57 protein-coding genes and 1 tRNA gene (2 of these 58 only partly in view) are annotated in these 55817 nt (G+C 69.4%); 28 read left to right on the forward strand and 30 right to left on the reverse strand.

The features are described from left to right. Both BM140_RS03230 and cobS read right to left on the reverse strand, forming a co-directional pair. On the reverse strand, positions 1-156 hold the 5' portion of the coding sequence (locus BM140_RS03230) for a DUF1289 domain-containing protein (protein WP_091941935.1). Its footprint begins 57 nt before the window's first position; 156 of the gene's 213 nt are visible here — the first part of the coding sequence; the start codon lies at positions 154-156; the stop codon falls past the left edge of the window. Between the two features lie 144 nt (positions 157-300). After that, on the reverse strand, positions 301-1128 hold the full coding sequence (gene cobS / locus BM140_RS03235; protein ID WP_091941937.1) for an adenosylcobinamide-GDP ribazoletransferase: 828 nt from the start codon (positions 1126-1128) through the stop codon (positions 301-303). 161 nt (positions 1129-1289) lie between these two features. On the opposite strand from cobS, the gene cobT reads away from it, so the two are divergent. Then, complete coding sequence (cobT, locus tag BM140_RS03240) at positions 1290-2315, forward strand: nicotinate-nucleotide--dimethylbenzimidazole phosphoribosyltransferase (RefSeq protein WP_091941939.1); 1026 nt, start codon at positions 1290-1292, stop codon at positions 2313-2315. Positions 2316-2318: 3 nt separating this feature from the next. On the opposite strand, the gene BM140_RS03245 is transcribed toward cobT, so the two are convergent. From BM140_RS03245 to BM140_RS03255, 3 genes are all read right to left on the reverse strand, one after another. After that, the gene (locus tag BM140_RS03245) at positions 2319-2537 is read right to left on the reverse strand and encodes a hypothetical protein (RefSeq protein WP_131803737.1); all 219 of its coding nucleotides are present in this window, start codon (positions 2535-2537) and stop codon (positions 2319-2321) included. A gap of 101 nt (positions 2538-2638) precedes the next feature. Next, the gene (gene chrA, locus BM140_RS03250) at positions 2639-4018 is read right to left on the reverse strand and encodes a chromate efflux transporter (protein ID WP_091941943.1); all 1380 of its coding nucleotides are present in this window, start codon (positions 4016-4018) and stop codon (positions 2639-2641) included. Positions 4019-4023: 5 nt separating this feature from the next. After that, positions 4024-5253 (reverse strand): amidase family protein, encoded by a 1230-nt coding sequence (locus BM140_RS03255; RefSeq protein WP_091941945.1) that lies wholly within the window; start codon positions 5251-5253, stop codon positions 4024-4026. Between the two features lie 133 nt (positions 5254-5386). Here BM140_RS03255 and BM140_RS03260 point away from each other — a divergent pair, with 133 nt between their 5' ends. Beyond that, positions 5387-6361 carry an extensin-like domain-containing protein gene (locus tag BM140_RS03260; protein ID WP_091941947.1) on the forward strand — a complete coding sequence of 325 codons (975 nt, stop codon included), beginning with the start codon at positions 5387-5389 and terminating at the stop codon, positions 6359-6361. A 92-nt stretch (positions 6362-6453) separates the two neighbouring features. Here the strand turns inward: BM140_RS03260 and zapE are convergent, their stop codons facing one another. After that, positions 6454-7671, reverse strand: coding sequence for a cell division protein ZapE (gene zapE / locus BM140_RS03265; protein WP_091941949.1), 1218 nt, complete (start codon positions 7669-7671; stop codon positions 6454-6456). 327 nt (positions 7672-7998) lie between these two features. On the opposite strand from zapE, the gene BM140_RS03270 reads away from it, so the two are divergent. After that, positions 7999-8523, forward strand: coding sequence for a GNAT family N-acetyltransferase (locus BM140_RS03270; RefSeq protein ID WP_244535268.1), 525 nt, complete (start codon positions 7999-8001; stop codon positions 8521-8523). Positions 8524-8532: 9 nt separating this feature from the next. Here the strand turns inward: BM140_RS03270 and BM140_RS03275 are convergent, their stop codons facing one another. Together BM140_RS03275 and BM140_RS03280 are read right to left on the reverse strand one after the other, a co-directional pair. Next, positions 8533-9003, reverse strand: a complete 471-nt coding sequence (locus BM140_RS03275) for a kinase (RefSeq protein ID WP_091942674.1) — start codon at positions 9001-9003, stop codon at positions 8533-8535. Positions 9004-9010: 7 nt separating this feature from the next. After that, positions 9011-9475, reverse strand: coding sequence for a YcgN family cysteine cluster protein (locus BM140_RS03280; protein WP_091941953.1), 465 nt, complete (start codon positions 9473-9475; stop codon positions 9011-9013). Positions 9476-9809: 334 nt separating this feature from the next. Here BM140_RS03280 and BM140_RS03285 point away from each other — a divergent pair, with 334 nt between their 5' ends. The 5 genes from BM140_RS03285 (at position 9810) to BM140_RS03305 (ending at position 15708) form a co-directional block, all read left to right on the forward strand. Beyond that, a complete protein-coding gene (locus tag BM140_RS03285; RefSeq protein WP_091941955.1) occupies positions 9810-12074 on the forward strand; it encodes a transglycosylase domain-containing protein in 2265 nt (754 codons plus the stop codon). 11 nt (positions 12075-12085) lie between these two features. After that, complete coding sequence (locus BM140_RS03290) at positions 12086-12775, forward strand: DUF1214 domain-containing protein (protein WP_091941957.1); 690 nt, start codon at positions 12086-12088, stop codon at positions 12773-12775. After that, positions 12772-13365: a DUF1254 domain-containing protein gene (locus BM140_RS03295; RefSeq protein ID WP_425287038.1), complete on the forward strand. Its 594-nt coding sequence runs from the start codon at positions 12772-12774 to the stop codon at positions 13363-13365. The genes BM140_RS03290 and BM140_RS03295 overlap by 4 nt, the downstream gene beginning before the upstream one ends. Positions 13366-13589: 224 nt before the next feature. Further along, positions 13590-14882 carry an HlyC/CorC family transporter gene (locus BM140_RS03300; protein ID WP_091941961.1) on the forward strand — a complete coding sequence of 431 codons (1293 nt, stop codon included), beginning with the start codon at positions 13590-13592 and terminating at the stop codon, positions 14880-14882. Positions 14883-15234: 352 nt separating this feature from the next. After that, positions 15235-15708, forward strand: coding sequence for a MarR family winged helix-turn-helix transcriptional regulator (locus BM140_RS03305; protein ID WP_091941963.1), 474 nt, complete (start codon positions 15235-15237; stop codon positions 15706-15708). Between the two features lie 107 nt (positions 15709-15815). Here the strand turns inward: BM140_RS03305 and BM140_RS03310 are convergent, their stop codons facing one another. Together BM140_RS03310 and BM140_RS03315 are read right to left on the reverse strand one after the other, a co-directional pair. Next, entirely contained in the window at positions 15816-16178 is a 363-nt protein-coding gene (locus BM140_RS03310; protein WP_091941965.1) for a c-type cytochrome, read from the reverse strand. 180 nt (positions 16179-16358) lie between these two features. Continuing rightward, the gene (locus BM140_RS03315) at positions 16359-16721 is read right to left on the reverse strand and encodes a c-type cytochrome (protein ID WP_091941967.1); all 363 of its coding nucleotides are present in this window, start codon (positions 16719-16721) and stop codon (positions 16359-16361) included. 313 nt (positions 16722-17034) lie between these two features. On the opposite strand from BM140_RS03315, the gene BM140_RS03320 reads away from it, so the two are divergent. After that, positions 17035-18468 carry an FAD-linked oxidase C-terminal domain-containing protein gene (locus BM140_RS03320; protein ID WP_091941969.1) on the forward strand — a complete coding sequence of 478 codons (1434 nt, stop codon included), beginning with the start codon at positions 17035-17037 and terminating at the stop codon, positions 18466-18468. 11 nt (positions 18469-18479) lie between these two features. Then, the gene (locus BM140_RS03325; protein ID WP_091941971.1) at positions 18480-18737 is read left to right on the forward strand and encodes a DUF6894 family protein; all 258 of its coding nucleotides are present in this window, start codon (positions 18480-18482) and stop codon (positions 18735-18737) included. A gap of 102 nt (positions 18738-18839) precedes the next feature. Here the strand turns inward: BM140_RS03325 and BM140_RS03330 are convergent, their stop codons facing one another. The 7 genes from BM140_RS03330 to BM140_RS03360 all read right to left on the reverse strand — a co-directional run bounded on the left by BM140_RS03330 (position 18840) and on the right by BM140_RS03360 (position 23459). Then, positions 18840-19646 carry a 23S rRNA (adenine(2030)-N(6))-methyltransferase RlmJ gene (locus BM140_RS03330; RefSeq protein WP_091941973.1) on the reverse strand — a complete coding sequence of 269 codons (807 nt, stop codon included), beginning with the start codon at positions 19644-19646 and terminating at the stop codon, positions 18840-18842. Between the two features lie 95 nt (positions 19647-19741). Then, positions 19742-20416, reverse strand: coding sequence for a ribonuclease T2 family protein (locus BM140_RS03335; protein WP_091941974.1), 675 nt, complete (start codon positions 20414-20416; stop codon positions 19742-19744). A 103-nt stretch (positions 20417-20519) separates the two neighbouring features. Then, the gene (locus BM140_RS03340; protein WP_091942676.1) at positions 20520-20987 is read right to left on the reverse strand and encodes a hypothetical protein; all 468 of its coding nucleotides are present in this window, start codon (positions 20985-20987) and stop codon (positions 20520-20522) included. A gap of 135 nt (positions 20988-21122) precedes the next feature. Further along, positions 21123-21677 carry a DNA-3-methyladenine glycosylase gene (locus BM140_RS03345; protein ID WP_091941976.1) on the reverse strand — a complete coding sequence of 185 codons (555 nt, stop codon included), beginning with the start codon at positions 21675-21677 and terminating at the stop codon, positions 21123-21125. 9 nt (positions 21678-21686) lie between these two features. Further along, positions 21687-22400 (reverse strand): ribonuclease HI, encoded by a 714-nt coding sequence (gene rnhA / locus BM140_RS03350; RefSeq protein WP_091941978.1) that lies wholly within the window; start codon positions 22398-22400, stop codon positions 21687-21689. Positions 22401-22446: 46 nt separating this feature from the next. Beyond that, positions 22447-23241: a hypothetical protein gene (locus tag BM140_RS03355; RefSeq protein ID WP_244535302.1), complete on the reverse strand. Its 795-nt coding sequence runs from the start codon at positions 23239-23241 to the stop codon at positions 22447-22449. Beyond that, positions 23241-23459, reverse strand: a complete 219-nt coding sequence (locus tag BM140_RS03360) for a hypothetical protein (RefSeq protein WP_091941980.1) — start codon at positions 23457-23459, stop codon at positions 23241-23243. The genes BM140_RS03355 and BM140_RS03360 overlap by 1 nt, the downstream gene beginning before the upstream one ends. A gap of 446 nt (positions 23460-23905) precedes the next feature. On the opposite strand from BM140_RS03360, the gene BM140_RS03365 reads away from it, so the two are divergent. Together BM140_RS03365 and gshB are read left to right on the forward strand one after the other, a co-directional pair. Continuing rightward, complete coding sequence (locus tag BM140_RS03365; protein WP_091941982.1) at positions 23906-24241, forward strand: hypothetical protein; 336 nt, start codon at positions 23906-23908, stop codon at positions 24239-24241. Positions 24242-24308: 67 nt separating this feature from the next. After that, on the forward strand, positions 24309-25274 hold the full coding sequence (gene gshB / locus BM140_RS03370; RefSeq protein ID WP_091941984.1) for a glutathione synthase: 966 nt from the start codon (positions 24309-24311) through the stop codon (positions 25272-25274). A gap of 48 nt (positions 25275-25322) precedes the next feature. Here gshB and BM140_RS25715 read toward each other — a convergent pair whose 3' ends face one another. From BM140_RS25715 to carB, 11 genes are all read right to left on the reverse strand, one after another. Then, positions 25323-25487, reverse strand: a complete 165-nt coding sequence (locus BM140_RS25715) for a hypothetical protein (protein ID WP_165616380.1) — start codon at positions 25485-25487, stop codon at positions 25323-25325. 1133 nt (positions 25488-26620) lie between these two features. After that, a complete protein-coding gene (gene aat, locus BM140_RS03375) occupies positions 26621-27298 on the reverse strand; it encodes a leucyl/phenylalanyl-tRNA--protein transferase (RefSeq protein ID WP_091941986.1) in 678 nt (225 codons plus the stop codon). A 100-nt stretch (positions 27299-27398) separates the two neighbouring features. After that, on the reverse strand, positions 27399-28766 hold the full coding sequence (accC, locus tag BM140_RS03380; RefSeq protein WP_091941988.1) for an acetyl-CoA carboxylase biotin carboxylase subunit: 1368 nt from the start codon (positions 28764-28766) through the stop codon (positions 27399-27401). A gap of 10 nt (positions 28767-28776) precedes the next feature. Then, on the reverse strand, positions 28777-29256 hold the full coding sequence (gene accB, locus BM140_RS03385) for an acetyl-CoA carboxylase biotin carboxyl carrier protein (RefSeq protein WP_091941990.1): 480 nt from the start codon (positions 29254-29256) through the stop codon (positions 28777-28779). A 17-nt stretch (positions 29257-29273) separates the two neighbouring features. Then, positions 29274-29744 carry a type II 3-dehydroquinate dehydratase gene (gene aroQ, locus BM140_RS03390; RefSeq protein ID WP_091941992.1) on the reverse strand — a complete coding sequence of 157 codons (471 nt, stop codon included), beginning with the start codon at positions 29742-29744 and terminating at the stop codon, positions 29274-29276. Positions 29745-29879: 135 nt separating this feature from the next. Continuing rightward, complete coding sequence (locus BM140_RS03395; RefSeq protein WP_091942679.1) at positions 29880-30770, reverse strand: LysR family transcriptional regulator; 891 nt, start codon at positions 30768-30770, stop codon at positions 29880-29882. A gap of 241 nt (positions 30771-31011) precedes the next feature. After that, entirely contained in the window at positions 31012-31986 is a 975-nt protein-coding gene (gene trxB, locus BM140_RS03400) for a thioredoxin-disulfide reductase (protein WP_091941994.1), read from the reverse strand. Positions 31987-32129: 143 nt separating this feature from the next. Next, positions 32130-33191: a mitochondrial fission ELM1 family protein gene (locus BM140_RS03405; protein ID WP_207549422.1), complete on the reverse strand. Its 1062-nt coding sequence runs from the start codon at positions 33189-33191 to the stop codon at positions 32130-32132. 30 nt (positions 33192-33221) lie between these two features. Then, positions 33222-33713, reverse strand: coding sequence for a hypothetical protein (locus BM140_RS03410; RefSeq protein WP_091942681.1), 492 nt, complete (start codon positions 33711-33713; stop codon positions 33222-33224). 17 nt (positions 33714-33730) lie between these two features. Next, the gene (gene greA / locus BM140_RS03415; RefSeq protein ID WP_171015441.1) at positions 33731-34207 is read right to left on the reverse strand and encodes a transcription elongation factor GreA; all 477 of its coding nucleotides are present in this window, start codon (positions 34205-34207) and stop codon (positions 33731-33733) included. A gap of 127 nt (positions 34208-34334) precedes the next feature. Beyond that, complete coding sequence (gene carB / locus BM140_RS03420; RefSeq protein ID WP_091942000.1) at positions 34335-37808, reverse strand: carbamoyl-phosphate synthase large subunit; 3474 nt, start codon at positions 37806-37808, stop codon at positions 34335-34337. A gap of 345 nt (positions 37809-38153) precedes the next feature. Between carB and BM140_RS03425 the strand changes: the two genes are divergently transcribed. Beyond that, complete coding sequence (locus BM140_RS03425) at positions 38154-38594, forward strand: pseudoazurin (RefSeq protein ID WP_091942002.1); 441 nt, start codon at positions 38154-38156, stop codon at positions 38592-38594. Between the two features lie 31 nt (positions 38595-38625). Here the strand turns inward: BM140_RS03425 and BM140_RS03430 are convergent, their stop codons facing one another. Further along, the gene (locus BM140_RS03430) at positions 38626-39114 is read right to left on the reverse strand and encodes a CAP domain-containing protein (RefSeq protein ID WP_091942004.1); all 489 of its coding nucleotides are present in this window, start codon (positions 39112-39114) and stop codon (positions 38626-38628) included. Between the two features lie 181 nt (positions 39115-39295). Continuing rightward, positions 39296-39372 (reverse strand) — tRNA-Asp (locus tag BM140_RS03435). A 447-nt stretch (positions 39373-39819) separates the two neighbouring features. On the opposite strand from BM140_RS03435, the gene BM140_RS03440 reads away from it, so the two are divergent. From BM140_RS03440 to BM140_RS03510, 15 genes are all read left to right on the forward strand, one after another. Continuing rightward, positions 39820-40185: an NADH-quinone oxidoreductase subunit A gene (locus tag BM140_RS03440; RefSeq protein WP_091942006.1), complete on the forward strand. Its 366-nt coding sequence runs from the start codon at positions 39820-39822 to the stop codon at positions 40183-40185. A 49-nt stretch (positions 40186-40234) separates the two neighbouring features. Beyond that, positions 40235-40822, forward strand: coding sequence for a NuoB/complex I 20 kDa subunit family protein (locus BM140_RS03445; RefSeq protein ID WP_091942008.1), 588 nt, complete (start codon positions 40235-40237; stop codon positions 40820-40822). Between the two features lie 10 nt (positions 40823-40832). Continuing rightward, positions 40833-41504, forward strand: a complete 672-nt coding sequence (locus tag BM140_RS03450; protein WP_091942010.1) for an NADH-quinone oxidoreductase subunit C — start codon at positions 40833-40835, stop codon at positions 41502-41504. 11 nt (positions 41505-41515) lie between these two features. Next, positions 41516-42706 carry an NADH-quinone oxidoreductase subunit D gene (locus tag BM140_RS03455; RefSeq protein WP_091942012.1) on the forward strand — a complete coding sequence of 397 codons (1191 nt, stop codon included), beginning with the start codon at positions 41516-41518 and terminating at the stop codon, positions 42704-42706. Positions 42707-42724: 18 nt separating this feature from the next. After that, positions 42725-44053, forward strand: a complete 1329-nt coding sequence (gene nuoE / locus BM140_RS03460; RefSeq protein ID WP_091942014.1) for an NADH-quinone oxidoreductase subunit NuoE — start codon at positions 42725-42727, stop codon at positions 44051-44053. Between the two features lie 10 nt (positions 44054-44063). After that, the gene (nuoF, locus tag BM140_RS03465) at positions 44064-45365 is read left to right on the forward strand and encodes an NADH-quinone oxidoreductase subunit NuoF (protein WP_091942016.1); all 1302 of its coding nucleotides are present in this window, start codon (positions 44064-44066) and stop codon (positions 45363-45365) included. A 34-nt stretch (positions 45366-45399) separates the two neighbouring features. Then, a complete protein-coding gene (nuoG, locus tag BM140_RS03470; protein WP_091942018.1) occupies positions 45400-47466 on the forward strand; it encodes an NADH-quinone oxidoreductase subunit NuoG in 2067 nt (688 codons plus the stop codon). Between the two features lie 11 nt (positions 47467-47477). Continuing rightward, the gene (gene nuoH, locus BM140_RS03475; RefSeq protein ID WP_091942020.1) at positions 47478-48500 is read left to right on the forward strand and encodes an NADH-quinone oxidoreductase subunit NuoH; all 1023 of its coding nucleotides are present in this window, start codon (positions 47478-47480) and stop codon (positions 48498-48500) included. A 13-nt stretch (positions 48501-48513) separates the two neighbouring features. Next, a complete protein-coding gene (nuoI, locus tag BM140_RS03480) occupies positions 48514-49002 on the forward strand; it encodes an NADH-quinone oxidoreductase subunit NuoI (protein WP_091942023.1) in 489 nt (162 codons plus the stop codon). Positions 49003-49126: 124 nt separating this feature from the next. Continuing rightward, positions 49127-49747 (forward strand): NADH-quinone oxidoreductase subunit J, encoded by a 621-nt coding sequence (locus tag BM140_RS03485; protein ID WP_091942025.1) that lies wholly within the window; start codon positions 49127-49129, stop codon positions 49745-49747. Between the two features lie 2 nt (positions 49748-49749). Further along, a complete protein-coding gene (gene nuoK / locus BM140_RS03490; protein WP_003598182.1) occupies positions 49750-50055 on the forward strand; it encodes an NADH-quinone oxidoreductase subunit NuoK in 306 nt (101 codons plus the stop codon). Positions 50056-50110: 55 nt separating this feature from the next. Beyond that, on the forward strand, positions 50111-52240 hold the full coding sequence (gene nuoL, locus BM140_RS03495) for an NADH-quinone oxidoreductase subunit L (protein WP_091942027.1): 2130 nt from the start codon (positions 50111-50113) through the stop codon (positions 52238-52240). After that, a complete protein-coding gene (locus BM140_RS03500) occupies positions 52240-53820 on the forward strand; it encodes an NADH-quinone oxidoreductase subunit M (protein WP_091942029.1) in 1581 nt (526 codons plus the stop codon). The genes nuoL and BM140_RS03500 overlap by 1 nt, the downstream gene beginning before the upstream one ends. Further along, positions 53817-55256, forward strand: a complete 1440-nt coding sequence (gene nuoN / locus BM140_RS03505) for an NADH-quinone oxidoreductase subunit NuoN (protein WP_091942032.1) — start codon at positions 53817-53819, stop codon at positions 55254-55256. Before BM140_RS03500 ends, nuoN begins: the two co-directional genes overlap by 4 nt. Positions 55257-55260: 4 nt before the next feature. After that, positions 55261-55817 carry the 5' portion of a biotin--[acetyl-CoA-carboxylase] ligase gene (locus tag BM140_RS03510; protein WP_091942034.1) on the forward strand. Its footprint extends 301 nt past the window's final position, so only the first 557 of its 858 coding nucleotides appear in the window; its start codon is at positions 55261-55263; the stop codon falls past the right edge of the window.

The following is a 55817-nucleotide window of genomic DNA, read 5'->3' on the forward strand; positions in this document are numbered from 1 at the left end:
CGCCATGATTGCCTGCCGCCGCGGCTCGGGGAGCGAGCCCCACAGCCCGATCTCGTCGCGGGTGCGTCCGCAGCCCTCGCACAGGCCGGTCCGCGCATCGAGCACGCAGACCTTGGTGCAGGGGGAGGAGGGCTTTGCGGAGGGCGGGGCGGTCATGGTGTGCGCAGATGGGCTGCGGATGCGTTCCGAATCAAGAGCTGGAGCGCCTTCCGACGAAGTGGATGCCGGTTCGTCGAAAGAATGCGCGGCAAAACAAAAGCTTGGAGCCGTGCGTACGTTTCCGTTTGATCGAGCGCGGCTCTAAGCCGTCGACGCCACCAGCGCGAGCAGCACCGCGATCTCGCCGAGCTGCTGGCAGGCGCCGACCACGTCGCCGGTCTGGCCGCCGATTTTTTTCCGCGCCAGTGCCGCCAGCGCGAAGGCGACGCAGGGTGCCAGGACGAGGCCCAGCGCGAGGCCGAGGGGCGGCAGGCCGAGGCTCGCGCCGACCAGCGCGAGGACGAGGCAGAGGCCGGCGACGGTCAGAAGCGTCGCCCGGCTCGGGCGGCCGACCGCGGCGCCCGCGCCGCCGGGGCGGGCGGGATCGAGCCACGCGATCGGCACCAGGGCGGCGCCGCGCGAGACGGAGGCCGCATAGAGAAGCGCCAAGGCCGCGAGCGCGCCGGAGCGGTCGAGGAGGGTCGCCAGCGTCGCGGCCCGCAGCGCCAGTCCGAGGAACAGCGCGGTGCCACCGAAGGCGCCGATGCGGCTGTCGCGCATGATCTCCAGGATGCGCTCGGCACTTCGCCCGCCGCCGAAGCCGTCGGCGACGTCCGCCAGGCCGTCCTCGTGCATCGCGCCGGTGACGAGGGCGAGGGCGGCCAGCGCCAAAGCCGCGGCCACGAACGGCCCGAGCCGGATTTCCCAGGCCAGCACCAGCACGAGGGCGGCGGGCAGCGCCAGGAGCAGGGCCGCGACGGGCAGCATCCGCGGCACGGTGCGGAAATCCGGGATGCCGTAAGGCTCCGGCTCGTCGGGCAGCGGCGGGATCGGCAGGCGGGTGAAGAAGCGCAGGCAGGCGGCGAGATCGTAGACGACATCCGCGCCGGGAAAGGGCGGACCCGGATCGCCGCTCTTGCGCTCCACCATTCCCGGCTTCCTTCGTCAGGCGCGACGCCGGGGCCGCCTGTACCGCGGGCCCGCGCGCTTCTATAGCGCTGGCAAGATCCCGGCCGCTATGCGCCTGCTCCCCGTCCCACCCGCTTTTTCGGCCGGTGGCGCCGACCGAAACCTTGCCGAGAGGCCCCGCGATGACCGATTCCGCCGCGCCGTTCGCCGATATCCGCCGCCTGATCGCCGACATGCCCGGCCCCGACGCCGACGCCGTCGCGATGGTGCGGGCGCGGGACGCGACGCTGACCAAGCCGCCGGGCGCCCTCGGGCGGTTGGAGACCCTCGTGGAATGGCTCGCCGCGTGGCAGGGCAAGGGGCGGCCCAGCCTCGACCGGCCGCTGGTCTGCGTGTTCGCGGGCAGCCATGGCGTGGTGGCCCGCAGCGTCTCGGCCTTCCCGGCCGAGGTCAATCGGCAGATGCTCGACAATTTCGCGGCGGGCGGCGGGGCGATCAATCAGCTCTGCGCCGCATACGGTCTCGGCTTCCGGGTGTTCGACCTCGCCGTCGATCTGCCGACCGGCGACATCTGCGAGGGCCCCGCGCTCGACGAGCGGGGGTGCGTCGCCACCATGGCCTTCGGCATGGAGGCGGTGGCCGCCGGCACCGACGGGCTCGCCATCGGCGAGATGGGCATCGGCAACACCACGGTGGCGGCGGCAATCTATGCCGCCCTCTACGGCGGCGACCCGGCGCATTGGGTCGGGCGCGGCACGGGGGTGGACGAGGGCGGTCTCGCCCGAAAGGCGGAGGCCGTGCGCCTCGCCCTCCAGACCCATGCCGGCCATCTCGACGACCCGTTGCAGGTGCTCGCCCGCCTCGGCGGCCGCGAGATCGCCGCCATGGCCGGGGCGATCCTCGCCGCGCGTCTCCAGCGGGTGCCGGTGGTGCTCGACGGCTACGTCGCGACCGCCGCGGCCGCCGTGCTGCACGCCCTCGATTCCTCCGCGCTGGACCATTGCCTGGCCGGCCATCTCTCGGCGGAAGGCGCGCATGCGGAGGTGCTGGAGCGCCTCGGGCTGACGCCGCTGCTCTCCCTCGGGATGCGGCTCGGCGAAGCCTCCGGCGCGGCGCTGGCGATGGGTCTGCTCAAGGGGGCGCTGGCCTGCCACCGCGACATGGCGACGTTCGAGCAGGCGGGGGTGTCGGGGAAGGCCGCGGGGTAAGCCTTACGTCGGCCGCGCCGCCTGCGCAGCGTCGTAGGCGGTCTCCAGCTGCCGGACGGTGGCGAAGAGTTCGCGCAACTCGTCCGGGTTCATGTGCTGGATGTTGACGCTGCCGAGGCTGCCGAACGAGACGACGACGTAGGGCTCGCCCGTGTGGCGCTCCTGCTTGAGCTTGAACTTGAGGTAGGAAGAGCCGTCGCTGAGCGGCACCTTGCCGGTCATCAGCACTTCACCTGTAAACAGGCGGCGGAAAAGCTTGAGCATAGTCCCCAAGAGGTGGGGAGCCGCGATGGTTTGCGCAAGCGGCGGTTGAAGCCCTCGCTTCAGGCCAGTCCCGCCAGATGCAGCCCCACCCCCGCGGCGGAGGCCGCGAGCAGCGTCGGGATCACGCCCACCCGGAAGCGGAACACCGCGAGGATCGCGGCCCCCGAGAGCAGCAAAGCCGGCCAGCGCAGGCTCGTCCAGACCGGTAGGTCGAGCCGCAGCCCGAGCCCCGGATGCAGGGGGCGGGTCTCCGCAAACAGCAGGTGCAGGGCGAACCAGACCGCAAGGTTGAGGATCACTCCCACCACCGCCGCGGTGATGGCGGCGAGCGCGCCGGACAGCGCCCGGTTCTCCCGCAGGGCCTCGACGTAGGGCGCGCCGGCAAAGATCCAGAGGAAGCAGGGCAGGAAGGTCACCCAGGTGGTGAGCAGACCGCCGAGCACGCCCGCGACGTAAGGGTCGAGGCTGCCGGCCTGCCGGAGGGCGCCGAGGAAGCCGACGAACTGGGTCACCATGATGAGCGGGCCCGGCGTCGTCTCGGCGAGCCCCAGGCCGTCGAGCATCTCGCCGGGTTTGAGCCAGCCATAGGTGTCGACCGCGGCCTGCGCGACATAGGCCAGGACCGCGTAGGCGCCGCCGAAGGTGACGACCGCCATCTTGGAGAAGAACACCGCGATGGCGCTGAAGACGTTGTCCGGCCCGAGCCCGATCACCAGCCCCAGCACCGGCCCGAGCCAGAGCGCCAGGAACACCCCGGAGATCGCCAGGGTGCGGCGCAGGTTCGGCCGGGCATGGGCCGGGACGCCGAGCCCGAGCAGGCTGTCGGCGTCAGGCAGGCCCTTGTCGGCCGCGCCGCCATGGCCGGCGGCGCGGAAGCTGCGGGCGCCGCCGCGGGTGCCCGCGTAGCCGATCAGGCCCGCCGCCAGAACGATCAGCGGGAACGGCACGTCGAACAGGAAGATGGCCGCGAAGGCGGCGCCTGCGATGGTGCGCATCGCGTTGTTGCGCAAGGCGCGCGCGCCGACCCGCACCACCGCCTGAAGCACGATGGCGAGCACCGCGCATTTGAGGCCGAAGAACAGGCCGCCGACGATCCCGACGCCGCCGTAAGCCGCGTAGATCAGGCTCAAGGCCATGATCGAGACGAGGCCGGGCAAGACGAACAGCCCGCCCGCGATCAGCCCGCCCGCGGTGCGGTGCATCAGCCAGCCGATATAGGTGGCGAGTTGCTGCGCCTCGGGGCCGGGCAGCAGGGTACAGAACGAGAGCGCGTGGAGGAAGCGCGCCTCGCCGATCCAGCGCTTCTCGTCCACGAGGATGCGGTGCATCACCGCGATCTGCCCGGCCGGGCCGCCGAAGCTGAGGAGCGCGATCCGGGCCCAGACGCGGGCCGCCTCGGAGAGCGTGACGCCGTGGTCCGGCGCGCCGTCGCGGTCCATCCCGGTCAACCTTCCGCCCGCAGCGCCGCCTCGATCATCCCGGCGATGGCGAGCGCCCGCCCGTCGTCGCCGAAGCGGGCGATCACCTGAACGCCGAGCGGCAGCCCGTCGCCCGGCACCGGGACGGTGACGCAGGGCACGCCCATCAGGGTCCAGAGCCGGTTGAAGCGGGCGTCGCCGGTGGTGGCGATGGCAGGCGCCCGGCCGACCGCCGAGACGGTCAGGATCGCGTCGAAGCCTGAGAACATCTCCTTCAACTGGCGCCGCGCCCGGTGGGCGTCGCGGCGGGCCGAGTCGTATTGCGCGGCGGTCAGTTCCTGGGCCCGGTCGAGCTGAGGCCCCAGCACCGGCGGCAGGGCGGCGCGGTGCGTCGCGACTTCCCAGGCGAGCGCTTGGCGCGCCTCGAAATCCTGCACGGTCGGATGCGCGGCCCAGGCGCGGGCGAAGGGCTCGGGCAACGCGAGATCGACGAGGGTGGCGCCCGCCCGCTCGGCAGCTCGCGCGGCGCGGGTCAGCGCGTCGAGCGCCTCCGCGTCGGCCTCACCCGCGAACTCCTGGAGACAGAGGGCGATGCGCGGCGCGCCGGCCTCCGCGGTCTCGATGGCGGGCCGTTCGACGATCAGCGCCAGCGCGCGGGCGAGGTCGGGCACGAAGCGGGCAAACAGCCCGACCGTGTCGAGCGCCCAGGAAAACGTCTTCACCCCCACCGTCGGGATCAGCCGGAACGAGGGCTTGATCGCCGCGATCCCGCAGAAGGCCGCCGGGCGGATCACCGAGCCGCCGGTCTGGGTGCCGAGCGCCAGCGGCAGCAGCCCGGCCGCGACCGCCGCCGCCGAGCCCGAGGACGAGCCGCCCGGCGTATGGGCGGGATCGTGCGGGTTCACCGTGCCGCAGGGATCGAGCCCGGCAAAGGCCGTGGTCGCGGTCTTGGCCAGCGGCACGGCGCCGAGCGCGCGCAGCCGCGCCACCACCGCCGCGTCCGCCCGCGGGCGCCAGCCGGCATAGATCGGGGAGCCGTGCTCGGTCGCCATGTCGGCGGTGTCGATGATGTCCTTGATGCCGACCGCCACGCCGGCGAGCGGTCCCTCCGGGACGGGGCCCTCGGGCGCCATGCGCAGGATCGCGCCGAGGCTCGGGTCGCGCTCGGCGATGGCCGCGCGGGCCTCACGGATCGCGGCGTCCGGCGAGAGGCGCCCGGCCTCGATGCGGGTGCGGAGATCGACGAGCGAGATCATGCGCTTCGCGTGACGCTTGGGCGCCGCCCCTGTCAACACCGCTCCACAGGCCCGATGCACCGGAGACACGGTGACGGTGACTTCGTCCGCATCGTTAGCGTCGCGTTTACGGAAACGCGCCAACGTCGCACTCATGTGGCGTAAAGTGTTTGCGTTTTCGGCCCTGGCGCTGTTCGGCGCGGGCCTCACCGGTTGCGCGATCAACCGGTTCGAGCGCCGTGAGGCGTGGCGCGACCAGGCGGAGCAGGCTTGCATCGCCCGGAAGCTGGTTCAGCCCACCGCGTGGGTCTCGCTGGCGCGCGAGATCGACGGGCCGGGCCCCTGCGGCATGCAGCAGCCCTACCGGGTCACCCGGCTCGGCAACGGCACGGTCGCACTCAAGCAGCGGATGACGCTGGCCTGCCCGGCGCTCGCCGAGGCCGAGGCGTGGCTCGCCGACACGATCCAGCCCGCCGCCAACCTCTATTTCGGCGTGCCGGTGGCCGAGATCAACGCAGGCTCCTATTCCTGCCGCGGGCGCAACAATCAGGTCGGCGCCAAGCTCTCCGAGCATTCCTTCGGCAACGCCGTCGACATCATGTCGTTTACGCTCGCCGACGGCCACGTCATCACCGTCAAGGGCGGCTGGCGCGGCACGGAAGCTGAGCAGGCGTTTTTGCGCGAAGTCTTCGTGGGGGCCTGCGCCCGCTTCACCACGGTGCTGGCGCCGGGCTCGAACGTGTTCCACTACGACCATATCCACGTCGATCTCGCCCGCCACGATCCGCGGGGCCTGCGCCGCGTCTGCAAGCCGTTGCTGAAGTTCGAGTCGCAACTCTACGCCGCCGACGGCACGCCGCGGCCGATGGCGACGCCCCGCCCGCCCATGCGCCAGCCGGCCGCCCCGCAGGCGCCGGTCGATGTCGAGGAGGACGATCCCTACGGCCTGTCGCCGACCTCCTCGCGGAGCGGTGCGTCGCGCTACGCCCGGAGCCCGAGCCCCTCGGCGCCCTCGGCCTACGTCGCCGCTCCGCCGCCGCCCCGCCCGCGGGTGGCCGCGGCACCCGCCGCCGGGGACGAGGCGGAGCCGATCCCGGCGCACGGCCCTTCGGACGAGCCGATCTACTGAGTGTCTCTCACAAGACTCCCGCTGCGCCGTCGCGTCCGGAGAGGTCATCGACAGTGAACGGGCGTTTTGCGAGGCACTCTGAAGCCGGGGCGTCAGGTTTCCACCAGACCGGCGCTCGAGTCCGACAGGCCCTGCCCGTGAGCTTCCGCCAGATATTCCTCCGAGCGCATCTCGATCAGCCGTGAGACGGTGCGCTCGAATTCGAAGGCCTCGCGGCCGTCGGTCGCCGTGTAGAGACCCGGCGGCTCGGCGGCGGCCGACGCGACGAGCTTCACCTTGGCGTCGTAGAGCGTGTCGATCAGTGTGATGAAGCGCTTGGCCTCGTTGCGCTCGGCCTCGCCCATCACCGGGATGTCCGACACGATCAGCGTGTGGAAGGTGACCGCCAGCGCCATGTAGTCGGAGGCGCCGAGCGGCTTGCGGCAGAGGTCGTCGAAGCCGAAGCGGGCGACGCCGCCGGCTTCTTCGGGCACCGCCACCTCGCGGCCTTTCACCCGGACTTTCGCGGGCACGCCCTTCGCCTTGCCGGTGAGCGCCTTGAAGGCGGCATCGAGCGCCTGCGCCGCGTGCCCGTCGGCGGGCACGTGGTAGACCGAGGCGCCGCCGAGTTTTTCCAGGCGGAAATCCGTGCGGGAATCGAGCCGCAGCACGGTGACGCGCTGCTTCAGCTCGGCCACGAACGGCAGGAACAGGGCGCGGTTGAGCCCGCCCTCGTAGAGCCGGTCGGGCTCGACGTTCGAGGTCGCCACCACGGTGACGCCGTGGCGGAACAGGACGGCGAACAGGCGCCCCAGCAGCATCGCGTCGGCGATGTCGGTGACGGTGAACTCGTCGAAACAGAGGAGCGTGGCCTCCGCCGCCAGCGCCTCGGCCACCGGCGGGATCGGGTCGTCGCCCTTGGCGGTGCCGTTCTTCACCGCCTGCCGGTGGGCGTGGATGCGCTCATGCGCGTCGGCCATGAAGCCGTGGAAATGGACCCGCCGCTTCGGGCCGGGGGCGGCCTCGTGGAAGAGGTCCATCAGCATGGTCTTGCCGCGGCCGACCGAGCCCCAGACGTAGAGGCCCTTCGTGGCCTCCGTCCCCTCGTCCTTGCGGCCGAACAGCCAGCCCAGCGCCGAGCCCTTCTTGGCGCGCCGCCGCCGCGACAACGCCTGCAGCAATTCGTCTAAAGCCGCCACGAGGCGCAGTTGCGCCGGATCGCGCTCGATCCCGCCGGCCGCCACGAGGGCGTCGTAGCGGTCCCGCACCGGGCCGGGATGGAGCGCGCCGGAGCGGGCGTGATCGGAGGGGGCGAGCTTGTCCGTGGGCATCCGGGCCGCGTGTTTGGGCGGCCTGTCGGGCCGGGCTTGTCCTTAAGTGCCGTGCGGTCCCGCCGGGATCAAGCCGGCATGGTCGAGCCTGGGCGCGCGGGCCAGCCATGCGGGAGAAACCGCCGATCCGGCATTTTGCTGCATTGCAACAATCCCGGCCCGTCGCCAGTTTCCGCCGTGGGAGGGGGAGCGTGCCGGCCGTCGAACGTGTCTCGGCCGGTCCTTGAGGCGAAGGCGCGTATCATGCCCTCTCCGGACCTTTCGTCCCGAACCGTACCCTCCGCGAGGAGCGTCTGCCGCCGCCTCTGGCCGGGGGATGCCGCCGCCGTGCGGGCCCATTTCCTGCGCCTCGACCCCGACGCCCGCGCCAGCCGGTTCATGGCCGCCCTCGGAGACGCCGCGGTGGCGGCCCATGCCGAGCGCGCGATGCAGGCGCCGGGCCTGATGTTCGGCGTCTTCGTCGACGACGCGCTGCGGGGCCTTGCCGAGTTGCGCCCGCTCGGCCGTGAGGGGCTGGCCGGCCGGTTCGGCGCACGCGCCGAGGGTGCGCTCGCGGTCGAGCGGGGTTTTCGATGCGCCGGCCACGGCGGGCTGCTGCTGGAGCGGCTGGCGGAGGCCGCGCGCAACCGCGGCGTGCGCGAGCTCCATCTGCGCTGTCTGCCGGTGAACGGGGCGATGCGGCGACTGGCCGCCCGCCTCGGCGCGGAGGTTCGGTTGCGCGACGGCGAGAGCGAGGCGGCGCTTCGCCTCACCCGGCCGACGCCGCTCTCGCTCTGGCGCGAGGGCGTGGAAGGCTTGCTCGATCTGGGGCTTGCCGTCGCCGCACCCGCATCGTTGCCGCGGGCGGCGTGAGGATGACCGTCAGGCCGCGTCGATCACCGTCACGCGGGCGAAGCCTTCCGCTTGCGTCGGCGGCTCGAACAGGCGCTCGACGGAGCGGATGCTCGCCTCCGGCACGATCCGGTCGGCACGCCGCATCGCATTGCGGGCCAGGGCCACGGTCAGGGGAACGCGGATCCAGACCGCCTCGACCGGGATCCCCTGCCGGGTGGCCTGGATCAGGATCGGCCGCCGGTGCCGCATGCCGGGCAGGGCCGCATCGAAATAGAGCGTGTCGGCATCGGCGTCCTGCGCCGCGACCCAAGTGGACTTGCCGGCTCCCTGGAGACCGCACACCACGACGATCCGTCGGGGTGGGGCCGGTCCCGTCAACCGCGCCTCGAGCCGAGCGAAGGCGGTGCGCCAAGCCTCGGCGCTGCGCTCGGGCGTCCAGACGCGGGCGCCCTCGGTTTCGAGGAAACTGTCCGGATCGATGACATGCTGATCCGGCACGGTCTCCTCAGGCAGCCTCGCCGGGCCATGCGACGATCCGGTCGACATACTCGTCTTCCGAAAACTCCTCCTCGTTGCCCGAGACGCGCCCGCGCACCGAGATGCCGGCCTCGTGGACGCTGGCCTTTCGCCCCGTGATCAGCGGATGCCAGCCCGGTAGGTCGCGGCCCTCGCGCAGGAGGCGGTAGGCGCAGGTCGGCGGCAGCCACGGAATCTCGCGCACCGCCTGCGGGGTTAGCCGCACGCAGTCCGGCACGCGTTTCGCCCGGTTGCGGTAGTCGCGGCAGCGGCAGGCATGGGCGTCGAGCAGGGTGCAGCCGATATCGGTGTGGTGAATCTCGCCCGTATCGTCGTCCTCGAGCTTCAGGAGGCAGCAACGACCGCAGCCGTCGCACAGGCTCTCCCACTCCGCCGGGTTCATCTGTTCGAGGGTCTTGACCCGCCAGAACGGCCCCTCGCCGCGCTCCGCCATGATGTCGGCGCCTCGCTTCTCTCGTGTTCGTTCCATTCCGGGATGGCCTCTCCTGCCGCATGGCGGAAGAACGGGCAAGCGCGACGGCGCTTTGGCCCCATCTTCGGCCACACGCTCGCCCGGATCGGCGGCGAGGCTGGATCGCCGACGCGCCCGTTAAGGTTAAATGAACATCAACGCGTCCGGGTCGGGCGCTTGGCCCCGGCCTCGCGTTCCTTAACGGACACGAAAGCTCGCGGGCCCGCCCCTGTCCTGATACAGAACGGCAGGAGCATCGCGCGGACGTCCGGTGCCTCTACGGCCGGCCCTGAAGGTAAGAGAAGCGGATCACCCCGTGCGCCTGCCCAGCCTCAAGACGCTGAAGACACGGCTCTCCCGTGGGGCGCTGGCGTTCGACGCCTGGGTCAATGCCGGGCTCTACGAGGGCGGTCACTCCACCACCGAGGCCTACGAGCGCTTCCAGGCGCGCATGCAGGTCTTCGCCTTCCGCGGCTGGAAGCGCGTCCTGCTCGATCTGACGAGCGAGGGCGTCACGGTGGGGGCGGCGGGGGCGATGGTCCTGCTGTTCCTGGCGCAACCCGCCTTCAACCTCACCAGCGACAACTGGCTCAAGGCCCAGGATCTGGCCGTCACCTTCCTCGACCGCTACGGCACCGAAGTCGGGCGGCGCGGCATCAAGCACGACGATTCGCTCAAGTTCGACGACTTCCCCGAGCTGATGATCAAGGCGCTGCTGTCCACCGAGGACCGGCGCTTCTACGAGCATTACGGCATCGACCCGATCGGCACCGCCCGCGCGCTGGTGTCGAACTCGAGCGGAAAGGGCGGCACACAGGGCGGCTCGACCCTGACGCAGCAGCTCGCCAAGAACCTGTTTCTCTCCAACGAGCGCTCGCTGGAGCGCAAGGTGAACGAGGCGTTCCTGGCCTTCTGGTTGGAGAGCCACCTCACCAAGAACCAGATCCTCAAGCTCTATCTCGACCGCGCCTATATGGGCGGCGGCACCTTCGGCGCGGTGGCGGCGGCCGACTATTATTTCGGCAAGCGCCTGCAGGACGTGACGCTGGCGGAGGCCGCGATGCTGGCGGGCCTGTTCAAGGCCCCGACCAAGTACTCGCCCAACGTCAACCTGCCCGCCGCCCGCGGCCGGGCCGTGGACGTGCTGCACAACATGGTCGAAGCCGGCTTCGTCACCGAAGGGCAGATCCAGACGGCGTTGCGCAACCCCGCCACCCCGGTGACCCGCACCCGCGACATCACCGCCGACTACTATCTCGACTGGGCCTTCAACGAGGTGAAGCGGATGGCGGATGCGGGCAAGCTCCGCAACGACCGCGTGCTCACCGTCAAGACGCCCCTCGACCTCTCGATCCAGAAGTCGGCCGACCAGGCGGTCGAGGGCATGCTGCGGCGCCTGGGCGACCAGTACGACGTGGACGAGGCCGGCGTCGTCATCCTCGATCCCGACGGGGCCTTGCGCGCCATGGTCGGCGGTGCCGATTACGGCGAGAGCCAGTTCAACCGCGCCACCGATGCGCTGCGCCAGCCCGGCTCCTCGTTCAAGCCCTACGTCTACGCCGCGGCCCTCGCCTCGGGCCTGTTCAAGCCGGACACGCCCGTGGTCGATTCGCCGGTCTGCGTCGGCAATTGGTGCCCGCAGAATTACGGCCGCTCCTACTCCGGCCGCCAGCCGATGTGGCTCGCGGTGGCGAAATCGGTCAACACGATCCCGATCAAGGTCACCACCGCCATCGGCAAGGGAATGGGCATCACCCACGAGTGGAACGCCGCCAAGGCGGGCCGCGCCAAGATCATCCAGCTCGCCAAGGCGATGGGCGTGACGACCCCGCTCACCGATACGCCCTCGCTGCCCATCGGTGCGACCGAGGTGACGGTGATGGATCAGGCGGCGGGCTTTGCCGTGTTCGCCAACGGGGGGCGGCTCGCCAAGCCCTACGCCGCGGTCGAGGTGAAGAATTCGAGCGGCGAAGTGATCTACCGCCACGCCGACGAGGCGCCGGTGCAGGTGCTCTCGTCCCAGGTGACGGCCGACATGAACTACATGCTCAACAAGGTCGTCGAGGAGGGCACCGCGCGCAAGGCCCAGATCGAGGGCGTGAAGGTGGCGGGCAAGACCGGCACCACCAACGGCTACCGCGATGCGTGGTTCGTCGGCTACACCGGCAATTATGTCGGCGCCGTCTGGTACGGCAACGACGACCACAGCCCGACCAACAAGATGACCGGCGGTTCGCTTCCCGCGATGACGTGGCACGAGATCATGGCGCCCGCCCACCAGGGCATCGAGCTGAAGCCGATGCCGGGCCTGAACGACCGCAAGGGCAGCCCGCAGGTCGCCCAGACCGAGACCGCGGCCGCCGCCGCGAGCGCGGGCGGACGCCTGTCGCGTCGCTCGTTCGAGGTGTTGTCGGGCCTCAACGGCCTGTTCCGTAGCGTCGAGGCCGACCGCTCGGCGGCGACGCAGGCCCCGAGCGGCGGCCCGGCCCGCCAGGGTTCCCTCGGAGGCCAGAAGGTGCCCGGCCTCGCTCCCGTGGACGTCGCCGAGGGCGCCCGCGCCGCCGGCTTCGGCACACCTTAAGCGCCGCCCGCATGGACATGCAGGCACCGAACGGAGCCGGCAGGGGCGCCGACCCCTCGGCCGGAGCGCCCGCGCGGCGGGGGCGGCGCCTCGGCGCGCTCCTGTGGGGGGCGACCTCGCGCAGCGCGCGGGTCGGGCTCGTGGTCTACGCCCTGGCGCTCGGCGGCGTGCTCGGCCTCGTCACCGCCGATTACGCCACCAGCGGCGGCTATCCCTTCGGCGGCACCCCGATCGGAAGCTGGACGGCGTGGCCCAAGGCCGGCTCCCTCGATGCCGACCCCTATACCCGGGCGGTCAACGCGCGGCGCGGCGACATCCCGCTGGCCGTCGGAGAGGGCATGCTGCTGACGGCGTCGGCCGACGATGACGGCCGGACGCTGGACGCGACCTGCACCTATCGCCTGTCCGGCGTCACGCCTCCGGCCCGCGCCTGGACCGTGACCGTCACCGGCCGCGGCGCCGCCGAGCAGGCGCCGATGCGCGACAGCTTCACCTCCACCGAGATCCTGCGCGACGCCGACGGCCAGTTCGCGATCCTGCTCTCCCCGCAAGTCCAGCCGGGCAACTGGCTACCGATGCCGCGCCCGCGCGGGCCGGTGCGGCTGGCGCTGCGCCTCTACGACACGCCGGTCGCCGCGAGCGTCAGTTCCCTCGACCGCGACAGCCTGCCGGCGATCGAGCGGGTGGGATGCGCCCGATGAAACGCGGCCCCTTCCTCCTCGCCACCGCCGCCGGGCTGGTGATCGCGGGCCTCGTCCATGTGGCCACCGTGCTCGCCATCCCGCGCTTCGCCGAGGGCGATGCCTTCTTCCGGGCCCAGGCCTCCGAGACCCTCGACCATCCCCTTCGCATCCACGGCCTGGCCGGGGATGCCCCGCTGTCGGAATCCTGGCTGCCCAACCCCGATCCCGCGGTGTCGGTCGGCGTCTGCTCCTACGATCTCGACGACGGGCCGATGCGGGTCTCGGCCCAGGCCGGCCCGCTGATGCTCTCGGTCTCGGTCCATGCCCGCCGCGGGGCCTTCTACGCGCTGACCGATCAGGCGGCGGTGCGCGGCGGCCTCGACCTCGTGGTGATGACCCGCGCCCAGTACGACGAGGCGCTGGCCAACGACGTGGCCGGCGAGGTGACCCGCGACGTGCGCATCGTCGCCCCCGCCCGCCGCGGCTTCGCGGTGGTGCGCGTCATTGCCGCGCTGCCGAGCCAGCGCGCCGCCGCCGACGCGGCCGTCCAGGCGGTCGGCTGCACCATCGACAGCCCGGCCGAGCCGACGGAAGACGGGAAGGGCTGAGGCGCCGCAGCCTATAACCTCCCCCCTCTGCGGGGGAGGGGGCCCGCGGAGCGGGCGGGAGAGGGGAGCGACGGTTCCGGATGGTTCGGAGCCAGCCCCTCACCCGCCCCCTTCGGAGCCACCCTCTCCCGCGGAGGGGAGAGGGGACGCAGCGGCTTTCGTATGCGCCTATACTGCTCCGGTTCCGGGCTCGTCGCCCACGCACAAAGAAACCGGACGCGCCCATGGACGACCACACCGAGTTCTGGTTCGCGGCGGGCATCGTCGGGATCGCCCTGGTCCTCTCGGCCTTCTTCGCGGGCGCCGAGACCGCCTACACCGCCGCCTCGCGGGCCCGGATGCTGGCGCTCGAGAATGCGGGCAGCCGGCAGGCGGGAATCGTCAATCGGATCCTGGCCGGGCGCGAGCGGTTCATCGGCGCGATGCTGATCGGCTACAACGTCGTCGCCATTGGGGCCGCCGCCTTCACCACCGGCGTCGCCGTCCACGTGTTCGGCAAGATCGGCGTGCTCTACGCCACCGCGGCGCTCTCGGTGCTGGTCATTGCCTTCGCGCAGGTGCTGCCCAAGACGCTGGCGATCAACAACGCCGACCGGATCGCCCTCGCCTCGGCGCGCCCCGTCGCCTTCGCGGTCGGCCTCCTCGGGCCGCTGGCGCTCGCGGTCGAGGCCCTGGTGCGGATGCTCCTGCGCCCGCTCGGGCTGTCGATCGATGCCGGCCGCTCGATCCTCACCCCCATTGAGGAGATCAGGGGGCAGGTCGCCCTGCTCCACCGCGAGGGCGGCGTCGAGAAGGCGCAGCGCGACATGCTCGGCGGCCTGCTCGATCTCGGCGAACTGACGGTGGCCGACGTGATGGTCCACCGCACCAAGATGCGCACCATCGATGCGGGGCTTCCCTCGGAGGAGGTCGTGCGGGCGGTGCTGGCCTCGCCCTATACCCGCATGCCGCTGTGGCGCGACGGCCACGAGAACATCGTCGGCGTGCTCCACGCCAAGGACCTCCTGCGGGCGCTCGATGCCGCGGGCGGCGAGGCGGCGGGCCTGAAGGTCGAGGCGCTGGCGCTGGAGACGTGGTTCGTGCCCGGCACGACGACGCTGCGGGACCAGCTCAAGGCGTTCCTGTCTCGAAAAACCCACTTCGCGCTCGTCGTCGACGAGTACGGCGAGGTGATGGGCCTCGTGACGCTGGAGGACATCCTGGAGGAGATCGTCGGCGACATCGCCGACGAGCACGACATCGCGGTCTCAGGGTTACGCCCGCAGGCGGACGGCTCGGTGCTGGCCGAGGGCAGCGTGGCGGTGCGCGACCTCAACCGGGCGATGGACTGGACCCTGCCCGACGACGAGGCCACCACGGTGGCCGGCCTCGTCATCCACGAGGCCCGCGCCATCCCCGATGCCGGCACCGCCTTCAACTTCCACGGCTTCCGCTTCCAGGTGCTGCGCAAGGCGCGCAACCGCATCACCTCGCTGCGCATCACCCCGCAGGCGCCGTCGCCGCGACGGGACGCCTGAGCCGCATCGCTGCGCTCCCCCTTACCGTTGCATCCAAGCCATCCTTTGGAGGGGGGGTTGGGCTGCGCACAGTTCGATTGTGCCCTGCTGGATGTTCCTCTAATGTCCGTGGCCTAGGTCTGTCGCACGCTGTCGTGCCGCGCGATCATCCCGGATCGAGGCGTTGCGCGTCACGGGCCGGGTGCGTTCCGGCTTCATCGTGTGCGCGGGGAAACCGATTCGCCGTCAGCGGGTTGGCGCGTCCGTAAGGCCGACCATATCTGAGGCGGTTCGCCGCCCGCGCCCAGCCGCGTCCGGCTCATCGATTGAGGGGACGGCGCGGATTGGGTGGAGCGCGCATCGAGGATGGACCATGAGTGACCCGGGCCGGGACGACCCGCAACGGTTGGACAACCAGCTCTGCTTCGCCGTCTACGCAGCGGCGCACGCTTTCGGCCGCGCCTACCGCAATCTGCTGGCGCATCACGAACTGACCTATCCGCAATACCTCGTACTGCTGGTGCTGTGGGAAGAGGAGGGCCTGTCGGTCAAGGAGATCGGCGGCCGGCTCTTCCTCGATTCCGGCACGCTCACGCCGCTCCTGAAGCGGCTGGAGGCGTCGGGCCATGTCCGGCGCGCCCGCGACCGGCCGGACGAGCGGCAGGTCAGCATCTTCCTCACGGACAAAGGCCGCGGCCTCAAGGGGAAGATGGATTGCCTGCCTCTGACGGTCGGCGGCATGACCGGGATGAGCATGGAGCAGCGGCGCGCCCTGCTCGAGAGTCTCGCCGACATGCGCGAGGCGCTCCATGCCGGCGCGGCCGGGACCGAGGTCGCGGCCGTCTGAGATCGCCGGCATGGAAAAGCCGCCCGGAGGCGGCTTCCCATGCGTCGAACCCGTCGCAGGGGCCCGAAAGACGATCGCCGGCTTTCGGGCCCCTGCGTTCTTTCAGATCAGGACTTGGTCTTGAGGTAGGCGATGATGTCGTCGACCTTCTTGGGGTCCTTGATGCCGGGGAACACCATCTTGGTACCCGGAACCTTCTTCTTCGGGTCGGTGAGCCACTCCTTGAGGTTGGCCTCGTCCCAGGTGATGCCCGAGTTCTTCAGCGCCTCGGAGAAGGCGTAGCCGTCGCGGCCCTGGCCGGCCTTCTCGCCGACGACGCCCTTGAGCTGCGGGCCGACGCCGTTCTTCTCGAAGTTGTGGCAAGACTTGCAGGGCGCGAACGCCTTCTCGCCGGCGGCGGCGTCGCCCTCGGCCTGGGCGGCGACGGGCAGGAGCAGCGCGAGGGCGGCGCCGAGGATCAGATGACGCATTGTGGGTTTCCTCCTAGGGTGCGGCCGGGTCGCGGCGCGCGTGTGCAGAGGTTTCGTTCCTGAGACGGACCCGCACGGCTCTGAGGCCATGCGGCTCCTAGACTTCACTCAACCTCCGCACGGTCCAAGCGAAGCCGGGAAGTCCCGGCCGAAGGGCCGGGCTTCCAATTGAAAATGCAATCAGGACTTGGACTTGAGGTAGGCGATGACGTCCTCGACCTTCTTCTCGTCCTTCAGGCCCGGATAGGCCATCTTGGTGCCCTTCACCTTGTTGGAGGCCGGGCCGATCAGCCACTCCTTGAGGTTGGCTTCGTCCCAGGTGATTCCGGAATCCTTGAGCGCCTGCGAGTAGCCGTAGCCCTCGGCCGAAGCGGCCTTGCGGCCGACGACGCCCTTGAGGTTCGGGCCGACGCCGTTCTTCTCGAAGTTGTGGCAGGCCTTGCACGGTGCGAACGCCTTCTCGCCCGCGGCGGCGTCGCCCTCGGCTCGAGCGGCGATCGGCATCAGCGCCGCCAGGGCGGCGACGAGGATGAGGTGACGCATCGTGTTCCTTCCTCCGTGGGAGCGGCGTGCGCCGCCCCGCATGCGGCAGGGCCTGCCTGCCTTAGAACAGATATAGACTAAGCTGTGCCACCGTCCAGTCGAGCTGACGTCGTCTAACGCGTCTCCCGCCCGTTCCGGTTCCTGGCCGGTTGCGGCGGTGAGGCGCCGTGCGCCGCGCCGGATTTCGCGTTAGACTCGTCACTCGTCTGCGCCCGATCCTCGCCGGGCGCGGCTGAAGCGGAGCTGAAGATCCGCGGGCCGATCCGGTGAGAATCCAGAAACGGCGCGCGCCCGAAATGTGGAGACGCCGCCCATGTCGATCGCCTTTCCCGCCCCCGATGCCGGCGTCGTCGCCCGCCGCGAGGCGATCGTCGAGGGGCTCGCCGCCCTCGTCGCCCCGGAGGCCCTGGTGACGACCGAGGACGAGCGCCGCGCCTTCGAGACCGACGGGCTGACCGCCTACCGCAAGATGCCGCTGGCTGTGGTGCTGCCCTCGACCACCGCGGAGGTCTCGGCGGTGATGGCGTTCTGCCACGCCAACGGCGTGCCCGTGGTGGCGCGCGGAGCCGGCACCTCGCTGGCCGGCGGGGCCATCGCCCAGGAGGACGCGGTCATCCTCGGCGTCGGCAAGATGACCCGCATCCTCGATCTCGATTTCGCCAACCGCACTGCGCGGGTCGAGGCCGGGATCACCAACCTCGCGATCTCGGGCGCGGTGGCGCATGAGGGCTTCTTCTACGCCCCCGACCCGTCGAGCCAGCTCGCCTGCACCATCGCCGGCAACATCGCCATGAATTCCGGCGGGGCGCATTGCCTGAAATACGGCGTGACGACGAACAACCTCATGGGCGTCACGCTGGTGACCAACGACGGCACCGTGGTCGAACTCGGCGGCCAGCATCTCGACGCGCCGGGCTACGACCTGCTCGGCCTGATCTGCGGCTCGGAAGGTCAACTCGGCATCGTCACGGAAGCCACCGTGCGCATCCTGCGGTCGGCGGAGGGCGCGCGGCCCGCGCTCGTCGGCTTCTCCTCGGTGGAGGATGCCGGCGCCTGCACCGCGGCGATCATCGCGGCGGGCATCATCCCGGTCGCCATCGAGTACATGGACCGCGAGGCGATCCTGATCACCGACGACTTTTCCGGCGCCGGCTACCCGCGCGATGCGGCCGCGATGCTGATCATCGAGGTCGAGGGCTCGGACGAGGAATGCACCGACATGCTGGCCCGGATCGAGGCCATCGCGGCGCGCTTCAACCCGACCAGCATCCGCGTCTCGAAGTCCGAGGCCGAGTCGGCGGCGATCTGGAAGGGCCGCAAATCCGCCTTCGGCGCCACGGGACGCATCTCCGACTACATCTGCATGGACGGCACGATCCCGACCGGCCAGCTCGGCCCGGTTCTGGAGCGCATCGGCGCGATCTGCGCCGAGCAGGGCCTGCGCGTCGCCAACGTGTTCCACGCGGGCGACGGCAACCTGCACCCGCTGATCCTGTTCGACATCAACAAGCCGGGCGAATTGCAGAAGGCGGAGGCCGCGGGCGACGCGATTCTCAAGCTCTGCGTCGAGGTCGGCGGCTGCCTCACGGGCGAGCACGGCGTCGGCATCGAGAAGCGCGAGCTGATGCGCTTCCAGTACGCGCAAGCCGACCTCGAACAGCAGATGCGCGTGCGCAACGTGTTCGACCCCGCCTGGCTGATGAACCCGGCCAAGGTGTTTCCGCTGGAGGGCCGGGTGGCGGCATAGGGCTTCGCCGAATGCCCCGCTACTTCTTCCACACCCGCATCGGCGCCGACACCCTCCTCGACGAGGAGGGGATCGACCTGCGCGACGCCGACCATGCGTGGCGCGTCGCCCGGGCGACGATCGCGGAGAGCCTCGCCGAGGAGCCCGACACGGCCCGGTTGATGAGCGCGAGCCTGATCGTGGCGGACGCGGACGGCGAGACCGTGTTCGAGTTTCCCTTCTTGGAAGTCGTCACTGCGCCGCCCGGAGACGCCGAGACCCTGCACTGACGAGGGCGCTCGGAATCGTCCCGGATTGCGGTCCAAGACGGTCTCCAGGGTACTGTGCCGCATTGCTTGACCAGCCGGTGGGCACCTCATCAGGCCGATGCGCTACTCCTCTGGCCCCAACCGCTCGCAGCGGAACGCCCCATAGCCGTCCCGCGCCAGCCGCTCGGCGAGCGCAGGCAGGAAGAGCTCGGCTTCCGCCGCGAGCGTCCAGGGCGGGTTGATGACGATCAATCCGGTGCCGGAGAGTCGCGTCGGGTCGTCGGGCCGCGCGATCATCAGGTCGAGGCGTAAGCCCGGCCGCTCCAGGCCCGCATCGAGCGCGGCGGCCATGCGGTCGACGCCCGAGAGATCCTTGATCGGGTACCACCCCAGAAAGACGCCGGTCGGCCATTTGCGGGCGGCCTTGAGCAGGCTCGCGCCCAGGCGATCGATCTCGCCGCGCTCCTCGTAGGGCGGATCGATCAGCACGAGGCCGCGGCGTTCGGGGGGCGGGATCAGCGCGTTGAGCGCGGTCCAGCCATCGAGATGCATCACCTTGGTGCGCGAATCTCTGGCGTAGCGCTCGGCCAGCGTGCCGGCATCGACGGGGTGGAGTTCCACGAACACGCCCTTGTCGCCCGCCCGCAGGGCCTCGCGGATGATCGCGGGCGAACCCGGATAGATCGTGGCGCCGTAGCGCGCCTTCACCGCCGCGACCGCCTCGCGATAGGGGGCGATCAGCGCCTCGACCTCGGGGGCGAAGGGCGCGTCGAGCCGGCCGAAGCCGTCGTGCCACTCGCCGGTGCGCCCGGCCTCGTCGGCCTCGAGATCGTAGAGGCCGATCCCCGCATGGGTGTCGATGGCGCGGTAGGGCTTGGCCTTGGCGGCGAGATGCGCGAGCACGCGGGTCAGCACGAGGTGCTTGAGCACATCCGCGAAATTGCCGGCGTGGAAGGCGTGACGGTAGTTCAGGGCGGGCTCCCGGGCGCGTGAGCCCGCCGCTTATCAGGAAAGACGCGCTGGCGTCAGCGCGCCGCCTCGATCGTCACCTCGCCGGCGCGGCAATTCTGGCGCGCCACCTCCGGGCAGGGGGCGAAGCCGCGCAGGTCCTTCGAGAAGCAGATCCGCACCTCCTGCAACTGGCCGCGGCGGCAGGTCACCGCCATCATGTCCGGGCGCAGGCCCTTGTTGGCGGCCACGAACTGGCGGGCGATGTCGATCGGCGCCGCGCGGATCGTGCCGTCCGGCTTGTTGAGCGCGTCGGGGATCGTCACCGCCGTGCGGGCGGCCTTCACCGCCTTGAAGTAAGCGACGGGATCGAGGCCCGAGCAGGTGCCGTGGGTGCGCCATTCGTGGCGGGCGAGCCCCTCGCTCGGCATCACCTCGCCCGCGGCATCGATGGCGTTGCGGGTGAGCGGGCGCTCGACCGCGGAGCAGTTCGAGGGGAAGCCGCGGTCGTATTGCGGCCACAGCCCATGGACGACGAAGCCGAGGCCGCGGCCCGGCGCGCATTGGCCGTCGCGGTCGCGGCGCGCGCCCTCGCCGTCGCAATAGGTCGGCGACCAAGACAGTGCCAACACGTAGAAGTCGAAGCTGCCGGGCTCCCCGCCGCCGCGCCGGAACCCGCCGAAATCCTGCGCGCCCGCAACTGACGAGAGCGTCAGCCCGAGGGTGAGCGCGGCAAGCGAACGGCGGAGCATGGCGGTCTCGGAGAAAGCGCGGGGCGGTTCCCCGGACGATGCCGGGCGTGGGCCGCAAGTCAAGCTTGTACTCTGAGCCGCCCGCGCTTTTCCGATCACGTCCTTATGGCCGGGCCATCCGGCAGGCGGTGGCGTAGGCGTAGGCGAGGTTGCGGTCGAGGCCGTGGACGCAGAAATCGACGCCCCAGGTCGCGCCGATGATGCCGAGGCTCTCGCGCACCGAGTAATCGACCTTGCGGCGCACCCCGTCCGAGGTGGTGGCGACCGCCGAGCAGTAGCGGCGCGGGATGAAGTCGACGCCGTAGGGGCGCCAGGCCGTGCGCTCGATCCGCTCGTAGGAGAGGATCGTCAGCGACGAGTTCCAGAACTTCGCCTCCTTCTCGGCGAACTGGGTCGAGACCTTCTCCAGCACCGCCGTGTCCTGGCAGCCGGGGATGTCGGCGTCGTAGGGGAAGGTCTGCTCCTCGGCCGGCGAGATTTCTTCGCGGCCGGAGCGGGCGAAGGCCGGGTGCACGGCCGAGACCGTGACGAGGCCCAGCGCCAGGACGGCGAGGGGAAGGTTCGGGCGCATGCCGCTCAGATCCGCCTGTTGAGAATGGCGAAAGACGATGCCGGGTGCCGGCCGCAAGTCAAGCTTGCGCCGCCGGGCGGCGTTCGTTTTGGCCGCCGTTGGGGCTTGGGGGGCACACCGGCGGCTCGGCCGCCCCTATCGCGACTTCGGCAGCGGGCGGCTGACGAAGGCTGAGCCCGCCAGCAGGAAACGCCACGGCGTGTCGGCCCCCTTGGTGATGCCGATGCGGGTGGTCGCCGCGACGCTCACCGGCCCCTCGGGCGCTCCCCAAGCGAACGGCATCCGGTCGAGCGGCAGGCCATCATACAGAGAATCGATGCCAAGTGCCTGGGCGAGGCGGCCGGGGCCGGCGCAGAGGCGCCGCGGATCGGCGAGGCCGCGGCGGGCCCGCATGGTGTCGAGGCCCTGCGTCGGGGCGAGGGCGCGGAGCAGCACGGCGCTGCCGGGTTCGCAGACGAGGTTGAGGCACCAGTGCAGGCCGTAGCTGCGGTAGACGTAGGCGCGGCCCGGCGGCCCGAACATGCTGGCGTTGCGCTTCGTCGGCCCCGAGAAGCTGTGGGAGGCCGGATCGGTGCGGTCGTAGGCCTCGGTCTCGACGATGGCGCCGCCGACGCCCTCGACCAGCAGGACGTGGCCGATCAGCTCGGCCGCGACGGTCGCGGCCGGGCGCTCGAAGAAGGCGGCGTCCATCCGCCCCCCTCAGGATGCCTTGCGCGTGGAGAACTCCGCCCGCGCGCGGGCGATGCCGGCGGGGCCGAGATCGAGGGCGAGCCGCACCGCCTCCTCCAGCAGCGCCTGGGGCGTCGTCCCGGCCCGGTCGGCGGCGCGGGTGAGCGCCCCGACGAGATCGGAGGGGAGGGCGACCGGCGTGGTCTTCTGCACAAGGCTCGCCGTCGTCGGGGCGGGGGGCGTGGCGGACGCCGACGCCGTCGCGGAGACGGAGGACGCCGCGGTGGCGGTCGAGGACGAAGCGCTCGACACGCCCGTCAGCGCCGCGCGGCGCCCCTGCGCGGCGAGGCGGTCGGCGCGCTCGTTGCCGGCCTCGCCCGCATGGCCCCGCACCCAGGTCCAGCGCACGTCGCGGGCGGCGGCGAGGGCGTCGAGGCGCTGCATCAGGTCGATGTTCTTCACGGGGCCGGTGGCGGTGCGCCAGCCGCGGGCCTTCCAGCCGCGCATCCATTCGGTGACGGATTTGACCACGTACTGGCTGTCGCAGCGCATCTCGATCTGCGCCCCCTCGGGGAAATGTTCGAGGGCGCTGATCGCGGCGGTCAACTCCATGCGGTTGTTGGTGGTGGCGCGCTCGCCGCCGCACAGCTCGACGGTGCCGGTGGGCGCCTGGATCACGACGCCCCAGCCGCCGGGGCCGGGATTGGGATCGCAGCCGCCATCCGCGTAGACGATGGTTCGCATGGGTGCCTGGGCGTTTCGGGGTCGGGTGGGCCTGATACCGGGCCGCTCAGTCTTTGACCACGACCCGCGGCGCCGGGGCGACGGCTTCGGGCTCGGCCAGACCGCAGCGCTCGGCGGCCTCCGGCGGCAGCAGCGGGTCGAGCAGGCGGCGGCGCCCTTCGAGGAAGGCGAGCGCCTGCTCGGCCGGCACCGCCTCGCGGCCGGGCATCTCGACGAGGAAATGCTCCAGCGCGTAGCGGTAGCGCGTGACGCGAAGCCCCGCCTCCAGGCGGACCCAGGCGACGAGGCAGCGATTCTCGGCCACCCGCATGGCGGCCTCGCGCAGGTCGTCCTCGTTCAGGCTCCTGGCGAGGGGCAGGGCCCGCAAGCGCATCGCGTCGGCCTCGAACACGCGGGCCGCGAGGGCGGCGAAGGGCGGGATCAGCCGGCCGTCGGCGGTGGCGTCCTCCGACAGGCGGCGGTAGCGGGAGACGGGCGAGCGGAAGCCCTGGTCCAGCAGCGCGTCGTGATAAGCCGCCACGTCGTCGGGCCGCCAAGCGGTCGGCAACGCCCGCACGCGGGTCAGGTTGGCGAGGGCGTCCTCGAAGGCGGCGCGCCCCTGCGCCGGCATCAGGAAGCGCCACGCGCGATCACGGAGAACCTCCTCGTCGTCGGTGAGCGGCGAGGCCGACACCATCAGGCCGCGCTCGGCCGCGGCGAGGCTGCCGGTGGTCTCGATCAGGCCGTTCCAGCTGCTCTTGGCCGGCCGCCCGAAATCCCCCTCCTGCGCGCAGGAGGCGAGCGTGGCCGCCAGCAGCAGCGAGACCAGCGGGAGGGGAAGGCGGGGCCCGCCCCCGCGGATCACGAGCGGCGGCGCTGCGGCACCGCCGGGGCGTCCGCGTCCGGCAGCCGCTCGTAGCGCACGCCTGTGAAGAGCAGGATCTGGCCGCGGGGCGCGTCGTCGTCCTCGCGGCGGATGCGGCGCGCCGGAGCGGCCGGGAAGGGGACCACGGCCGCCGGAGCACGCTCGCGGAGGAAGGTCGAGGATCGCTTGGAAGGCGTCTTGGTCGAAGGCGTCATGAGCCTGTCCCGTCATGCGGTGGAAACCGGCGGCTGACGCCCCCTCGGCGCCTCGGGGGGAGGCGGCGCGGGAGCGGCAGGGGCGCCGTGGACGGGCTGGTCCGTCCGGCCGGGCTGTCGGGCCAAGCTCATCACGACGTGGTTAACGGAATGTTTCGACCGCTCAGCTCGCGGCCCTCATCCGCGCCGGATGCAGCGGCGAGGCGTCGCAGGTGGCATTCCGGCGACACCGGCCTGCTCCTTGCTTCGACCGTCTCGCCCATGGCGGGCTTATCCTCCCTTCGACTTGAGGCCCCGCGCGCGTCACGCCGTGGGGCCTTTTTTCGGCCCTCGCGGATGCTGTGGCGCGGGGGCGGGCACCGGATGCTGCGCTTGCTAACGTGGCGCGATGCCCGATATGCGGAGCCTCGGAAGGCCCTCTGGGATCGAGCGAAGGACAAGGCAGGATGCGTCCGGACTTCTCACGACTTGGCAGACGACCGCGCGCTTCGCGGGGCCTGTCGGCGGCCCTGAGACTCGCCCCCTTCGCCCTCGTCGCCCTGGCCGTCACCCCGGCCCAGGCCCAGCGCGAGGACCAGGGGCTCCAGCTCGGCTGCGCCAACGACTATTTCCGCCTCTGCGCCGGCGTCGATCCGAACAGCCCGGACGCCGAGAACTGCATGAACCGCAACCGCGCGCGGCTCTCGCCCGAATGCCGCTCGGCCATCAGCGACTACGACAAGCGCACCGGCAGCGCGAAGAGCAACGGCCGCGCCCGCGGCGCCGGGCAGGCGGACGACTGATTGCTTCGTCGCTGCCGGGACGAGGCGTTCCGGCAGCGGCGCGGCGGATAGGGCGCGGGGGACGAGCATGGCGTTGACCGTCGCGGTCCAGATGGACCCGATCCAGTCGATCCGCATCGCGGGCGACACCACCTTCGGCCTGATGTTGGAGGCGCAGCGGCGCGGCCACACCCTCTTTACCTACACGCCCGACCGGCTCTCGCTGCAGGGCCGGCGCGTCACCGCTCACGCGATGCCGGTGACGGTGCAGGATGTCGAGGGCGCGCACGCGACGCTTCAGGCTCCGGAGCGGATCGACCTCGCGGAGGTCGACGTGGTGCTGATGCGCCAGGATCCGCCCTTCGACATGGCCTACGTCACCGCCACCCACATGCTGGAGACGATTGCCTCCCGCACATTGGTGGTGAACGATCCGGCGGAGGTCCGAAACGCCCCGGAAAAGCTGTTCGTCCTCGATTTCCCCGACCTGATGCCGCCGACGCTGATCTCCCGCGACCGCGCCGAGATCGAGGCGTTCCGGGCCGAGCACGGCACCATCGTGATGAAGCCGCTGCACGGGCACGGCGGGGCGGCGGTGTTCCGGGTCTCCGAGGACGATCCGAATTTCGGCTCGATGTTCGATCTGTTCGCCGCGACGTTCCGGGAGCAATGGGTGGTCCAGCGCTTCCTCGAGAGGATCACCGAGGGCGACAAGCGCATCATCCTCGTCGAAGGCGAGCCGATGGGGGCGATCAACCGGGTGCCGGCCAAGGGCGACATCCGCTCCAACATGGTCCGCGGGGGAGCTGCCGGCGCCTCCGACCTGACCGAGCGCGAGCGTGAGATCTGCGCCAGGATCGGCCCGGAGCTGCGCCGCCGCGGCCTGATCCTCGTCGGCATCGACGTGATCGACGGCCACCTCACCGAGATCAACGTCACCTCGCCGACGGGCGTGCGCACGATCAAGCGCCTCGGCGGGCCGGACCTGACCGGGCCGATCTGGGACGCCATCGAGGCCCGGCTGGCGGCGCGGCGCTCGACGCCGCAGGGTTAGCGCATCGTCCCGAAAGGTGGTTTCCGCCTTTCGGAAAGAGACGATGCTCTAGCGGAATAACGGAAGCCCGGAGCCGATCAGGGCGAGCCCGAGGATCAACAGCCCGCCCGCGACGGATTCGGCGAGGGCCACCCGCTCCTCGAACTGGTGGGCGAGCCCTGCCAGCACGGCACCGGCGGCAAGGCAGGCCAGGGAGGCCGCAACCATCACCATCTCACGCGCTCCCGTTCTCCGGGCGTGAACCGATGGGATGCCTCCGATGACGCGAGCGTTCGAGTGACATGGGGACGTCCGTAAGGAAACTGCCAGTTCCGAGGCGGTCTGCGCGCGTGGTCGGGCAATGATGGTGTTATGGAAATTGGACTTCGCGAATCAAACAAATCTTTTTGGCCGAATTATGGATGCTATGATTGCAGAATTTTGATCAACTTGAAATTGTTTTATCATCAAGGTGTCATCGCATGTATGCCTGATGCAGGTCACATAGTATTCGATAAAATACCCTATAAATGAAGTCATAAATGGCTAAAATATTGACCATTATAAATTGTCAGGAGCCATGCGATGCTCGTGTTGTTCAAATTAAACACTTAGGATGGATTCCATGGTGCGCTGTCGAGCGAATGGCCTGGGATTTGTGAGAGTTTCTCATTGTCGAGCAAGGACGCAAGAGATTGGCTGCCCCGCAGGGGCAAGCACTGCAGCCCGTGATTGAGGCTGCCGCCCGAAGGGTACGACGTCGCTCAAGCAGCTTCGTCGCCCCCTGTCTGTTATTCTCTGGCAATATCGGAACGGCATCAGGTAGCGGCCCATCTCCGAGACGTCGGTTCACTGGTTCAGATAGCCAAGTCGTCATTCGCGGGGCGCGCTTCCATGTGAAAACGGCTGCGCGACAGCCCGCGGGATATAGCCTCGCCTCGGGTATGATCTTCCTCCGCGGCTCAGCGTGCGGGCTCACCAGAAGGCGGTGAGGGTCACGAAACGAGGGAATCTGCAGCCGAGCGAGACGCTTTCAGAGTATTGAGTCATTTGCCCGGCGGTTATGGACACCTTCAAAGAGGAGTGCGCCATCGCCACCCGCTATCGAAAGATCGGTGTCATCTCATCGGCGTCCCGCCTCTCTGCGGCCTGAGGTTGCATTGGGCAATCGCGGACGCAAGGGGCTGTGTGAATAAGATTTTTCCCCGAACGCTGGCCCCCGCCTTTCTCATACCAAGCGGCACGGAACAGGACCGATGGGCCTGTTCCGTGCGTCCGGTGGACGCCCGCCGCTCCGCAGTCGCGGGGGCAATCGGCGATGAGTCAGAATCATCGCCGATTGGTATGAGTGATGGTTTGACGTCGAGTTAGTCTGCGGCGTCGCGCCCGAGCCCGAGATCGGCCAGAACCTCGTGGCCCGAAAACACCCGCGCCGGGTCGCCCCACTCGGCCCGTTCGGCGGCGGCTTCGGTGAGGCGGCGCTTGTAGACGTGGCGGGGCACCTCCTCGACACCGAACTGGCTGAGATGCTCGGTGAGGAACTGCGTGTCGGCCAAGCGAAAACCGCCGCGGCGCAGGCGCGCGACGAGGTGGACGAGGGCGACCTTCGAGGCGTCGCGGGCCTCGTGGAACATGCTCTCGCCGAAGAACGCCGCACCGAGGCAGACCCCGTAGAGCCCGCCCACCAGCCGGCCGTCCTGATAGACCTCCACGGTGTGGCACGCGCCGCGGTCGTAGAGCGCGCCGTAGAGGTCGCGGATGCGGCCGTTGATCCAGGTGCGGTCGGTGTCGCGGCGCGGGGCGGCGCAACCGTCGATCACCGCGTCGAAGTCGCGGTCGCTCGCCACCTCGAACAGATCGGAGCGCACGGTGCGGGCGAGGCGCTTGGGCACGTGGAACCGGTCGAGGGGCAGGACACCGCGCGCCCGCGGCTCGACCCAGTAGATCGTCGGGTCGTCGGCATCCTCCGCCATCGGGAAGATGCCCGCCGCGTAGGCCTTGAGCAGGATGTCGGGCGTAATGTCCACGGAAGTCCTGTCGTGCATCGGAAGCGTTGTCGCTCCGGCCGCGCGCGAACGCCAGTCCCGGCATGAAAAAGCCGGCCTCGGATGAGGCCGGCTGTCACCGTCGGGATCGGGGCGCCGCTCAGCGCTTCTGATCCGCCTCCGACAAACCCTCGCGCTCCAGAAACCCTTCGAGCCAGTGGATGTCGTACTGGCCGTTCTGGACGTCGGCGTTGCGCACCAGGGTGCGGAACAGCGGCAGGGTGGTGTCGATGCCGTCGACCACGAACTCGTCGAGCGCGCGACGCAGGCGCATCAGGCACTCGTTGCGGGTGCGCCCGTGCACGATCAGCTTGCCGATCAGCGAATCGTAGTTCGGCGGGATGCGGTAGCCCTGGAAGGCCGCCGAATCGACGCGCACGCCGAGGCCTCCCGGCGGATGGAAGTAGGTGATGAGGCCGGGCGAGGGCCGGAAGGTCGCCGGATGTTCGGCGTTGATCCGGCACTCGATGGCGTGGCCCTCGACCTTGATGTCGTCCTGCGTGACCGACAGCCCGCCGCCGGCGGCGACCCGGATCTGCTCGTTGACGAGGTCGATCCCGGTGATCATCTCGGTCACCGGGTGCTCCACCTGAATCCGGGTATTCATCTCGATGAAGTAGAACCGCCCGTCCTCGTAGAGGAACTCGATGGTGCCGGCGCCGAGATAGCCGAGCTGGCGCATGGCGTTGGCGCAGATGCCGCCGATCTCGGCGCGCATCTCGGCGTTGAGCGCGGGCGAGCCGCCCTCTTCCCAGACCTTCTGGTGGCGACGCTGGAGCGAGCAGTCGCGCTCGGCCAGATGCACGGCCCCGCCGCGGCCGTCGCCGAGGATCTGCACCTCGATGTGGCGCGGCTTGGTCAGGTACTTCTCGAGATAGACCGCGTCGTCGCCGAAGGCCGCCTTGGCCTCGGTGCGGGCCATGGTGAGCGCCTGCTCCAGATCGGCCTCGGTGCGGGCGACCTTCATGCCGCGCCCGCCGCCGCCGGAGGCCGCCTTCACGAGCACGGGATAGCCGATCTCGGCGGCGACCCGCTTGGCCTCGTCCGTGTCGGTGATGCCGCCTTCCGAGCCCGGCACGCAGGGAATCCCGAGGGCCTTGGCCGTGCGCTTGGCCTCGATCTTGTCGCCCATCACCCGGATATGCTCGGCCTTGGGGCCGATGAAGCCGATATTGTGATGCGCCAGCACCTCGGCGAAGCGGGCGTTCTCGGAGAGGAAGCCGTAGCCCGGATGCACCGCGTCCGCTCCTGTGATCTCGCAGGCCGCGATGATCGAGGGGATGTTGAGGTAGCTGTCGCGGGCGGCGGGCGGGCCGATGCAGACGCTCTCGTCGGCGAGCCGCACATGCATGGCGTCGGCATCGGCGGTGGAATGGACCGCGACGGTCGCGATGCCGAGTTCCTTGGCCGCCCGCAGGATGCGCAGGGCGATCTCGCCGCGGTTGGCGATCAGGATCTTGTCGAACATCCGCCAGCCATCACTCGAGAACGAGGAGCGCTTCGCCGTACTCGACGGGCATGCCGTCCTCGACGAAGATCGCGGTGACGGTCCCGGCGCGCGGCGCCACGATGTCGTTGAAGGTCTTCATCGCCTCGATGAGGAGCAGCTTGTCGCCGGCCTGGACCCGCGCGCCGACCTCGATGAACGGCTTCGCCTCGGGGGAGGGCCGCAGATAGGCGGTGCCGACCATCGGCGAGGGCACGGCGCCGGGATGGCCCGCGCCGGCCTTGGGCTGAGCGGGCGCCAGGGCTGCCGGGATCGCGGCGGCCGGCGCGGGCGCCGCTGCGGCCGTCACGGGGGCGGGCGGGGCGACCTGGACCGCGACCGGCTCGATCTTGCGGGCGACGCGGATGCGCAGGTCGCCCTTCTCGACCTCGATCTCGCTCAGATCGGTCTCGGCGACCATCTTGGCGAGCTCGCGCACCAATTCGGGATCGAAGGGTTCGTTCTTGGCCATCGGCTCTGGTTCTGCAGTCAGGAGGCGGAAATCTTCAGGGGCGGACTGGACCGGCCGCGCAGGAGATGGGCGAGGGCGTCGAGCCCCGCCAGATAGCTGTAGGGACCGAAACCCGCGATCACGCCGGCACAGACCGGCGCGATCAGGGAGACATGGCGAAACGCCTCGCGGGCATGAACGTTCGAGAGGTGGATCTCGACCGCGGTCACGCCGGTGCCGGCGATGGCGTCGCGGAGCGCAATCGACGTGTGCGTGTAGGCGGCGGCGTTGATGAGCACCCCGGCTCCGGCCCGGCCCGCTTCCTGCACGAACGACACGAGTTCGCCCTCGTGATTCGTCTGACGGAAGGTCAGGGCGATATCGAGGCGAACCGCGCGCTCGTGCAGATCGTGCTCGATGTCGGCGAGGGTCGCGGCGCCGTAGATGCCCGGCTCGCGCGTGCCCAGCAGATTGAGGTTCGGCCCGTTGAGGCAGTGAATCGCGGTCATGCCAGCCGGTGAAGCGTCGGCCGGGCGTTTTCAGGCGAAGCACCCGGCGGGGAGGCCGGTCTTAGACGAGGCTGCGCGCCCGCGACAAGGCGTGAATTCAAAACCGGGCGAGGCGGGCTCGCCCGCAACCCGCCGTCAGTAGGTCCAGCGCTGGGCCTTGTTCACCAGGAAATCCCGAAACGCCTGGACGCGCGCCACGGTCCGCATCTCCTCGGCATAGACGAGGTAGCTCTCCATGGTCGGCATCTCGACCTCGCGCATCACCTGCACCAGGCTCTCGTCGCCCTCGACCGCGTAGTCGGGCAGAATGCCGACGCCGATGCCGGCCTCCATCGCCTTGTGCAGGGCGGTGATGTTGTTGACCGTGAAGTGGACCGGGCGGCGGTCCTCGCCCTCGCGGCCGATATTGGCGAGGTAATGGGTGGCGAGCAGGTAGGAGGGCTCGTTGCCGCCGAAGGAGACGAGGCGGTGCTCGTCGAGATCGGCGATGGTCTTGGGCTCGCCGAAGCGCTTGACGTAATCGGGGCTGGCGAAGGCGTGGTAATGCACCGTGAACAGCCGCCGCTGGATCAGGTCCGGCTGGGCCGGGCGGCGCATGCGGATGGCGATGTCGGCCTCGCGCATGGCGAGGTCGAGTTCCTCGTTGGTCAGCACCAGCTCCACCCGCACGTCCGGGTAGAGGTCGAGGAACTCCGAGATCCGCCCCGCGAGCCAGGACGAGCCGAGGCCGACGGTGGTCGTCACGCGCAGATCCCCCGAGGGACGCTCGCTCGTCTCGACGAGGCGGGCGCGGGTGTTCTCGAGCCGGAGCTTCATGTCGCGGGCGGCGCGGAACAGCAGGTCGCCCTGCTCGGTCAGGATCAGGCCGCGAGCGTGGCGGTGGAACAGCGGCGCCTTCAGCTCGCGCTCCAGCGCGCTGATCTGGCGGCTCACCGCCGACTGGCTCAGGCCGATGTCGTCGCCCGCCCGCGTGAAGCTCCCGGCCTCCGCGACGTTGAGGAAAATCCGGATCTTGTCCCAATCCAAGGCCGTCACTCCCGCCCGTCGAGGTCGGCCCGTCACGGGAGGCCGCGACCTTTGGGCGTTGCACGACACCAACCCTACACGCGTCGCCGCCATTCGCTGAGCGAAGGGCTCCTCGCGAAACCGTAGGGTTCCTGCATGGTTCAGACTATGACGGCAAGCTTGCGATTTGGTTGCGTCCAACCGTCGTCAACAGGGAAGTGGGCGCCGGCCGTCGGCGCCCACTCTTATCCCCAGGGGAACCTCACTCCGCCGCGGCCTGGGCCGGGCTCTCGCCGACATCCAGCGCGGCCAGATACTTCTCGGCTTCCAGCGCCGCCATGCAGCCCATGCCGGCGGCGGTGATCGCCTGGCGGTAGACGTCGTCGGTGACGTCGCCGGCCGCGTAGACGCCGGGGATGTCGGTCGCGGTCGTGCCCGGCGTCACCGTGATGTAGCCGCCGTGGCGCATCGGCAGCTGACCCTCGAAGATGCCGGTCGCCGGCTGATGACCGATGGCGACGAACAGACCGTCGGTCGCGTGCTCGACGATCTCGCCCGAGCGCAGATCCTTCAGGCGCAGATGCGTGACGGAGGGGGGCGTGGCCGAGCCGCAGATCTCCTCGACCGCGTGGTGCCACTTCACCGTGACGTTGGCGTGCTTGAACAGGCGCTCCTGCAGGATGCGCTCGGCGCGGAACTCGCCGCGGCGGTGGACCACGGTCACGGACTTGGCGAGGTTGGCCAGATACAGCGCCTCCTCGACGGCGGTGTTGCCGCCGCCCACCACCGTCACGTCCTTGCCGCGGAAGAAGAAGCCGTCGCAGGTGGCGCAGGCCGAGACGCCGAAGCCCTGGAACTTCGCTTCCGACGGCAGGCCGAGCCACTTCGCCTGGGCGCCGGTGGCAATGATGAGCGCGTCGCAGCTGTAGGTCTCGCCGGAATCGGCCTCCAGCCGGAACGGGCGCACCTTCAGGTCGACGGATGTGATGTATTCCGACACGATCTGGGTGCCGACATGCTCGGCTTGGGAGCGCATCTGCTCCATCAGCCACGGGCCCTGGACGGCTTGCGCGAAGCCCGGATAGTTCTCGACATCGGTGGTGATCATGAGCTGGCCGCCGGGCTGGAAGCCGGAGATCAGCAGCGGCTCGACCATGGCGCGGGCGGCGTAGATCGCGGCGGTGTAGCCGGCCGGGCCTGAGCCGATGATCACGAGTCTCGCATGGGTGTGGGCCATCTCTCGCCGTCTCCTGTTGCCGGCGGCTCTCGCGGGGCGCCGTCGTCCTGTCGATTCGCGCCTACTGTGCCACGGCGCGCTGAAAAAGATGTTTTGGAAGCGGGGGCCCGAACGGCCTCGAACCGCCCGGGGGCGCCTGCCGGCTAGAACGAACCCTTCGCCGCGGGCGCCGTCGCCGGCGCGGCTTTCCGGGCCGGATCGAGCCGTTCGCGATGCGTCGCGTAGGCCTTGGCCATCGCCTCGGCGATCTCCGGTGTCGCGTCGATCGGTGCGTAGCGCAGGGCCTCCAGGCGGCCGATGAAGGGTTTCAGGGCCCCCGCCATCGCGAGCCCGGCGAACATCCGCCGATGCCGGATATAGGTACGCGGCAGGTCGAACAGCAGGAGCGGCACGCCGGTGCTGGCCGCCTCGCCGACCATGTTGGCCGAATCCGAGGTGACGACGATGTGGTCGGCGATCGCCAGCATGCCGACATAGGGATTCTCCCCCGTGCCGTCCCAGAGGAAGCCGCCCTTACGGCGGATCAGGTCGGCCAGCGCCGCGCTCAGCTCCGGCGGCGTGCGCCGGGACACGGTCATCATCAGGGTGCAGCCGCCGTCGGCGAGCTTGGTGAGGTCGCGCACGAGGCGGCGAGTGTCGGACTTGCGGTAGCTGAGGTGCCGGCTGTCGCCGCCGATCAGCACGGCGATGCGCGGCCAGGGAAGGACCTCCAGTCGCGGATCCGGCCGGGCGCGGGCGGCATCGAGGCGGGCGCGGGAGACCGGATGCGGTGCCGTCAGCGTCGTGAAGACGTTGGGCCCGCGCAGGTCGTCGTAATCCGGCACCCAGATGAAGTCGGCGGTGTCGTGCCCGGTGCGCGGGTCCTTGAGGAAGGCCGTGAAGGTGCTCCCCTTCGAGGCGCGCCGCACCGCCCGCAGATAGGGCACGGCGCGCCGGCCCGAGGCGATCAGGAGGTCGGGCAGGGGGCCTTCGAGCACGCCGCCGGCCCGGCCCGGCGCGTCGCGGGGGTCGATCGGCCCCCAGGGGGCGGTCCAGGTCAGGGGGCGGCCGCGCGGAATGCGCCGGATCGCCGCGTCCAGGCCGAGCGCCTGGGCGACGCCGATGCACTGGTTCTCGTCGCCGGCCTTGCCGTCGGTCACGATCCAGGCGCGGGCGCGCCCGATCTCGGGCGGCGTCAGGCCGTCCCCCGCCACGCTCCCGCTCACGCCACGCACGTCCTCAGAACTGGTATCGGCCTATTGGGTCGGAAGCTGGCGGCGCAGCCAAGCGGCGTAATGCTCGGCGAGCGCCGCGACCCGCCGCCGCTCGGAGGCCGGATCGTACCACGCGCCGCCCGAACTCGCCGGCAGGGCCGAGAGCTGGGGATGGCGCGCGAGGATCGCGCCGTCGCGGCCGACGAGCAAAGCCTCGCCGTCGAGATAGTCGGTGACGCCGCCGCCGCCGAAGCTGCCGCGGCTCGCGCCCTGCGCGCCGGCATAGGGATTGAGCGAGAGGCCGCTCACCCGCACCACCAGGGTCGGCGCGCCGCGCACGATCCGGTCGCCGAAGGCTTGGCGGAGCGCCGCGGTCAGGTCGGCGCGCAACGCCTCCGTCTGCAACCCGCCGCCCTGGGCGGCGAGCGGGCGCACATCGACCGAGACGCCGCCCAGGCGTCCGAAATCCTGTGCGAAGGCCGGCCCCGCGAGCAGGACGAGGCCCGTCAGAGCGGCGAGACCGGGGATGCGCAGGAGGGTTTTCATGGGCGTCAGGCGCCCCACTCGACGGCGACGACCTCGTAGGACTTGCCGCCGCCCGGCGTCGTCACCTCGACGGTGTCGCCGACGCCCTTGCCGATGAGGGCGCGGGCGATCGGCGAGGAGATCGAGACGCGGCCCTCGCGCACGTCCGCCTCGGGCTCGCCGACGATCTGGTAGGTCTTCTCCTCCTCGGTGTCCTCGTCGAGGAGTTTGACGCGCGCGCCGAACTTGATTTTCGCACCCGACAGCTTCGCCGTGTCGATGATCTCGGCCCGCGCGATCATGCTCTCCAGTTCGAGCACCCGGCCCTCGTTGTGGGACTGGGCCTCCTTGGCGGCATGGTACTCGGCGTTCTCGGACAGGTCGCCCAGCGCGCGCGCCTCGGAGATCGCCTGGATGATGCGCTGCCGCTCCACCTGCTGGCGATGCTTCAGCTCCTCTTCGAGGGCTGCGTAGCCGCGGATCGTGATCGGAACCTTGTCGATGCTCATGGTCTCGCGCCACAATGAAGAGGCCCGGCGGGAGCGATGAGCTCCTTCCGGGCCGGAAATCGGCTGAAAGTTCGGGCCGCGAGGCGCCCTGTCCGCCGGACCCCTCGCGCGCCGGAGGTATTTAGGCCGCGAAGTATTCCTGCAAAGCCCGCACCCGAAGATCGCCCTCGAGATAGGCTCTGATCCCTTCGGCGGCCGCCATCGCGCCGGCCAGAGTGGTGTAGTACGGCACTTTATGCAAGAGGGCCGCCCGCCGGAGCGAACGGGAGTCCGACAGCGCGCCCGCCCCCTCGGTGGTGTTGATGACGAGGGCGATCTCGCCGTTCTTGATCGCATCGACGATGTGGGGGCGGCCCTCCAGCACCTTGTTGATGCGGCCCGTCGGAATGCCCTCGTCGGCGAGATACCGCTGGGTGCCCCCGGTCGCCAGGATGGTGAAGCCGAGTTCCGACAGCAGCCGGATGGTCGGCAGCACCCGCGGCTTGTCGTCGTCGCGCACCGAGATGAACACCGTGCCGGTGCGCGGCACCGCGGTCCCGGAGCCGAGCTGGCTCTTGGCGAAGGCCACGCCGAAGCCGGCATCCAACCCGATCACCTCGCCGGTCGAGCGCATCTCCGGTCCGAGCAGCACGTCGACGCCGGGGAAGCGGGCGAAGGGGAACACCGCTTCCTTGACCGCGATGTGGTCCAGCTTCTTCGGCTTGAGGCCGAAGCTGTCGAGGCGCTCGCCGGCCATGATCCGCGCGGCGATCTTGGCGATGGGCTCGCCGATCACCTTGGCGACGAAGGGCACGGTCCGCGAGGCACGCGGGTTCACCTCCAGCACGTAGATGGTGCCGTCCTTGATCGCGTACTGGACGTTCATCAGGCCGCCGACCTTGAGGGCGAGCGCCATCGCCTTGGTCTGGCGCTCCAACTCCTCGATCAGCTCCGGCGAGAGCGTGCGCGGGGGCAGCGAGCAGGCGGAATCCCCTGAGTGGATGCCGGCCTCCTCGATGTGCTCCATGATGCCGGCGATGAACACCGACTGCCCGTCGCAGACCGCGTCCACGTCGACCTCGGTCGCGTCCGACAGGTAGCGGTCGAACAGCAGCGGGTTCTTGCCCAGAACCGTGTTGATCTGCCCCGTCTTGTCGTTGGGGTAGCGCGCCTTGATGTCGGACGGGATCAGGCTCGGCAGGGTGCCGAGGAGGTACTCGGCGAACTGCGCCTCGTCGCGGATGATCGCCATGGCGCGTCCGCCCAGCACGTAGCTCGGGCGCACCACGAAGGGCAGGCCGAGTTCGGCCGCCACCAGCCGGCTCTGCTCGACCGAGTAGGCGATGCCGTTCTTGGGCTGTTTGAGGCCGAGCTTGTCGAGGAGCCGCTTGAACTGGTCGCGGTCCTCGGCGAGGTCGATGGCGTCGGGCGAGGTGCCGAGGATCGGCACGCCCGCGGCCTCCAGCGCGCGGGCGAGCTTGAGCGGGGTCTGGCCGCCGAACTGCACGATCACGCCGTGCAACTGGCCCGCCTGCCGCTCGGTCTCGATGATCTCCAGCACGTCCTCCGCGGTCAGCGGCTCGAAGTAGAGCCGGTCGGAGGTGTCGTAGTCGGTCGAGACCGTCTCCGGGTTGCAGTTGATCATGATGGTCTCGTAGCCGGCGTCCGTCAGCGCGAAGCAGGCGTGGCAGCAGCAATAATCGAACTCGATGCCCTGGCCGATCCGGTTCGGGCCGCCGCCGAGAATGATGACCTTCTTCTTGTCCGAGGGGTACGCCTCGTCGGCGACCGTCCCGGCGAAGGGGGCGACGTAGGTCGAGTACATGTAGGCGGTCGGCGCCTTGAACTCGGCGGCGCAGGTGTCGATCCGCTTGAAGACCGGGCGCACCCCGAGACCGCGGCGGGCGGCCCGCACGGCGTCCTCCTCGGTGTTCGCCAGCACGGCCAGCCGCGCGTCGGAAAAGCCCGCGGCCTTGAGCTGCCGGAAGGCGCCGGGCGTGGTCGGCAGGCCGTGGGCCTTCACCCGGTTCTCCAGATCGACGATGGCCTGAAGCTGCTCCAGGAACCACGGATCGATCTTGCAGGAGGCGTGGATCTCCTCGTGGCCGACGCCGAGGCGCATCGCCTGGGCGACCTTGAGCAGGCGGTCCGGCGTCGGCGTGCCGAGCGCGGCCTTGATCGCGTTGTGGTCGTCGCCGTTGCCGAGGCCCTCGATCTCGATCTCGTCGAGGCCGGTCAGGCCGGTCTCCAGCGAGCGCAGGGCCTTCTGCAAGGACTCCGCGAAGCAGCGGCCGATGGCCATGGCCTCGCCCACCGACTTCATCGCGGTGGTCAGCGTCGGTTCGGCGCCGGGGAATTTCTCGAACGCGAAGCGCGGGATCTTGGTGACGACGTAGTCGATCGTCGGCTCGAACGAGGCCGGGGTCGCGCCCCCGGTGATGTCGTTGGCGATCTCGTCGAGGGTGTAGCCGACGGCGAGCTTGGCCGCGACCTTGGCGATCGGGAAGCCGGTCGCCTTCGAGGCCAGCGCCGACGAGCGCGAGACGCGCGGATTCATCTCGATGACGATCATCCGGCCGGTGGCCGGATCGATGGCGAACTGCACGTTCGAGCCGCCGGTCTCGACGCCGATCTCGCGCAGGACCGCCAGCGAGGCGTCGCGCATCACCTGATACTCTTTGTCGGTCAGCGTCAGCGCGGGCGCCACGGTGATCGAATCGCCGGTATGGACGCCCATCGGATCGACGTTCTCGATCGAGCAGACGATGATGCAGTTGTCCGCCTTGTCGCGGACAACCTCCATCTCGTACTCCTTCCAGCCGAGCACACTCTCCTCGATCAGGACCTCGTTGGTCGGCGAGGCGTCGATGCCGCGCTCGACGATCTCGAGGAATTCCTCGCGGTTATAGGCGATGCCGCCGCCCGTACCGCCCATGGTGAAGGACGGGCGGATGATCGCCGGCAGGCCGACTTCGGCCAGCGCGATCAGGGCCTGACCCAGCGCGTGCTCGATGTAGCGGCGGCGGCGATCCCCCTCGCCGTTGGTCCAGGCGCGCTCGAACTCGGCGAGCGCCGCCGCGCGGGCGGCCGGATCGGCGTTGGCGGCCTCGATGCGCGCCGTCTCGGCGAGGTATTTTTCGCGGTCGGCCTTCTTGGCGGCCGACGCGTTGGCGAGTTCGGATTTCGGCGTCTCCAGGCCGATCTTCGTCATCGCGTCGCGGAAGAGGTTGCGGTCCTCGGCCTTGTCGATGGCTTCCGCCGTGGCGCCGATCATCTGCACGCCGAACTTTTCGAGCACGCCCATGCGCTTGAGCGAGAGCGCGCAGTTCAGTGCGGTCTGGCCGCCCATGGTCGGCAGGAGGGCGTCGGGCCGCTCCTTCTCGATGATCTTGGCCACGACCTCCGGAGTGATCGGCTCGACATAGGTGGCGTCGGCCATCTCCGGGTCGGTCATGATCGTCGCCGGGTTCGAGTTCACCAGGACGATCCGGTAGCCCTCCTCGCGGAGCGCCTTGCAGGCCTGGGTGCCGGAATAGTCGAACTCGCAGGCCTGTCCGATGATGATCGGCCCCGCACCGATGATGAGGATGGAGGAGATGTCGGTGCGTTTCGGCATGGAGCGCCTTTTCGGCCTTTCGCGCGCGCTCGCACCCCCGCGCGCCGCCTCCTTCGAGGGGCGCCCGAGGGGATCGGGCGTCTTGGATGATCGTTAAGCCCCGCGTTTACACCCGGCCGCCCAGGTTTGAAAGGGCGGCTCCCGAATGTCCCCTGCCGCGGTGGCGCAGGCTGCCGGGCTCGCCGGAGGAGCCGGAACGGTTCGATCGATCGAGCTATCTCAAGGTATAATTATTCGATTTATCAAATATAATCGGACGTTTGATGTTTCGATTGCGAAACGATATCGAGCCAATATCGGCGCAGGACGTCGATCTCGATGAGAATTATTATGAGGAAACGAGCGATGGCATCGAAGCATCTTTTGGCCGCGGTGGCCCTGATCGTGGCCTTCGCGGCGCTGCCGGCCGCCGCCGAGGAGGTCGTGGTCAAGACCCTCAACAGCGGACCGGGCGGAATGATGGTGTTCGACCCCGCCTTCGTGAAACTGAAGCCCGGCGACAGCATCAAGTTCGTGCCGACCGACAAGGGGCACAATGTCGAGACCATCAAGGGCATGGCCCCCGACGGTGCTGACTATGTGAAGACGACGGTCGGCCAGGAGGCGGTGGTCACGTTCGACAAGGAGGGCGTCTACGGCTTCAAATGCTCGCCGCATTACATGATGGGCATGGTCGCCCTCGTGGTCGTCGGCGACAAGCGCGACAACCTCGAGGCCGCCAAGGCCGTCACGCACAGCAAGCTCGCGCAGAAGCGGTTCGATCCGCTCTTCGCCCAGGCGCAGTGAGCGCGAAGCGCGAACGGAAGGAGGCGGCCGGTCAGTCGGCCGCCATCACCAGCGCCCAGAAGCGCTTGTAGCGGGTGCCCGGCGCATCGACGCGGGCGATGCCGACTCGGCGCAGTTGCGGCATCAGCATGTTGCGGTTGTGCTCGGGTGAGGCCTTCCAGCGGGCGAGCACCTGATCGAAGGTCTCGGAGCCGGCGCTGAGGTTCTCGCTCGCATAGCGCCTGCCGAAGCCCGCGCTCGCCATGCGGCTGTCGAAGCTGCCGGCGATCTCGTGGCTCAGCCGGCCGGCCCGGGCATTGGCGCCGGCCTGGAACGAGGCGGCGCGGATCAGCCGCGAATCGATGGTGACGGGCGAAAGCCCGTGCTGCGCCCGGTAGCGCGAGATCGCTTCGGCCGCCGCCCCCTCGTCGAGGATGACCGGAACCGTCGGCAGGTTCGCCTCCAGCACGGGCGAGCCGCCGCAACCGGCCAGGGTGAGCGCGAGGAGCAGGACGGCGGAGGCAGGGCGCAGGGGCGGCATCGGCGGTTCAGGGAATGAGGAAGGACGGCGCCGGGCCCTTCATCGGCCGATGCGGCGAAACCGCGGCGAAACGGACGGATCGGCCGGGCGACGCCGCAGGGTGGCGGGCACGCAACAGTCGAAGCCGGCGCGCGCAAGGGCGGGCCCACGGGCCATCGAACAGCATGACGAGGAATAAAAGTGGCGCGGGCGACGGGGCTCGAACCCGCGACCTCCGGCGTGACAGGCCGGCACTCTAACCGACTGAGCTACGCCCGCGCTTTGGTGTCTGCCGGAGGGGCTGGCCTCGCTGCCGGCGACGAGGCGGGGTTTAGGTGGGGCGCCCCGAGCTGTCAAGCAACGGAATCGCCCTTTCGCGATTTTGGTCTGCAGCTGGCTTCCGATCTGCTCGGAACCGGTTCGTGAAGTGGAGCAGGAGTCGCGCGTATGTGTGCGCGACGCTTTATCCGGTCGCGCGGCCGTCGCATCTCATGCGTGCGGCGGGGACGCCCCATGCGCTGGTATACCAGCTTGGCCGTCCGCTGCCGCATGGGGCGATTGTGCGACGCGCAATGCCCTTGTCTCGGTCGGGGGCCTCGTCTAAGCCTCGCCCGGCGCCCAGTCTGGCATTGGAGGAATTCCATCGGGAGGATTTCTCTCCGCGGCCAGGCGTCGACGCGAGGGCACTTCCATGATCCTCCCGCGCAACGAAACGAGGGGTTCGGCATGACCGGCCTGCTGGCGGACTATCTTCCGCTCATCGTGTTCATCGGCGTCTCGCTGTTCATCGCCGTGGCGCTCCTCGTCGCGCCGTTCATCGTGGCCTATTCGAGCCCCGATCCGGAGAAGCTCTCGGCCTACGAGTGCGGCTTCAACGCCTTCGACGACGCGCGCATGAAGTTCGACGTGCGCTTCTACCTCGTGGCGATCCTGTTCATCATCTTCGACCTCGAAGTCGCGTTCCTGTTCCCTTGGGCGATCACGTTCGGGGAGCTCGGCTGGTTCGGCTTCTGGTCGATGATGGTCTTCCTCGGCGTCCTCACCGTCGGCTTCGTCTACGAGTGGCGCAAGGGCGCCCTCGAATGGGACTAGGCTCCGGCCTGTCCGACGTCGCCCTTCGTTTCCTCGCTCAGAGGCAGAGATGGCCCTGAACCCGACTTTCTCCCGCGCGCCCGAGATCGCGCCCCAGCCGAAGGGGATCATCGATCCCGCGACCGGCCGGCCCATCGGCGCCACCGATCCGATGTTCCTCTCGATCAATGACGAGCTGGCCGACCGCGGCTTCCTCGTCACCAGCGCGGACGAGCTCATCAACTGGGCCCGCACCGGCTCGCTGATGTGGATGACCTTCGGGCTCGCCTGCTGCGCCGTCGAGATGATGCAGATGTCGATGCCGCGCTACGATTGCGAGCGCTTCGGCTTCGCCCCGCGTGGCTCCCCACGCCAGTCCGACGTGATGATCGTCGCCGGCACGCTGACCAACAAGATGGCCCCGGCCCTGCGCAAGGTCTACGACCAGATGCCGGAGCCGCGCTACGTCATCTCGATGGGCTCCTGCGCCAACGGCGGCGGCTACTACCATTATTCCTATTCGGTGGTGCGCGGCTGCGACCGGGTCGTGCCGGTGGACATCTACGTTCCCGGCTGCCCGCCCTCGGCCGAGGCTTTGCTCTACGGCGTCCTGCTGCTGCAGCGGAAGATCCGCCGCATCGGCACGATCGAGCGCTGAGGAGTAGGCGATGAGCGAGACCACCTCCGCCGTCACCACCAACGGCATCGTGCTGCGCGGCACCGTCGCGGCCGCGCAGGGCGACGAGGCGCTGCGCGCCATGGGCGAGCGGATCGCGGGCGCTTTGGGCCCCGCGGTCACTGACTGGACGGTCGCCTTCGGCGAGCTGACGCTGAACGTGCAGGGCAGCGACATCGTCTACGCGCTGACTTACTTGCGCGACGAGCCGGCCTGCGCCTTCCGCTGCTTCATCGACATCTGCGGCGCCGACTATCCCCAGCGGGCGCGGCGGTTCGATGTCGTCTACCACCTGCTGTCGCTCCGCCATAACATGCGGGTGCGGGTCAAGGTGCAGACCGACGCCGCGACCCCGGTGCCGTCGGCGATCACGGTGTTTCCAGCCGCCAACTGGTTCGAGCGCGAGACCTACGACCTCTACGGCATCCTGTTCTCGGGCCATCCCGACCTGCGTCGGCTGCTGACCGATTACGGCTTCGAGGGGCATCCGCTGCGCAAGGACTTCCCGCTGACCGGCTTCGTCGAGGTCCGCTACGATCAGGACGAGGCGCGCGTCGTCTACGAGCCGGTGAAGTTGACGCAGGAGTTCCGGAACTTCGACTTCCTGTCGCCGTGGGAGGGCACGGATTACGTGCTGCCGGGCGACGAGAAGAAGTCGAGCTGAAGGAAGCGGGCATGTCTGAACACAACATCCGCAACTTCTCGATCAATTTCGGGCCGCAGCACCCGGCGGCGCACGGCGTGCTGCGCCTCGTGCTCGAACTCGACGGCGAGGTGGTCGAGCGGGTCGATCCGCATATCGGCCTGCTCCACCGCGGCACCGAGAAGCTGATCGAGCACAAGACCTACCTCCAGGCGACGCCCTATTTCGACCGGCTCGACTACGTCTCGCCGATGAATCAGGAGCACGCCTTCTGCCTCGCGATCGAGCGGCTCGCCGGCATCGAGGTGCCGCGGCGCGCCCAGCTCATCCGCACCCTGTTCTGCGAGATCGGGCGGCTGCTCTCCCACCTCCTCAACGTGACGACCCAGGCGATGGATGTCGGCGCGCTCACGCCCCCGCTCTGGGGCTTCGAGGAGCGCGAGAAGCTGATGATCTTCTACGAGCGTGCCTCGGGCGCTCGCCTCCACGCCAACTACTTCCGCCCCGGCGGCGTCCACCAGGATCTGCCGCCCGCTTTGATCGACGACATCGACGCGTTCTGCGACCCCTTCCTTCAGGTGGTGCAGGACCTCGACGACCTCGTCATGGCCAACCGCATCTTCAAGCAGCGCAACGTCGATATCGGCATCGTCACTCAGGACGAGGCGATGGCCTGGGGCTTCTCCGGCGTGATGGTGCGCGGCTCGGGCATCCCGTGGGACCTGCGCAAGTCGCAGCCCTACGAGTGCTACGAGGAGATGGATTTCGACATCCCCGTCGGCAAGAACGGCGACACCTACGACCGGCAGGTCATCCGCATGGAAGAGATGCGGGAATCGGTGAAGATCATGAAGCAGTGCTGCGCCAAGCTGCGCGAGCCTGCGGGCCAGGGCCCGATCGCCTCCACCGACGGCAAGTTCGCGCCCCCGCCGCGCCGGGAGATGAAGCGCTCGATGGAAGCGCTCATCCACCACTTCAAGCTCTACACCGAGGGTTTCCACGTCCCCGAGGGTGAAGTGTATGCGGCCGTCGAGGCGCCGAAGGGCGAGTTCGGCGTCTATCTGGTCTCGGACGGCACCAACAAGCCGTACCGCTGCAAGATCCGCGCGCCGGGCTTCGCCCACCTTCAGGCAATGGATTGGATGTGCCGCGGCCACCTCCTGGCCGACGTGTCCTGCGTGCTCGGCACGCTCGACATCGTGTTCGGTGAAGTGGACCGCTGAGGGAACGCGTCGGACGTCATGGCCAACCGCAGATTAGCCCCCGCCGCCGAGCAGCCCCAATCCTTCGCGTTCTCCCCTGAGAACGCCGAGTGGGCCCGCGGCCAAATCGAAAAATACCCGGAGGGGCGTCAGGCCTCGGCCGTGATCCCGCTGCTGTGGAAGGCGCAGGAGCAGAACGGCGGCTGGCTGCCGCAGAAGGCGATCGAGGCGGTCGCCGATCAGCTCGGCATGCCGCATATCCGCGTGCTGGAGGTCGCGACCTTCTACACGATGTTCGCCCTGGAGCCGGTCGGGCGCTTCTGGATCCAGCTCTGCGGCACCGTGCCGTGTGATTGCTGCGGGGCCAAGGAACTGAAGGCGGCGCTCCAGGCGCGCCTCGGGCCGCCCGGCCACGTCTCGGCCGACGGCAACTTCTCCTGGCTCGAAGTCGAGTGCCTGGGCGCCTGCTGCAACGCCCCGATGGTGCAGATCAATCAGGACTATTACGAGGACCTGACGCCGGAGAGCCTCAACAAGCTCATGGACGACCTCGCCGCGGGCAACCCGGTGAAGATCGGTTCGCAGGTCGGCCGGGTCTCGTCCGAGCCGAAGGACGCGGTCAACACGCTGACCGATCCGACCCTGTTCGACGGCTCCCGCGTCGGCGCGTGGCGCAAGCGCTTCGAGGCGACGAAGGACGAGGAAGCGGTCAAGCAGGACGAGGCGAAATCGTCCGAGGCGCGCGCCGCCACGGAAGCCAAGCCCGCCCGTCCGCAGGCCGGTCGCCCGGTCGAGCAGGGCACGACCGACGGCCCGGCCCAGCGCGTCGCCGCGGGTGAGACACCGGTTCGCGAATCCGACAAGGCCGAGGCGTCCGAGCGCGGCACCTCGCAGGCCAAGACCGCGGCGGCGCGGCCCGGCGACAGCCCGGCGCTCGATTCGCCGGCCGAGCGTGCCGCCGCGGGCGAGCCCCCGGCCAAGACCGAGACGCCCGACGCCGAGACCCGTGCGCTCGCCGAGGACGCGGCGCTGCGCACCGAGCCGCCGCAGCACCCGGCGGCCGACGGCGCCGACGATGCGGTGCCTCAGGCCGCCAATCCCGAAGCCCGCGCCGACGCGGCGGGCGAGCGGCCGAAGGGCCTGCCCGCGGCCCGCGGCGACCGGCCGGACGATCTCACCAAGATCCGCGGCATCGGCCCGGCCAACCAGACCCGGCTCAACGGTCTCGGCATCTGGCACTACGACCAGATCGCCGCCTGGACCCCGCAGCAGGTCGCCTGGGTCGGCGCCTACCTCGCCTTCCCCGGTCGCATCGACCGCGAGAACTGGGTGAGCCAAGCCGCCGACCTCGCCGGAACGAAGGGCTGAGGACCAGACCATGCTCTCCGATCAGGACCGCATCTTCACCAACCTCTACGGCCTGCACTCGCCCGATCTCGAGGCGGCGAAGAAGCGCGGCGCGTGGGACGGCACCAAGTTCCTGCTCGACCAGGGCCGGGACTGGATCATCGACGAGATGAAGGGCTCGGGGCTCCGCGGTCGCGGCGGCGCCGGCTTCCCGACCGGCCTCAAGTGGTCGTTCATGCCCAAGAAGTCCGACGGGCGCCCGCACTACCTCGTGGTCAACGCCGACGAGTCGGAGCCGGGCACCTGCAAGGACCGGGAGATCATGCGGCACGATCCGCATCTCCTGATCGAGGGCTGCATGCTGGCCTCCTTCGCCATGGGCGCGCATGCCTGCTACGTCTACCTGCGCGGCGAGTACGTGGCTGAAAAGTTCGCGCTGCAACGCGCGGTGGACGAAGCCTACGCGGCCCGACTCGTCGGCCAGTCCAACGTTCACGACTACCCGTTCGATATCTACGTCCACCACGGCGCGGGCGCGTATATCTGCGGCGAGGAGACGGCCCTCATCGAGAGCCTCGAGGGCAAGAAGGGGATGCCGCGGCTGAAGCCGCCGTTCCCGGCCAATATGGGCCTCTACGGCTGCCCCACGACGGTCAACAACGTCGAGTCGATCGCGGTGGCCGGCACGATCCTGCGCCGCGGCGGCGCGTGGTTCGCAGGCCTCGGCGGCAAGAACAACACCGGCACCAAGCTGTTCTGCGTCTCGGGCCACGTCAACAAGCCCTGCAACGTCGAGGAAGAGCTCGGCATCACCTTCCGCGAGCTGATCGACAAGCATTGCGGCGGCATGCGCGGCGGCTGGGACAACCTGCTCTGCTCGATCCCCGGCGGCTCCTCGGTGCCGCTGGTGCCGGCCGAGCAGATCATCGACGCCAAGATGGACTTCGACACCCTGCGCAACCTCGGCTCGGGGCTGGGCACCGCGGCCGTGATCGTGCTCGACAAGTCCACCGACATCGTGGGCGCCATCGCCCGCATCTCGTACTTCTACAAGCACGAGTCCTGCGGCCAGTGCACGCCCTGCCGCGAGGGCACCGGCTGGATGTGGCGCGTGCTCACCCGCATGGCCGCGGGCCGGGCGCAGAAGCGCGAGATCGACATGCTGCTCGAAGTCACCAAGCAGGTCGAGGGCCACACCATCTGCGCGTTGGGCGACGCCGCCGCGTGGCCGATCCAGGGTCTCATCCGCCACTTCCGGCCGGAGATCGAGAAGCGGATCGACCAGTACAGCGCCAACCCGCATTCCGATGCCGTGCCGATGGCGGCGGAGTGACCGCCGCTCCGATGCTCAACGTCGAGATACAACGATGACCAAAATCCTCGTCGACGGCACCGAGGTCGATGTCCCGGCCGACTACACCCTGCTCCAGGCCTGCGAGATCGCGGGCGCGGAGATTCCGCGCTTCTGCTTCCACGAGCGGCTGTCGATTGCCGGCAATTGCCGCATGTGTCTCGTCGAGCTGAAGGGCGCGCCGAAGCCCGTGGCCTCCTGCGCCTACGCGGTGAAGGATTGCCGGCCGGGGCCGAACGGCGAGCCGCCGGAGGTGCTGACGCGCTCAGGGCTCACGAAGAAGGCCCGCGAGGGGGTGATGGAGTTCCTCCTCATCAACCACCCGCTCGATTGCCCGATCTGCGACCAAGGCGGCCATTGCGATCTTCAGGATCAGGCGATGGCCTACGGCGTCGATTCGACCCGCTATCACGAGAACAAGCGCGCGGTCGAAGAGAAGTATATCGGCCCGCTGGTGCGCACGGCGATGAACCGCTGCATCCACTGCACCCGATGCGTCCGCTTCCTGGCGGAGGTGGCCGGCGTGCCGGACCTCGGCGCCATCGGCCGCGGCGAGGACATGGAGATCACGAGCTACCTCGAACAGGCGATGGGCTCGGAGCTTCAGGGCAACGTCGCCGACCTCTGCCCGGTCGGCGCGCTGGTCCACAAGCCGCAGAGCTACAACGTGCGCCCGTGGGAGCTGCACAAGACCGAGTCCGTCGATGTGATGGACGCGGTGGGCTCCGCGATCCGCGTCGATGCCCGCGGCCGCGAGGTGATGCAGATCGAGCCGCGCATCAGCGAGGAGATCAACGAGGAGTGGATCTCCGACAAGACGCGCCACGTGGTGGACGGCCTGCGCCTGCAGCGGCTCGACCGTCCGTTCCTGCGCGAGAACGGGCGCCTGCGCCCGGCCTCCTGGGGCGAGGCCTTTGCCGCCATCGCCGCCCGGCTGAAGGGCGCCGACCCCAAGCGCGTCGGCGCGCTGGTCGGTGACCTCGCGGGCGCCGAGGAAATCTTCGCGCTGAAAGCTCTCATGGGCTCGCTCGGCGTGACGAACCTCGATGGCCGCCAGACCGGCGAGGCGATCGATCCGGCCTGGGGCCGGGCCGCCTACACCTTTGGGCCGACCATCCCCGGCATCGAGGCGGCGGACGCGATCCTGCTCGTCGGCACCAACCCGCGCACCGAGGCCTCGCTGCTCAACGTGCGCATCCGCAAGCGCTGGCGCATGGCCCCGCTCGCCGTCGGCCTGATCCTCGACGAGCAGCCCGACCTCACCTACCCCTACACCTATCTCGGCGCCGGCCCCGACACCCTCGGCTCGCTGGGCAAGGGCGAGCACAGCTTCCTCGACATCCTGAAAAAGGCCGAGCGCCCGCTGATCATCGTCGGCGAGGGCGGGCTCGGCGCGCTCGGGGCGGCGGCAGCGCTCGCCAAGGAGATCGGCGCGGTCACGGCCGAGTGGAACGGTTTCGGCGTGCTGCACACGGCGGCTGCCCGCGTCGGCGCGCTCGATCTCGGTTTCGTGCCGGGGGAGGGGGGCCTTGGCTTCTCGCAGATGCTGGAGCCGGGCGCGCTCGACGTGGTGTTCAACCTCGGCGCCGACGAGCGGGCGATCCCGCCCGGCGCCTTCGTGATCTATCAGGGCACCCACGGCGACGCGGGCGCCAGCCGCGCCGACGTGATCCTGCCGGGCGCGGCCTACACCGAGAAGAGCGCGACCTACGTCAATCTCGAAGGCCGGGTGCAGATGACCAACCGCGCCGGCTTCCCGCCGGGCGATGCCCGCGAGGATTGGGCGATCCTGCGCGCGCTCTCCGACGTGCTCGGGAAGCGCCTGCCCTACGATTCGCTGGGTGCGCTGCGCAAGGCGATGTACGCCGCACATCCGCATCTCGCCGCCGTCGGCGCGGTTGAGCCCACGGACGCTGTGGCGACCCTCGACAAGCTGACGGCGCTGCCGGGCAACGCCGAAAAAGCGGCGTTCGCCTCGCCGGTCGCGGACTTCTACCTCACCAACCCGATCGCCCGCGCCTCGCGGGTGCTCGCCGAGTGCTCCGGGCTCGCCCGGGGCCGCGCGCTCGAAGCCGCGGAATAAGGGGCGCCTCGATGACCTTCCTCGAAGTGCTCGGCACCGTCCTGCTGCTGGCTCTGAAGAGCTTCGTGCTGCTCGCGGCGCTCCTCGTCTTCATCGCCTACGCGCTGCTGGCCGACCGCAAGATCTGGGCGGCGGTGCAGCTGCGCCGCGGCCCCAACGTCGTCGGGCCCTGGGGCCTGTTCCAGTCCTTCGCCGACCTCTTGAAGTTCGTCCTGAAGGAGCCGGTGATCCCGGCGGGCGCCAACAAGGCGATCTATCTGCTGGCGCCCCTCGTCTTCGCCATGCTGGCTTTGGCCTCCTGGGCGGTGATCCCGCTCGCCGACGGCTGGGCCATCGCCGACATCAATGTCGGCATCACCTACATCTTCGCGATCTCCTCGCTCGGCGTGTACGGCGTCATCATGGGCGGCTGGGCGTCGAACTCGAAATACGCCTTCCTCGGCGCGCTGCGCTCGGCGGCGCAGATGATCTCCTACGAAGTCTCGCTCGGTTTCGTCATCATCTGCGTGCTGCTCTGCGCCGGCTCGCTCAACCTCTCGCGCATCGTCATGGCGCAGGACACGGCGCTCGGCATCTTCGGCTGGTACTGGCTGTGGCTGTTCCCGATGTTCGGCGTGTTCTTCGTCTCTGCTTTGGCCGAGACCAACCGCCCGCCCTTCGATCTGCCCGAGGCCGAATCGGAATTGGTCGCCGGTTACATGGTCGAGTATTCCTCGACGCCGTATCTGCTCTTCATGCTCGGCGAGTACGTGGCGATCATGACCATGTGCGCGCTCGGCACGGTGCTGTTCCTCGGCGGCTGGCTCTCGCCGATCCCGTTCGCCCCCTTCACCTGGGTGCCCGGCGTGATCTGGTTCACCCTCAAGGCGAGCTTCCTGTTCTTCATGATCGCCATGGTGAAGGCCATGGTCCCGCGCTACCGCTACGACCAGCTCATGCGGCTCGGCTGGAAGGTCTTCCTTCCGCTCTCGCTGATCTCGGTCGTCGTCGTCGCCTTCGTCCTGAAACTCACCGGTCTCGCGCCGGGCGCTTGAGAAGGATCGCGCCGTGAAGCTCGATCAGGTCGCCAGAAGCCTTCTCCTGAAGGAGTTCGTGTCGGGGTTCGTCCTCGCCATGAAGTACTTCTTCAAGCCGAAGGCCACGATCAACTACCCCTTCGAGATGGGTCACCGCGGACCGCGCTTCCGCGGCGAGCACGCGCTGCGCCGCTACCCCAACGGGGAAGAGCGCTGCATCGCCTGCAAGCTCTGCGAGGCGATCTGCCCGGCGCAAGCCATCACCATCGAGGCGGGCCCGCGCCGCAACGACGGCACGCGCCGCACCACGCGCTACGACATCGACATGGTGAAGTGCATCTATTGCGGCATGTGCCAGGAGGCCTGCCCGGTGGACGCCATCGTCGAGGGGCCGAACTTCGAGTTCTCGGTCGAGACCCGCGAGGAGCTGCTCTACGACAAGGAGAAGCTGCTCGCGAACGGCGACCGCTGGGAGCGCGAGATCGCCCGCAACATCGCCACCGACGCGCCGTACCGCTAAAGGCGGGCGCCATTTCGATTGTGCGCCGCAAGGCCGGGTTCTATAGACGGGCCGCCGCCTGCGGCCGAGGGTCCACCGAGGCAGAAGGGAGCCGTCCGCGAGGGCGGCCGATGCTGAAAACCGCATGACCGCAGCCGCCGCCTTCTTCTATCTCTTCGCGGGCCTCGCCGTTGCCTCGGGCTTCATGGTGATCGCCGCCAGGAACCCCGTCACCTCGGTGCTGTTCCTGATCCTCGCCTTCGTGAATGCCGCGGGCCTCTTCGTCCTGATGGGCGCCGAGTTCCTGGCGATGATCCTGATCGTCGTCTATGTCGGCGCGGTGGCGGTGCTGTTCCTCTTCGTCGTGATGATGCTCGACGTGGACTTCGCCGCCCTCCGGCAGGGCTTCCAGCGCTACCTGCCGGTCGGCGGGCTGATCGGCGCGGTGTTCCTGATCGAGCTGCTGCTGGTGGTGGGCACCTGGACCCTCGATCCGGGCCTCGTCCAGGCGCCGCTCGGGCGCGCCGCCCACGGCGAGAGCCTCACCAACACCCAGGCGCTCGGCCGAGTGCTCTACACGGACTACGTCTACTTCTTCCAGATCGCCGGCCTGATCCTGCTGGTCGCGATGATCGGGGCCATCGTCCTGACCCTGCGGGATCGCGCCGGCGTCAAGCGCCAGAACATCTCGGTGCAGAACGCCCGCACCCAGGCCATGGCCGTCGACACCATCAAGGTTCCGTCCCGCCAGGGCGTGGAGGTCTGAACATGATCGGCCTGAGCCATTACCTGACGGTCGCCGCGATCCTGTTCACGCTCGGCGTGCTCGGCATCTTCATCAACCGCAAGAACGTCATCGTCATCCTGATGTCGGTCGAGCTGATCCTGCTCGCGGTCAACATCAACCTCGTGGCGTTCTCGACCCATCTCAACGACATCACCGGCCAGGTCTTCGCCCTGTTCGTGCTGACCGTGGCCGCCGCCGAGGCCGCCATCGGTCTGGCCATCCTGGTGGTGTTCTTCCGCAACCGCGGCTCCATCGCCGTCGAAGACGTGAGCATGATGAAGGGCTGACGGCTCTCCACCACAGCCGCCCCTTCGTCCCGCCTGCTGCGAGGCACGATCCCCCATGTATCACGCCATCGTCTTCTTCCCGCTGATCGGCGCGCTGATCGCCGGCCTGTTCGGCCGGTCCATCGGCGCCCGGATGAGCGAGCTCGTGACGACGGGCTGCCTCGGCTTCGCCTGCTTCCTCGCCTGGGGCGTCTTCTTCCTCGTCACCGGCGACGGCCGGGCCGAGACCGTGCCGGTGGCGCAGTGGTTCTCGGCGGGCGACCTCACCGTCGATTGGGCCTTCAAGGTCGACACGCTGACGGCGATCATGCTCGTCGTCGTCACCTCGGTCTCGACCCTCGTGCACGTCTATTCCATCGGCTACATGCACGAGGATCCGCACCGGCCGCGCTTCTTCGCCTACCTGTCGCTGTTCACCTTCGCCATGCTGATGCTGGTGACCGCCGACAACCTCGTGCAGATGTTCTTCGGCTGGGAAGGCGTCGGCCTCGCCTCCTACCTGCTGATCGGCTTCTGGTACGAGAAGCCCTCGGCCAACGCTGCGGCGATGAAGGCCTTCATCGTCAACCGCGTCGGCGATTTCGGTTTCTCCCTCGGCATTTTTTTGGTGTTTGTCCTCACCGGATCCGTGGGCTTCGATGCCATCTTCGCCAAGGCCCCCGAGCTGAAGGACGCGACGTTCCACTTCCTTGGGGCTGACTGGCACGCCCTGACGCTCGCCTGCCTCCTGCTGTTCATGGGCGCCATGGGCAAGTCGGCGCAGTTCCTGCTGCACACCTGGCTGCCGGACGCGATGGAGGGCCCGACCCCGGTCTCGGCGCTCATCCACGCCGCCACCATGGTGACCGCCGGCGTGTTCATGGTCGCCCGCCTGTCGCCGCTGTTCGAGCTGGCGCCGACCGCGCTCACCGTCGTCACCGTCATCGGCGGCATCACCGCCTTCTTCGCGGCGACCGTCGGCCTCGTGCAGAACGACATCAAGCGGGTCATCGCCTATTCGACCTGCTCGCAGCTCGGCTACATGTTCGTCGGCCTGGGTGTGGGCGCCTACGCGACGGGCGTGTTCCACCTCTTCACCCACGCCTTCTTCAAGGCGCTGCTGTTCCTCGGGGCCGGCTCGGTCATCCACGCGATGCACCACGAGCAGGACATGCGGAACATGGGCGGATTGCGCCCCTACATCCCCTTCACCACCGCGATGATGACGATCGGTACGCTTGCGCTGATCGGCTTCCCCTTCACCGCCGGCTTCTACTCGAAGGACGCGATCATCGAGGCGGCCTACATGTCGGACCGCCCCGGCCACGTGCTGGCGTTCCTCGCCACCGTGATCGCCGCGCTGATGACCTCGTTCTATTCCTGGCGCCTGTTCTTCCTCACCTTCGAGGGCCCGCAGCGCTGGGTCGCCCACGGGGCGCACGGTCACGACGACCACGCGCACGCGGCGCACGACCAACATGCCCACGCCCACGCGGCGCACGCCCACGACGCCGACGGCAAGCCCGGCCATCACGAGGGCGTCGCCCACGACGATCACGGCCACGACGTCGAGCCCGCCTCGCACAGCGCGATCGAGCACCACGACGATCACGGCGCCCACAAGCCGCACGAGAGCCCGCTCGTCATGACGATCCCGCTGGCCATCCTGGCCTTCGGTGCCCTGTTCGCCGGCCTGATCTTCAAGGACCGGTTCATCGGGCACGACATGGACAAGTTCTGGGGCCACGCGCTGCCGCACGATTCCGGCAACGGCATCATGCACAAGCTCCACGACGTGCCCGGCTGGGTCGCCAACGCGCCGTTCGTGATGCTGGTGCTCGGTTTCGTGCTGGCCTTCTGGATGTATCTGCGCCGGCCCGACCTGCCGAACCGTCTCGCGACCTCGCAGCCGATCCTGTACCGCTTCCTGCTCAACAAGTGGTACTTCGACGAGATCTACGACCGGATCTTCGTCCGCCCGGCCAAGAACTTCGGCCTGTTCCTGTGGAAGGAGGGCGACGGACGCGTCATCGACGGCTTCGGCCCCGACGGCATCTCGGCCCGCGTGGTCGACGTCACCCGCGGCGTGGTCCGCTTCCAGACCGGCTACGTCTACCACTACGCCTTCGTGATGCTCGTCGGGGTCGCCGGCCTGATCACGTGGTACCTCGTCTCCGGCGTGCCGGCGGTCGGAGGAGCGCATTGATGTTCGGCCTCGGCATTCTCTCCGGGCTCCTGATCGTTCCCCTCGCGGGCGCCGCCTTCATCCTCACCCTGGGGGAGGAGACGGAGGCCGTGAAGCGCAACGCCCGCTGGGCCGCGCTCATCACGACCGTCGTCACCTTCCTGCTCTCGCTCGCCGCCTGGGCCCGCTACGACATCGCGTCCCCGAGCTTCCAGCTCGTCGAGAGCCACGCGTGGCTCGCCGAGAACATCCGGTTCAAGCTCGGCGTCGACGGCTTCTCGATGCCGCTGATCCTGCTGACCACGTTCCTGATGCCCTTCTGCATCGGCGCCTCGTGGCTCTCGGTCGAGAATCGCGTGAAGGAGTACTTCGTCGCCTTCCTCGTGCTCGAGACGACGATGATTGGCGTCTTCTGCGCGCTCGACCTCGTGCTGTTCTACCTGTTCTTCGAGGCCGGCCTGATCCCGATGTTCCTCATCATCGGCATCTGGGGCGGCAAGCGGCGCATCTACGCGAGCTTCAAGTTCTTCCTCTACACGCTGCTCGGCTCGGTGCTGATGCTGCTCGCCATCATGGCGATGTACTGGGAGGCCGGCACCACCGACATCCCGACGCTGCTGGCGCATCGCTTCCCCGTCGGCCTGCAATGGTGGCTGTGGCTCGCCTTCTTCGCCTCCTTCGCAGTGAAGATGCCGATGTGGCCGGTCCATACCTGGCTCCCCGACGCCCACGTCGAGGCGCCGACCGCGGGCTCGGTGATCCTGGCCGGCATCCTGCTGAAGATGGGCGGCTACGGCTTCATCCGGATCTCCCTGCCGATGCTGCCCGACGCCTCTGCCGAGTTCGCGCCCCTCGTCTTCGCGCTGTCGGTGATCGCGATCATCTTCACCTCGCTCACCGCGATGATGCAGACCGACATCAAGAAGCTGATCGCCTATTCCTCGGTCGCCCATATGGGCTTCGTGACGCTCGGCCTGTTCACGCTGAACGAGCAGGGCATCCAGGGCGCGCTGTTCCTGATGATCTCGCACGGCATCGTCTCGGGCGCGCTGTTCCTCTGCGTCGGCGTCGTCTACGACCGGATGCACACCCGCGAGATCGCCGCCTATGGCGGTCTCGTGAAGCGGATGCCGCTCTACGCCGCTGCCATGATGGTGTTCACCATGGCCAATGTCGGCCTGCCCGGCACCTCCGGCTTCGTCGGCGAGTTCCTAGCGATGATGGGCGCCTTCAAGGCCAACCCCACGGTCGCGTTCTTCTCGGTCTTCGGCATCATCCTCTCGGCGGGCTATGCGCTCTGGCTCTACGCACGGGTGATCTACGGGAAGCTGGAGAAGCCCAACCTCCAGGGCATTCTGGACCTCGACCTGCGGGAAAAAATCATCATCGCGCCGCTCGTCGCGCTGACGATCTGGTACGGCGTCCATCCGGCCCCCGTGCTCGACACCTTCGCGCCCTCGACCGAGGCGCTGATGCAGAACATGCGCACGGCGCTCGCCAACACGCAGAACGCGGAGGCCGCCGCCAAGGCGGCGAAGCTCGCGGCGGCGGAGAAGATCGCCCCCGAGAACTCCCAGAAAATCGAGGCCGCCGCGCGATGACCCCGATCCAGTCCGTCCTGCCGGCGATCACGCCGGTCCTGCCGGAGATCGTCCTGAGCGTCGGCGCGCTGCTGCTGGTGCTCTGGGGCGCGTGGCGCGGCGAGCGCTCGGCCGAGAGCACCAATCTCGGCGCGCTGGGCCTGCTGATCTTCACCTTCTTCCTCGTGGTCTCCCAGACCGGCACGGTGACGACGCTCAACGGCGCCTTCATCGCCGACCCGTTCGCCCGGGTGATGAAGGCCCTGATCCTGATCGGTTCGGCCGCTACGATCCTGCTGTCGCGCGACTATTTCCAGCGCGAGCGCATCGACCGGTTCGAGTACCCGATCCTGATCGTGCTCTGCACCATCGGCATGATGGTGATGGCCTCGGCCAACGACCTGATCTCCCTCTATCTCGGCCTGGAGCTGCAATCGCTCGCCGCTTACGTCATCGCCGCCTTCCACCGCGACGACGTGAAGTCGACGGAAGCGGGCCTGAAGTATTTCGTGCTCGGCGCGCTCTCGTCCGGCATGCTGCTCTACGGCTCGTCGCTGGTCTACGGCTTCACCGGCACGGTCTCGTTCCCCGGCATCGTCACGGCGCTGAACGGCCCGGCGAGCTTCGGCCTCGTCCTCGGCATCGTGTTCGTGGCGGCCGGCGTCGCCTTCAAGCTCGCCGCGGTGCCGTTCCACATGTGGACGCCCGACGTCTACGAGGGCTCGCCGACGCCGGTCACCGCCTTCTTCGCCTCCGCGCCGAAGATGGCCGCCATGGCGATGACGGTCCGCGTGTTCATCGGCGCCTTCCCGGACGTGACCGCGGTCTGGCAGCAGATCATCGTCTTCGTCTCGATCGCCTCCATGGCGCTCGGCTCCTTCGCGGCGATCGGCCAGCGCAACCTCAAGCGCCTGATGGCCTATTCCTCCATCGGCAATGTCGGCTACGCCCTCATCGGGCTGGCCGCCGGCTCGGAAGAAGGCATCCGCGGCGTCGTGATCTACATGGTGATCTACCTCGCCATGACCCTCGGGGCCTTCGCGGTGCTGCTCAGCTTGCGCCGCAAGGACCGGATGTTCGAGACCATCGACGACCTGTCGGGTCTCTCGCGCACCCATCCGTGGCTGGCCTTCAGCCTCGCCGCGATGATGTTCTCGCTGGCCGGCATCCCGCCGCTCGCCGGGTTCTTCGCGAAGTTCTACGTCTTCGCCGCCGCCATCAAGGCGGACCTCGTGACGCTCGCGGTGATCGGCGTGGTGACCTCGGTGGTCGGCGCGTTCTACTACCTTCGCCTCGTCAAAGTGATGTACTTCGACGAGCCGAAGGCCCCCTACGAGCGCATCCCGCCCGGCTCGGCCATCGTGCTCGCGGCCTCCAGCGTCGTCGTGGTGCTGTTCTTCCTGATCCCGGCCCCGCTGGTGGCGGCGGCGGGCAGCGCCGCGAAGTCCCTGTTCTGAGGGCATGACCTTCCGGCTCAGCCCGGCGGCCCGCCTGGACGGTCACCGCCTGCACAGCCACGACCGCCTCGGCTCGACCAACACCGAGGCGCTGGCCCGCGCCCGCGACGGCGAGACCGGACCGCTCTGGGTCGCGACCCGCGTGCAGGAGGCGGGCCGGGGCCGGCGCGGCAATGTCTGGCAGTCGCCCGAGGGCAATCTGTTCGCGAGTTTGCTTTGGCCGGTCCAGGGCGTGGCCCCGGAAATGGTCGCGACCTTGGGATTCGTGGCCGGTGTGGCCTTGGTCGATGCGATCCGGGATGTGGCGCGGGTCTCTCCTCCTCCTTGCGGGGAGGCGGCGGTGCCTTCTGCACCACCCCCACCCCTACCTCTCCCGGCAAGGGGGAGGGGACAGGAAGCTTTCCGCCTGAAATGGCCCAACGACGTCCTGATGGACGGCCAAAAACTCGCCGGCATCCTGTTAGAGGCTGAGCAGCTCCCCGGCGGGCGGCGCGCGGTGGTGATCGGCTTCGGCGTCAACGTGGCCGCCGCGCCCGACGATCTGCCCTATCCGGCCGCGGC

The organism is Methylorubrum salsuginis, from assembly GCF_900114375.1.
Taxonomy (GTDB): Bacteria; Pseudomonadota; Alphaproteobacteria; order Rhizobiales; family Beijerinckiaceae; genus Methylobacterium; species Methylobacterium salsuginis.

Excerpts from the sequence above, each read along its gene's own strand:
- BM140_RS03455 (WP_091942012.1), top strand. The coding sequence starts at position 41,516 with ATGTCTGAACACAACATCCGCAACTTCTCGATCAATTTCGGGCCGCAG.
- BM140_RS03260 (WP_091941947.1), top strand. The coding sequence starts at position 5,387 with ATGTGGCGTAAAGTGTTTGCGTTTTCGGCCCTGGCGCTGTTCGGCGCG.
- BM140_RS03345 (WP_091941976.1), bottom strand. The coding sequence starts at position 21,677 with ATGGACGCCGCCTTCTTCGAGCGCCCGGCCGCGACCGTCGCGGCCGAG.
- BM140_RS03315 (WP_091941967.1), bottom strand. The coding sequence starts at position 16,721 with ATGCGTCACCTCATCCTCGTCGCCGCCCTGGCGGCGCTGATGCCGATC.
- nuoL (WP_091942027.1), top strand. The coding sequence starts at position 50,111 with ATGTATCACGCCATCGTCTTCTTCCCGCTGATCGGCGCGCTGATCGCC.
- cobS (WP_091941937.1), bottom strand. The coding sequence starts at position 1,128 with ATGGTGGAGCGCAAGAGCGGCGATCCGGGTCCGCCCTTTCCCGGCGCG.
- BM140_RS03245 (WP_131803737.1), bottom strand. The coding sequence starts at position 2,537 with ATGACCGGCAAGGTGCCGCTCAGCGACGGCTCTTCCTACCTCAAGTTC.
- chrA (WP_091941943.1), bottom strand. The coding sequence starts at position 4,018 with ATGGACCGCGACGGCGCGCCGGACCACGGCGTCACGCTCTCCGAGGCG.
- accC (WP_091941988.1), bottom strand. The coding sequence starts at position 28,766 with ATGTTCGACAAGATCCTGATCGCCAACCGCGGCGAGATCGCCCTGCGC.
- BM140_RS03445 (WP_091942008.1), top strand. The coding sequence starts at position 40,235 with ATGGCCCTGAACCCGACTTTCTCCCGCGCGCCCGAGATCGCGCCCCAG.
- BM140_RS03255 (WP_091941945.1), bottom strand. The coding sequence starts at position 5,253 with ATGATCTCGCTCGTCGATCTCCGCACCCGCATCGAGGCCGGGCGCCTC.
- BM140_RS03320 (WP_091941969.1), top strand. The coding sequence starts at position 17,035 with ATGTCGATCGCCTTTCCCGCCCCCGATGCCGGCGTCGTCGCCCGCCGC.
- BM140_RS03280 (WP_091941953.1), bottom strand. The coding sequence starts at position 9,475 with ATGGCGGAGCGCGGCGAGGGGCCGTTCTGGCGGGTCAAGACCCTCGAA.
- BM140_RS03340 (WP_091942676.1), bottom strand. The coding sequence starts at position 20,987 with ATGCGCCCGAACCTTCCCCTCGCCGTCCTGGCGCTGGGCCTCGTCACG.
- nuoE (WP_091942014.1), top strand. The coding sequence starts at position 42,725 with ATGGCCAACCGCAGATTAGCCCCCGCCGCCGAGCAGCCCCAATCCTTC.
- BM140_RS25715 (WP_165616380.1), bottom strand. The coding sequence starts at position 25,487 with ATGGTGATGGTTGCGGCCTCCCTGGCCTGCCTTGCCGCCGGTGCCGTG.
- BM140_RS03425 (WP_091942002.1), top strand. The coding sequence starts at position 38,154 with ATGGCATCGAAGCATCTTTTGGCCGCGGTGGCCCTGATCGTGGCCTTC.
- BM140_RS03335 (WP_091941974.1), bottom strand. The coding sequence starts at position 20,416 with ATGCTCCGCCGTTCGCTTGCCGCGCTCACCCTCGGGCTGACGCTCTCG.
- BM140_RS03305 (WP_091941963.1), top strand. The coding sequence starts at position 15,235 with ATGAGTGACCCGGGCCGGGACGACCCGCAACGGTTGGACAACCAGCTC.
- BM140_RS03310 (WP_091941965.1), bottom strand. The coding sequence starts at position 16,178 with ATGCGTCATCTGATCCTCGGCGCCGCCCTCGCGCTGCTCCTGCCCGTC.
- nuoG (WP_091942018.1), top strand. The coding sequence starts at position 45,400 with ATGACCAAAATCCTCGTCGACGGCACCGAGGTCGATGTCCCGGCCGAC.
- accB (WP_091941990.1), bottom strand. The coding sequence starts at position 29,256 with ATGGCCAAGAACGAACCCTTCGATCCCGAATTGGTGCGCGAGCTCGCC.
- cobT (WP_091941939.1), top strand. The coding sequence starts at position 1,290 with ATGACCGATTCCGCCGCGCCGTTCGCCGATATCCGCCGCCTGATCGCC.
- nuoH (WP_091942020.1), top strand. The coding sequence starts at position 47,478 with ATGACCTTCCTCGAAGTGCTCGGCACCGTCCTGCTGCTGGCTCTGAAG.
- BM140_RS03485 (WP_091942025.1), top strand. The coding sequence starts at position 49,127 with ATGACCGCAGCCGCCGCCTTCTTCTATCTCTTCGCGGGCCTCGCCGTT.
- BM140_RS03360 (WP_091941980.1), bottom strand. The coding sequence starts at position 23,459 with ATGACGCCTTCGACCAAGACGCCTTCCAAGCGATCCTCGACCTTCCTC.
- carB (WP_091942000.1), bottom strand. The coding sequence starts at position 37,808 with ATGCCGAAACGCACCGACATCTCCTCCATCCTCATCATCGGTGCGGGG.
- BM140_RS03290 (WP_091941957.1), top strand. The coding sequence starts at position 12,086 with ATGGACATGCAGGCACCGAACGGAGCCGGCAGGGGCGCCGACCCCTCG.
- BM140_RS03430 (WP_091942004.1), bottom strand. The coding sequence starts at position 39,114 with ATGCCGCCCCTGCGCCCTGCCTCCGCCGTCCTGCTCCTCGCGCTCACC.
- gshB (WP_091941984.1), top strand. The coding sequence starts at position 24,309 with ATGGCGTTGACCGTCGCGGTCCAGATGGACCCGATCCAGTCGATCCGC.
- nuoF (WP_091942016.1), top strand. The coding sequence starts at position 44,064 with ATGCTCTCCGATCAGGACCGCATCTTCACCAACCTCTACGGCCTGCAC.
- BM140_RS03325 (WP_091941971.1), top strand. The coding sequence starts at position 18,480 with ATGCCCCGCTACTTCTTCCACACCCGCATCGGCGCCGACACCCTCCTC.
- BM140_RS03440 (WP_091942006.1), top strand. The coding sequence starts at position 39,820 with ATGACCGGCCTGCTGGCGGACTATCTTCCGCTCATCGTGTTCATCGGC.
- nuoN (WP_091942032.1), top strand. The coding sequence starts at position 53,817 with ATGACCCCGATCCAGTCCGTCCTGCCGGCGATCACGCCGGTCCTGCCG.
- trxB (WP_091941994.1), bottom strand. The coding sequence starts at position 31,986 with ATGGCCCACACCCATGCGAGACTCGTGATCATCGGCTCAGGCCCGGCC.
- nuoK (WP_003598182.1), top strand. The coding sequence starts at position 49,750 with ATGATCGGCCTGAGCCATTACCTGACGGTCGCCGCGATCCTGTTCACG.
- BM140_RS03500 (WP_091942029.1), top strand. The coding sequence starts at position 52,240 with ATGTTCGGCCTCGGCATTCTCTCCGGGCTCCTGATCGTTCCCCTCGCG.
- BM140_RS03450 (WP_091942010.1), top strand. The coding sequence starts at position 40,833 with ATGAGCGAGACCACCTCCGCCGTCACCACCAACGGCATCGTGCTGCGC.
- aroQ (WP_091941992.1), bottom strand. The coding sequence starts at position 29,744 with ATGACCGCGATTCACTGCCTCAACGGGCCGAACCTCAATCTGCTGGGC.
- BM140_RS03295 (WP_425287038.1), top strand. The coding sequence starts at position 12,772 with ATGAAACGCGGCCCCTTCCTCCTCGCCACCGCCGCCGGGCTGGTGATC.
- BM140_RS03365 (WP_091941982.1), top strand. The coding sequence starts at position 23,906 with ATGCGTCCGGACTTCTCACGACTTGGCAGACGACCGCGCGCTTCGCGG.
- zapE (WP_091941949.1), bottom strand. The coding sequence starts at position 7,671 with ATGCCCACGGACAAGCTCGCCCCCTCCGATCACGCCCGCTCCGGCGCG.
- BM140_RS03300 (WP_091941961.1), top strand. The coding sequence starts at position 13,590 with ATGGACGACCACACCGAGTTCTGGTTCGCGGCGGGCATCGTCGGGATC.
- aat (WP_091941986.1), bottom strand. The coding sequence starts at position 27,298 with ATGCACGACAGGACTTCCGTGGACATTACGCCCGACATCCTGCTCAAG.
- rnhA (WP_091941978.1), bottom strand. The coding sequence starts at position 22,400 with ATGCGAACCATCGTCTACGCGGATGGCGGCTGCGATCCCAATCCCGGC.